The 57,100-nt window shown below is 64.5% G+C and carries 51 protein-coding genes and 1 tRNA gene (2 of these 52 only partly in view); 30 read left to right on the top strand and 22 right to left on the bottom strand.

Going from position 1 to position 57,100, the window contains the following annotated elements:
• Window positions 1-337: the 5' end (the start) of a TVP38/TMEM64 family protein gene (locus AWY79_RS10595; protein ID WP_066803425.1), read on the bottom strand. 365 nt of this gene lie to the left of the window's left edge; 337 of the gene's 702 nt are visible here — the first part of the coding sequence; the start codon lies at window positions 335-337; its stop codon lies off the left edge, out of view.
• A gap of 127 nt (window positions 338-464) precedes the next feature.
• On the opposite strand from AWY79_RS10595, the gene AWY79_RS10590 reads away from it, so the two are divergent.
• The gene (locus tag AWY79_RS10590; RefSeq protein ID WP_066803422.1) at window positions 465-2,135 is read left to right on the top strand and encodes a YcaO-like family protein; all 1,671 of its coding nucleotides are present in this window, start codon (window positions 465-467) and stop codon (window positions 2,133-2,135) included.
• On the opposite strand, the gene AWY79_RS10585 is transcribed toward AWY79_RS10590, so the two are convergent.
• Window positions 2,119-3,441, bottom strand: coding sequence for an APC family permease (locus AWY79_RS10585; protein WP_066803419.1), 1,323 nt, complete (start codon window positions 3,439-3,441; stop codon window positions 2,119-2,121). The genes AWY79_RS10590 and AWY79_RS10585 overlap by 17 nt on opposite strands.
• Window positions 3,442-3,784: 343 nt before the next feature.
• Here AWY79_RS10585 and AWY79_RS10580 point away from each other — a divergent pair.
• Window positions 3,785-3,871 (top strand) — tRNA-Leu (locus AWY79_RS10580).
• A 174-nt stretch (window positions 3,872-4,045) separates the two neighbouring features.
• On the opposite strand, the gene AWY79_RS18830 is transcribed toward AWY79_RS10580, so the two are convergent.
• A complete protein-coding gene (locus tag AWY79_RS18830) occupies window positions 4,046-4,342 on the bottom strand; it encodes a hypothetical protein (protein WP_133987212.1) in 297 nt (98 codons plus the stop codon).
• A 355-nt stretch (window positions 4,343-4,697) separates the two neighbouring features.
• Between AWY79_RS18830 and AWY79_RS10570 the strand changes: the two genes are divergently transcribed.
• The 9 genes from AWY79_RS10570 (at window position 4,698) to AWY79_RS10530 (ending at window position 14,254) form a co-directional block, all read left to right on the top strand.
• A complete protein-coding gene (locus tag AWY79_RS10570; protein WP_066803413.1) occupies window positions 4,698-6,299 on the top strand; it encodes an ABC transporter substrate-binding protein in 1,602 nt (533 codons plus the stop codon).
• Window positions 6,300-6,357: 58 nt separating this feature from the next.
• Entirely contained in the window at window positions 6,358-7,353 is a 996-nt protein-coding gene (locus AWY79_RS10565; RefSeq protein WP_066803410.1) for an ABC transporter permease, read from the top strand.
• Window positions 7,350-8,237, top strand: coding sequence for an ABC transporter permease (locus AWY79_RS10560; protein ID WP_233490900.1), 888 nt, complete (start codon window positions 7,350-7,352; stop codon window positions 8,235-8,237). The genes AWY79_RS10565 and AWY79_RS10560 overlap by 4 nt, the downstream gene beginning before the upstream one ends.
• A gap of 2 nt (window positions 8,238-8,239) precedes the next feature.
• Window positions 8,240-9,163, top strand: coding sequence for an ABC transporter ATP-binding protein (locus tag AWY79_RS10555; RefSeq protein ID WP_066803408.1), 924 nt, complete (start codon window positions 8,240-8,242; stop codon window positions 9,161-9,163).
• Window positions 9,156-9,797, top strand: coding sequence for an ABC transporter ATP-binding protein (locus AWY79_RS10550; RefSeq protein WP_066803406.1), 642 nt, complete (start codon window positions 9,156-9,158; stop codon window positions 9,795-9,797). The genes AWY79_RS10555 and AWY79_RS10550 overlap by 8 nt, the downstream gene beginning before the upstream one ends.
• A 350-nt stretch (window positions 9,798-10,147) precedes the next feature.
• On the top strand, window positions 10,148-11,164 hold the full coding sequence (locus tag AWY79_RS10545) for an amino acid ABC transporter substrate-binding protein (protein ID WP_066803403.1): 1,017 nt from the start codon (window positions 10,148-10,150) through the stop codon (window positions 11,162-11,164).
• 90 nt (window positions 11,165-11,254) lie between these two features.
• Window positions 11,255-12,406: an amino acid ABC transporter permease gene (locus AWY79_RS10540; protein ID WP_066807178.1), complete on the top strand. Its 1,152-nt coding sequence runs from the start codon at window positions 11,255-11,257 to the stop codon at window positions 12,404-12,406.
• Window positions 12,403-13,497, top strand: a complete 1,095-nt coding sequence (locus AWY79_RS10535; protein ID WP_066803401.1) for an amino acid ABC transporter permease — start codon at window positions 12,403-12,405, stop codon at window positions 13,495-13,497. The genes AWY79_RS10540 and AWY79_RS10535 overlap by 4 nt, the downstream gene beginning before the upstream one ends.
• Window positions 13,498-13,507: 10 nt before the next feature.
• Window positions 13,508-14,254, top strand: a complete 747-nt coding sequence (locus tag AWY79_RS10530; RefSeq protein WP_158509891.1) for an amino acid ABC transporter ATP-binding protein — start codon at window positions 13,508-13,510, stop codon at window positions 14,252-14,254.
• 121 nt (window positions 14,255-14,375) lie between these two features.
• Here the strand turns inward: AWY79_RS10530 and AWY79_RS10525 are convergent, their stop codons facing one another.
• Complete coding sequence (locus AWY79_RS10525) at window positions 14,376-15,437, bottom strand: TOBE domain-containing protein (protein WP_066803395.1); 1,062 nt, start codon at window positions 15,435-15,437, stop codon at window positions 14,376-14,378.
• Window positions 15,438-15,595: 158 nt separating this feature from the next.
• On the opposite strand from AWY79_RS10525, the gene modA reads away from it, so the two are divergent.
• The 5 genes from modA to AWY79_RS10500 all read left to right on the top strand — a co-directional run bounded on the left by modA (window position 15,596) and on the right by AWY79_RS10500 (window position 20,286).
• Entirely contained in the window at window positions 15,596-16,330 is a 735-nt protein-coding gene (gene modA, locus AWY79_RS10520) for a molybdate ABC transporter substrate-binding protein (protein WP_066803392.1), read from the top strand.
• A gap of 3 nt (window positions 16,331-16,333) precedes the next feature.
• Window positions 16,334-17,002: a molybdate ABC transporter permease subunit gene (locus AWY79_RS10515; RefSeq protein ID WP_066803389.1), complete on the top strand. Its 669-nt coding sequence runs from the start codon at window positions 16,334-16,336 to the stop codon at window positions 17,000-17,002.
• 8 nt (window positions 17,003-17,010) lie between these two features.
• Window positions 17,011-17,736, top strand: a complete 726-nt coding sequence (locus tag AWY79_RS10510; RefSeq protein WP_066803386.1) for a Rossmann-like domain-containing protein — start codon at window positions 17,011-17,013, stop codon at window positions 17,734-17,736.
• A 190-nt stretch (window positions 17,737-17,926) separates the two neighbouring features.
• A complete protein-coding gene (locus tag AWY79_RS10505) occupies window positions 17,927-19,717 on the top strand; it encodes an ABC transporter ATP-binding protein (protein ID WP_066803383.1) in 1,791 nt (596 codons plus the stop codon).
• Complete coding sequence (locus AWY79_RS10500) at window positions 19,714-20,286, top strand: DUF922 domain-containing protein (RefSeq protein WP_066803380.1); 573 nt, start codon at window positions 19,714-19,716, stop codon at window positions 20,284-20,286. Before AWY79_RS10505 ends, AWY79_RS10500 begins: the two co-directional genes overlap by 4 nt.
• A gap of 113 nt (window positions 20,287-20,399) precedes the next feature.
• Here AWY79_RS10500 and AWY79_RS10495 read toward each other — a convergent pair whose 3' ends face one another.
• The 9 genes from AWY79_RS10495 to AWY79_RS10455 form a co-directional block, all read right to left on the bottom strand.
• Window positions 20,400-20,885, bottom strand: coding sequence for a chemotaxis protein CheW (locus tag AWY79_RS10495; RefSeq protein WP_066803377.1), 486 nt, complete (start codon window positions 20,883-20,885; stop codon window positions 20,400-20,402).
• Between the two features lie 8 nt (window positions 20,886-20,893).
• A complete protein-coding gene (locus tag AWY79_RS10490; RefSeq protein WP_066803374.1) occupies window positions 20,894-22,555 on the bottom strand; it encodes a methyl-accepting chemotaxis protein in 1,662 nt (553 codons plus the stop codon).
• A 552-nt stretch (window positions 22,556-23,107) separates the two neighbouring features.
• Window positions 23,108-25,438, bottom strand: a complete 2,331-nt coding sequence (locus tag AWY79_RS10485) for an FAD-dependent oxidoreductase (RefSeq protein ID WP_066803371.1) — start codon at window positions 25,436-25,438, stop codon at window positions 23,108-23,110.
• A gap of 30 nt (window positions 25,439-25,468) precedes the next feature.
• On the bottom strand, window positions 25,469-27,103 hold the full coding sequence (locus AWY79_RS10480; protein WP_066803368.1) for a glutamate synthase-related protein: 1,635 nt from the start codon (window positions 27,101-27,103) through the stop codon (window positions 25,469-25,471).
• Window positions 27,067-28,203, bottom strand: a complete 1,137-nt coding sequence (locus AWY79_RS10475; RefSeq protein ID WP_066803365.1) for a class II glutamine amidotransferase domain-containing protein — start codon at window positions 28,201-28,203, stop codon at window positions 27,067-27,069. The genes AWY79_RS10480 and AWY79_RS10475 overlap by 37 nt, the downstream gene beginning before the upstream one ends.
• A 440-nt stretch (window positions 28,204-28,643) precedes the next feature.
• A complete protein-coding gene (locus AWY79_RS10470) occupies window positions 28,644-29,045 on the bottom strand; it encodes a type II toxin-antitoxin system HicB family antitoxin (protein WP_066803362.1) in 402 nt (133 codons plus the stop codon).
• A 35-nt stretch (window positions 29,046-29,080) separates the two neighbouring features.
• Window positions 29,081-30,301: a murein transglycosylase A gene (gene mltA, locus AWY79_RS10465; RefSeq protein WP_066803359.1), complete on the bottom strand. Its 1,221-nt coding sequence runs from the start codon at window positions 30,299-30,301 to the stop codon at window positions 29,081-29,083.
• Window positions 30,301-31,407 (bottom strand): AI-2E family transporter, encoded by a 1,107-nt coding sequence (locus AWY79_RS10460; protein ID WP_066803355.1) that lies wholly within the window; start codon window positions 31,405-31,407, stop codon window positions 30,301-30,303. Before AWY79_RS10460 ends, mltA begins: the two co-directional genes overlap by 1 nt.
• Window positions 31,408-31,448: 41 nt before the next feature.
• Window positions 31,449-33,014 (bottom strand): hybrid sensor histidine kinase/response regulator, encoded by a 1,566-nt coding sequence (locus tag AWY79_RS10455; protein ID WP_066803352.1) that lies wholly within the window; start codon window positions 33,012-33,014, stop codon window positions 31,449-31,451.
• Window positions 33,015-33,427: 413 nt separating this feature from the next.
• On the opposite strand from AWY79_RS10455, the gene AWY79_RS10450 reads away from it, so the two are divergent.
• The 5 genes from AWY79_RS10450 to AWY79_RS10430 all read left to right on the top strand — a co-directional run bounded on the left by AWY79_RS10450 (window position 33,428) and on the right by AWY79_RS10430 (window position 38,401).
• The gene (locus AWY79_RS10450) at window positions 33,428-34,291 is read left to right on the top strand and encodes a transporter substrate-binding domain-containing protein (RefSeq protein WP_066803349.1); all 864 of its coding nucleotides are present in this window, start codon (window positions 33,428-33,430) and stop codon (window positions 34,289-34,291) included.
• 75 nt (window positions 34,292-34,366) lie between these two features.
• On the top strand, window positions 34,367-35,377 hold the full coding sequence (locus tag AWY79_RS10445) for an amino acid ABC transporter permease (protein WP_066803346.1): 1,011 nt from the start codon (window positions 34,367-34,369) through the stop codon (window positions 35,375-35,377).
• Window positions 35,378-35,379: 2 nt separating this feature from the next.
• Entirely contained in the window at window positions 35,380-36,111 is a 732-nt protein-coding gene (locus AWY79_RS10440; RefSeq protein WP_066803344.1) for an amino acid ABC transporter ATP-binding protein, read from the top strand.
• Window positions 36,112-36,241: 130 nt separating this feature from the next.
• On the top strand, window positions 36,242-37,201 hold the full coding sequence (locus AWY79_RS10435) for a lysylphosphatidylglycerol synthase transmembrane domain-containing protein (protein ID WP_066803342.1): 960 nt from the start codon (window positions 36,242-36,244) through the stop codon (window positions 37,199-37,201).
• Between the two features lie 3 nt (window positions 37,202-37,204).
• Window positions 37,205-38,401: a TIGR04372 family glycosyltransferase gene (locus AWY79_RS10430; protein WP_066803339.1), complete on the top strand. Its 1,197-nt coding sequence runs from the start codon at window positions 37,205-37,207 to the stop codon at window positions 38,399-38,401.
• 7 nt (window positions 38,402-38,408) lie between these two features.
• Here the strand turns inward: AWY79_RS10430 and AWY79_RS10425 are convergent, their stop codons facing one another.
• From AWY79_RS10425 to AWY79_RS10390, 9 genes are all read right to left on the bottom strand, one after another.
• Window positions 38,409-39,179, bottom strand: a complete 771-nt coding sequence (locus AWY79_RS10425) for a class I SAM-dependent methyltransferase (RefSeq protein ID WP_066803336.1) — start codon at window positions 39,177-39,179, stop codon at window positions 38,409-38,411.
• A gap of 211 nt (window positions 39,180-39,390) precedes the next feature.
• Window positions 39,391-40,014, bottom strand: a complete 624-nt coding sequence (locus tag AWY79_RS19125) for a radical SAM/SPASM domain-containing protein (protein WP_199533814.1) — start codon at window positions 40,012-40,014, stop codon at window positions 39,391-39,393.
• Window positions 39,993-40,502, bottom strand: a complete 510-nt coding sequence (locus AWY79_RS19120) for a radical SAM protein (RefSeq protein WP_199533813.1) — start codon at window positions 40,500-40,502, stop codon at window positions 39,993-39,995. The genes AWY79_RS19125 and AWY79_RS19120 overlap by 22 nt, the downstream gene beginning before the upstream one ends.
• Window positions 40,503-40,519: 17 nt before the next feature.
• On the bottom strand, window positions 40,520-41,596 hold the full coding sequence (locus AWY79_RS10415; RefSeq protein ID WP_066803332.1) for an alpha-ketoacid dehydrogenase subunit beta: 1,077 nt from the start codon (window positions 41,594-41,596) through the stop codon (window positions 40,520-40,522).
• Window positions 41,597-42,583, bottom strand: coding sequence for a thiamine pyrophosphate-dependent dehydrogenase E1 component subunit alpha (locus AWY79_RS10410; RefSeq protein ID WP_066803328.1), 987 nt, complete (start codon window positions 42,581-42,583; stop codon window positions 41,597-41,599). It abuts the gene before it with no gap.
• Window positions 42,580-43,650, bottom strand: coding sequence for a radical SAM protein (locus AWY79_RS10405; protein WP_066803325.1), 1,071 nt, complete (start codon window positions 43,648-43,650; stop codon window positions 42,580-42,582). The genes AWY79_RS10410 and AWY79_RS10405 overlap by 4 nt, the downstream gene beginning before the upstream one ends.
• Complete coding sequence (locus AWY79_RS10400) at window positions 43,651-44,220, bottom strand: SIS domain-containing protein (protein WP_078063753.1); 570 nt, start codon at window positions 44,218-44,220, stop codon at window positions 43,651-43,653.
• A 2-nt stretch (window positions 44,221-44,222) separates the two neighbouring features.
• Window positions 44,223-45,185, bottom strand: coding sequence for a GSU2086 family protein (locus tag AWY79_RS10395; RefSeq protein WP_066803320.1), 963 nt, complete (start codon window positions 45,183-45,185; stop codon window positions 44,223-44,225).
• 1 nt (window position 45,186) lies between these two features.
• The gene (locus AWY79_RS10390) at window positions 45,187-46,713 is read right to left on the bottom strand and encodes a PfkB family carbohydrate kinase (protein WP_078063752.1); all 1,527 of its coding nucleotides are present in this window, start codon (window positions 46,711-46,713) and stop codon (window positions 45,187-45,189) included.
• Between the two features lie 405 nt (window positions 46,714-47,118).
• Between AWY79_RS10390 and AWY79_RS10385 the strand changes: the two genes are divergently transcribed.
• The 9 genes from AWY79_RS10385 to neuC form a co-directional block, all read left to right on the top strand.
• Window positions 47,119-48,192, top strand: a complete 1,074-nt coding sequence (locus tag AWY79_RS10385; protein ID WP_066803318.1) for an NAD-dependent epimerase/dehydratase family protein — start codon at window positions 47,119-47,121, stop codon at window positions 48,190-48,192.
• 3 nt (window positions 48,193-48,195) lie between these two features.
• On the top strand, window positions 48,196-49,641 hold the full coding sequence (locus tag AWY79_RS10380; RefSeq protein ID WP_078063751.1) for a glycosyltransferase: 1,446 nt from the start codon (window positions 48,196-48,198) through the stop codon (window positions 49,639-49,641).
• Window positions 49,642-49,696: 55 nt separating this feature from the next.
• Window positions 49,697-50,473 carry a class I SAM-dependent methyltransferase gene (locus AWY79_RS10375; RefSeq protein WP_066803307.1) on the top strand — a complete coding sequence of 259 codons (777 nt, stop codon included), beginning with the start codon at window positions 49,697-49,699 and terminating at the stop codon, window positions 50,471-50,473.
• 2 nt (window positions 50,474-50,475) lie between these two features.
• Window positions 50,476-51,960 (top strand): ArnT family glycosyltransferase, encoded by a 1,485-nt coding sequence (locus AWY79_RS10370; protein WP_066803304.1) that lies wholly within the window; start codon window positions 50,476-50,478, stop codon window positions 51,958-51,960.
• An 8-nt stretch (window positions 51,961-51,968) separates the two neighbouring features.
• Window positions 51,969-53,000 carry a glycosyltransferase family 9 protein gene (locus tag AWY79_RS10365; protein WP_066803301.1) on the top strand — a complete coding sequence of 344 codons (1,032 nt, stop codon included), beginning with the start codon at window positions 51,969-51,971 and terminating at the stop codon, window positions 52,998-53,000.
• A gap of 111 nt (window positions 53,001-53,111) precedes the next feature.
• A complete protein-coding gene (locus AWY79_RS10360) occupies window positions 53,112-54,122 on the top strand; it encodes an NAD-dependent 4,6-dehydratase LegB (protein ID WP_066803298.1) in 1,011 nt (336 codons plus the stop codon).
• A gap of 8 nt (window positions 54,123-54,130) precedes the next feature.
• The gene (locus AWY79_RS10355; protein ID WP_066803295.1) at window positions 54,131-55,249 is read left to right on the top strand and encodes a LegC family aminotransferase; all 1,119 of its coding nucleotides are present in this window, start codon (window positions 54,131-54,133) and stop codon (window positions 55,247-55,249) included.
• The gene (gene neuB / locus AWY79_RS10350) at window positions 55,246-56,268 is read left to right on the top strand and encodes an N-acetylneuraminate synthase (RefSeq protein ID WP_066803292.1); all 1,023 of its coding nucleotides are present in this window, start codon (window positions 55,246-55,248) and stop codon (window positions 56,266-56,268) included. The genes AWY79_RS10355 and neuB overlap by 4 nt, the downstream gene beginning before the upstream one ends.
• A protein-coding gene (gene neuC, locus AWY79_RS10345; protein WP_066803289.1) for a UDP-N-acetylglucosamine 2-epimerase crosses the window boundary here: on the top strand, window positions 56,265-57,100 show its 5' portion. Its footprint extends 355 nt past the window's final position; the window shows 836 of its 1,191 coding nt (coding positions 1-836); it begins with the start codon at window positions 56,265-56,267; its stop codon lies off the right edge, out of view. The genes neuB and neuC overlap by 4 nt, the downstream gene beginning before the upstream one ends.

Below are 57,100 nucleotides of genomic sequence, written 5' to 3'. Positions count from 1 at the left end.
CCCGCACGCCGTAGCGCGCCAGCAGGAACGCCCCCACCGCGCCGATGGTCATGCCCACGGACGCATAGGCCGTGCCCAGCTTCCAGCCGAAGAGCGCGCCCGCGGCCACCGTGAACAGCACCTGGGGCACGAGGAGCATGGTCAACAGCGCGTTCAGGCCGATGAACAGCAGCGGGGCCAGGCTGCCCTGGGCCGCCACAAAGGCGGACAGCCGGGACATGTACCGGTCGCCCCAATGCTCCAGGACCAGGGAGAGCAGGCCGAGCAGGCCGAAGGCCGCCCCGAACTTGAGCAGCATCGTCCAGGGAACGGCGTTCTTCCTTTGATCATCCTTCATGCGCACTCCCCTGTCCGCGAACCTTGTCTTCGGGCCTGTAATGCCATAGCGTGACGCCGGGTCCCGGTGCCCCCTATTCCGTACGGGGTATCGGACGAAAAATGAAGAGGGAAACCAAAGGACAACCATGCGCTACAAACTGCAGATGACCAATACGGACTTCGGCGTGGGCATGTTCGCCGCCCTGCCGGACGTGAACCTGAGCTTCAACGAGATGACCGCCCACCTCCGGGCACACCCCTTTGACGACTACATGCACGAGTTCGTGCTCCAGGGGTTCAAGGAGTTCCGCACCCGCAAGCTGGAAAAGCTCATCAAGGAAGTCATGAAGGACAAGGGCAAGTCCGACCCGGTCCTGACCGCCGTCATGTACGAGGCGTGCATCTGCCATCAGCGCCAGGCCCAGCTCCTGCCCCTGTTCGAGGGCATCGACCCCGAGGATTTCCTGGACTACACCCCGGCCATCCACATCCGCTCCCGCGCCCTCGCGGACCAGCCCCTGCACCGCAAGTGGACCGCCGTCTTCGGGCGCAACATTTTCACCCTGGCCCCGCTGCCGGCGCCGAAAGACGCGCCCGAGCCGCCCTTTGCGCCCGAGGAGCTTTCCGCGCCCGAACCGTTCACCGCCGCCGACGGGCTGGCCGCCCTCAAGGACCAGCTTCCGCCGCCCAAGCCGCGCGTCCCCCTGGCCGAGACCTCGGCCCGCGCCCTGGACGCCCTGGGCAAGGCCGACGCCTTCCTCGGCCCGGCCATGGAGCACAAGGCGTCCCTGTCGCCCGTGTCTCGACTGCGCAACTGGATGGTCAAGGTGCGCACGGTCAACGGCTCCCTGTCCAATTCCCTGGAGGGCATCCAGACCTGCTACGGACGCGGCCTGTCGCGAGAGCGCGCCGACGCCTCCTATTCCATGGAGATGGCCGAACGGTTCTCGTCCTATGCCAGCTTCGGACCCAAGGGCGTGCTCGGCTACGCCCGCGAATACCCGCTGATCTTCGCCGCCTACGACGAACTGGACCTGCCCGCGGTGAACCCCGCCGATATCCGGCTGGAAGTCCCCTACGCGGGCCAGAAGCTCCACTGGATCGAAGGCCACGGCCCGGACAATGAGCCGATCCTGGTGCCGGCCCAATTCATCTTCCTGTTCTGCAACCTGGACGAGCAGTCCCTGTTCAGCGCGCTGGGTTCCACCGGCCTGGCCTCGGGCAACACCCTGGCCGAAGCCAAGGTGGCCGCCCTGACCGAGGTCATCGAGCGCGACTCGGACGCGACCATGCTCCACCATCCCGACCGCTGCTTCAAGGTGGAGACCGACGACCCGGAGATCGGCAAGCTGCTGGAGAACTACCGCGAGGACGGCATCGACGTCTGGTTCATGGACATGACCACCGAGCTGGGCGTGCCGTGCTACAAGTCCGTTGTCCTGGGACATCACGGCGACGTGAACAAGGGCGGCGGCTGCTCGCTCTCCGGCCCCTCCGCGCTGGTCTCGGCCATGACCGAAACCGCCTATCCCTACCCCGGCCCCAAGAGCGGTCCGGCCCCCGAAGGGCTGGCCGTGCGCAGGCTGGAGGACCTGCCCGACTTCTCCACCGGCAGCGCCGAGGGCGACCTGATGGTCCTGGAGAAGACGCTCACGGCCAACGGATACCGCCCCGCCTACGTGGACCTGACCCGCAGGGACCTGAGCATCCCGGTGGTCCGGGCGGTCATTCCGGGGCTGGAGCTGATCTCCGACTTCGACCAGTATTCGCGCGTCAGCCCCAGGCTGTACCGCAACTATCTCAAATTGTTCGCCTAGTCTTGCAGTTGCGCAGGCTCTTGCGCGGCCCCTTGGTGCCGATGGTCCGGTAGAAGACCTCCAGCACGCCTGCCCCGCCGTACAGCGCGGCCAGGACCCAGGCGGACGAAGGATTGTCGCTCACGCTCTGCCAGACCATGGCCCCGAAGGCCGCCACGCAGGCCGCCACGCCCGCCAGGGATACGGCCCGGTCCAGCGCGGTGCTCCCCTTGTCCTTGACGTTGGCCGCGTTGACCACGGCGAACACGGACAGGAAGCCCGCGCTGCCCAGGGTGGAGATGGCCGTCAGGTCCGCCGCATTGGCCAGGATCAGGGCGAGGGCCGTGGTCACCAGCAGCCCTTCCAGGGGTTGGCCCCACATCTGCCGCTCCAGCTCGGCGGGCAGCTCCCCCTCCTTGGCGATGGTGTAGCAGAGCCTGGACGAGCCGTAGAGGGTGGCGTTGATGGCGCTGAAGGTGGAGAGCAGCGCGGCCACGGCGATGAGCGTGAATCCGGCCTGGCCCAGGAACGGCTTGGCGGCCTCGGCCAGGGCGTAGTCGCGGGCGTCGGCGATGGCGGTCAGCTCCAGGTTGCCGACCACGACCACGGCGATGGCCACGTACAGCAGGACCACGAATCCCACGGATATGAAAAAGGCGAGCGGCAGGTTGCGCGCCGGGTCGCGGATGTCGCCGCCGGTATTGGCGATCAGCTCGAACCCTTCGTAGGCCACGAAGATGATCATCCCGCCCGCCACCAGCGGAAGCAGCGGCACCCAGGTATCCGGGGCCAGCCGCGCAGGCTCGACGCCCTTCCAGCCCACCCCCAGAAAGAAGAGCAGAATGGCGATCTTGACCACCACCACGTAGGTCTCGGCCTTGCCCACCACCTTGGCGGACGCCATGTTCAGCACGGCGGGCAGGACGATGGCCAGGGTGATCAGGCCGTGGCGCACCAGCCAGCCGCCCTGGTCCGGGAAGAAGACCGCCCCGTAGGACCCGAAGGCGTGGGCGTAGAGCGAGAGCATGATCACGTAGGAGAACCAGAGCAGCACGTTGAGCGCGCCCACGTGCATGGACTTGCCGAAGACCCGGTCCAGGAAGACCACGGTGCCGCCCGGCCCGGCATAGCGCACCGAAAGCCGCGCGTAGGACGAGGCCGTAATCAACGCCACCAGCCCGGCAAAGGCGAACGCCAGGGGCGTGCCGCCCTTGGCCAGCTGCACGCTCAGCCCCAGCACCGCGAAGATGCCGCCGCCGACCATGCCGCCCACGCCGATGGCCACGGCGCCCCACAACCCCATTTTCCCATTGTCTTCCGCTGCCATGCTCCTCCCAAAGGAATCGGGGCCACCCCCGGCCCCCGTTGGACACCGGCCCATCGGCCGGATGCGCCGACGATACTCCAACCCCGCCCAACAATAAAGCGGCCCGCTCGCACGGCATTCCCAATCCAATCCCCCGCCACACACACCGGCCCCGCACCCAGGCCCCGTACCCAGGCCACACACGGCCCGGCGATTCGGCCAGGGATTCCGCGGTCCGGCCCCCAACCGCGCCGTCCCCGACCGCGCCGCCTTCCGACCGCGCCGCCGCCTGACCTCGCTTTCACCCAACCACCCAAAACCGTTGACTCCCCGCCGCTTTGCGCGATACTGAAACACACCCCAAGCCCGGGTGGTGGAATTGGTAGACACCAGGGACTTAAAATCCCTTGCTCTTCGGAGCGTGCGGGTTCAAATCCCGCCCCGGGTACCAGGAATGACGAGGCCTCCCAAGGGAGGCCTTTTTTCTTGGCGGCTTTATCCGCCGGGAAAAGGGGATTGCGGCAGGCGCCGGGCGCGGGGAATGACGGGGTCGGCTGACGGGGGTCTCGCTCAGGAGATAAGGCGGCGCGGGGGCATCGTGCCCTGCGCCGCCCGGGCTTCCGGTCTAGCCGTGGCTGTGGCCGTGGTCGTCGCCGCCGTCATGGGCATGGTCCGCATCATGGCTGTGGGAACCGTGCTCGTGCAGGTGTTCGCCGTCCGCGCCGTGTTCGTGGCCGTGGCTGTGGGAATGGCTGTGAACATGGGAATGTTCGTGCGAATGGGTGGTGCCGTCCTCGTGCGTGTGCTCGTGCACATGGGTGTGTTGGTGCTCATGCTCGTGGTCGTGCTTGGCCTTGTCCCCGTGGGCGTGCTGATGCGCGACCCGGTCCTTGCCGAGATTGCAACCGCAGTTCTTGCACATATGTGTTCTCCTGTGGGTTACCTGTGGCCTTCCCTCTGTCTGCAAACATAGCCCATCCCCTCTCCCAAGCAAACCCCGCAAGAATAATTATCCCGTATATGCGAAGGCATACGCCCTCGCCGCCCATGTCGCGCCGTTGGCACGATATGCCGGTTCGTTTGCGGCAACGGCCACCGTAACAAGGGTGATCACACCGGCTCTCCTCAAGAAAAGCCCGCATGTATCCGCCTCTGGAGACAGTACGAGATGCACAGTTTGATTAATTTAAACATCGTAGGCTATTGTTGACACGTTTTTTAAATTCATGTTATCCAGCGCGATCGTTTTTCAATCCAGTATTCAAAGTGAGGAGTACATGCACGCTTTCCGCAACTTCCGCGCAGGAAGATTCCTGCTCGCCGCGCTGGCGGGTCTGCTGGTCCTGGCGACCCTGGCCGCGACCCCGGCTCTGGCCAAGGACACGCTCACCCTGGCCATCAAGGGCGAACCCGACGACGGCTACGACCCGACCCTGGGCTGGGGCCGCTACGGCAACCCCCTGTTCCAGTCCACCTTGCTCAGGCGGGACGAGAACCTGAACATCGTCAATGAGCTGGCCACTGCCGCCGAGCTGTCCGCCGACGGCCTGACCTGGGATGTGACCATCCGCGAGGACGCGAAATTTTCCGACGGTTCCCAGCTGACCGCCGAAGACGTGGCCTATACCTTCAACACCGCCGCGGCATCGGGCGGCAAGGTCGACCTGATCAACATGGACAAGGCCGAGGCCATCTCCGGCAACGCCGTCCGCATCACCCTCAAGAAACGCGACACGACCTTCATCAACCGGCTCATCAGCCTGGGCATCGTGCCCAAGGCCCTGCACGGTCCCGGCTACGCCAGAAAGCCCGTTGGTTCCGGCCCCTACAGGATGGTGGAATGGCACGAAGGGCAGCAGATGATCGCCGAGATCAATCCGAACTATTTCGGCGACAAGCCGTACTTCAAGCGGCTGGTCTTCCTGTTCACCGACGAGGACACCTCCTTTGCCGCGGCCAAGGCGGGCCAGGTGGACGTCGTCGTTGTTCCGCAGGCCCTGGCCATGCAGACCGTGCCCGGCATGGTCATGCATTCGGTGCAGAGCGTGGACAACCGGGGCCTGCTGATGCCCTTCGTGCCGAACACCGGCCGGAAGACCGACAAGGGCGCGCCCATCGGCAACAACGTCACCTCGGACCTCGCCATCCGCAAGGCGATCAACGTGGCCATTGACCGGAAGGTACTGGTCCAGGGCGTGCTCGAAGGATTCGGCAGCCCGGCATACGGCCCGTGCGACGGCCTGCCCTGGGATAACCCCGAAAACAAATTCAAGGACGGCGACCCGGACGCGGCGCGCAAGCTCCTGGCCGACGCGGGCTGGAAGGACACCGACAACGACGGCATCGTCGAGAAGAACGGCGTCAAGGCCGAAATCACCGTCCTTTACCCCGCCGACCGGGCCATCCGCCAATACCTGGCCCTGGCCGTGGCCGACATGCTCAAGCCCGTGGGCATCCACGCCATCGTCGAGGGCAAGCGCGGCTGGGACGAGATCAAGCACCGCATGCACTCCGACGTGGTCGTCTTCGGCTGGGGCGCGCACGACCCCATCGAGGTCTACCAGCTCTATTCGAGCCACCACGCGGGCGACGGCTGGAACAACCCCGGCTACTACGCCAACGCCAAGGTCGACGAATACCTGGACGGCGCCGTCTCCGCCGACAGCTACGAAGCCTCCCTGGACCTCTGGAAGAAAGCCCAGTGGGACGGCAAGACCGGCTCCAACGCCCACGGCGATGCCCCCTGGGTGTGGATGGTCAACCTCGAGCACACCTATTTCATCAGCGAGCACCTCGACGTGGGCGTTTCGCAGGTGGAACCCCACGGTCACGGCTGGCCCATCACCGCCAACATCCAGAAGTGGACCTGGAAAGACTAACCCTTGCCTCCCGGCGGCGCGGCTACACCTCCTCGCGCCGCCGGGACCCGGATGTGACATGCACATAATCACCCCTTCCTTCTGCCTGGGAAAGCTCGGACGGCTGACGCTGATCCTGTCGCTGGTCTCGGTCCTGGCCTTCACCCTGGTCTCCCTGTCCCCGGTGGACCCCGTTTCCGCCTACATCGGCATCGATCGCATGCAGATCAGCATCGAGCAGGAACAGCGCATCATCGAGCGCTGGGGACTGGACCGGCCCGCGCCCGAACGGTTCTTCATCTGGGCGGGCAACGTGCTCCGGGGCGACCTGGGGCAATCCATGATCTTCAACGAACCGGTGACCACGGTCATCGGCAAGCGGTTCGTGACCTCCCTCTGGCTCATGGCCTCGGCCTGGCTGCTGTCCGGGGTGTTCGGCTTCGTCCTCGGCGTGGTGGCGGGCACCAACCGCAACTCCCTGGCCGATCGGGCCATCCGGCTCTACAGCTACACCCTCGCCTCGACCCCGTCCTTCTGGATGGGGCTGGTCCTGCTGGCCGTGTTTTCCGTGTCCCTGGGCTGGACGCCCATCTGCTGCGCCACCCCGCCGGGCATCTCCCCGGACGACGCCACCCTGTGGCAGCGGCTGCACCACCTGGTCCTGCCCGCCGCCACCCTGTCCGTCATCGGCGTGGCCCAGATCGCCCTGCACACCCGCGAAAAGACCATTGACGCCATGAACAGCGAATACGCCCTGTTCGCCCTGGCCCAGGGCGAGACACGGGCGGGCGTGGCCTGGCGGCATGCGGTGCGCAACGTGGCCCTGCCCGCGGTGACCCTCCAGTTCGCCTCCCTGGGCGAGCTCTTCGGCGGATCGGTCCTGGCCGAACAGGTCTTCTCCTATCCCGGGCTGGGACAGGCCACGGTGGAGGCGGGCATCCGGGGCGACGTCCCCCTGCTGCTCGGCATCACCCTGTTCAGCGCCGTGTTCGTCTTTTCCGGCAACCTCATCGCCGACATCCTGTACGGGGTGCTCGACCCGCGCATCCGCATCGGCGCGGAGGAGGCGAGATGACGACCCTCACCAAGGACACCCGCTCCCCGGCCGACCGGCTGTACTTCCTGGCCGCGCGGATGCGGCTCATGGACGGCCGAGGCCGCGCCGCCTGGGTCATCGGGCTCTGCCTGGCCTATTTCACCGTGCTGGTCGCCACCTCGCGGCTCATGGACGATGCCGGGCTGACCACGGATTTCCTGCACAAGAAGCTGCCGCCCTGCCTGGAATACCCCTTCGGCACGGACTGGCTGGGCCGCGACATGCTCGTGCGCACGGTCAAGGGGCTGACCCGCAGCCTCGGCATCGGGCTGCTGGCGGCCACGGTCAGCTCGGTGGTCTCCGTGGTGCTCGGCACCCTGTCCGCGACCATGGGCAGGCGGACCGACGCCGTGGTCACCACCCTCGTGGACCTGGTCATGGCCACCCCGCACCTGGTCCTGCTCATCCTGGTCTCGTTCGCCTGCGGCGGCGGGGCCACCGGGGTGATCATCGCCGTGGCCGTGTCCCACTGGACCCGGCTGGCGCGCATCATCCGGGCGGAAATCCTGCAACTCAAGCAGGCGGAGTTCGTCATGGTTTCGCGCCGTCTCGGCCGTTCGCCCTGGTGGATTGCGCGCAAGCACATGCTCCCGCACATCATCCCCCAGTTCACCATCGGCCTGATCCTGCTCTTTCCGCACGCCATCCTGCACGCGGCCGGGCTGACCTTCCTCGGCTTCGGGCTGTCGCCGCACAACCCGTCCATAGGCATCCTGCTGTCCGAGTCCATGCGCCACATCTCGACCGGCTACTGGTGGCTGGCCATTCTGCCCGGCCTGTCCCTGCTGGTCACGGTCAAGCTGTTCGACGTCCTGGGCAACAGCCTGCGCGTCATCACCGATCCCAAAACCAGCCAGGAGTAACCATGCTGTCCGTTCGCAACCTGTCCATCGAATTTTCCCGCTACGGCAAGGGATGGCAACGGAGGACCCTGCACCCGGTGCGGGACCTGTCGCTGACCATCGAATCGGGGGAGATTCTGGCCGTGGTCGGCTCCAGCGGCTCGGGCAAGAGCCTGCTGGCCCACGCCATCCTCGGCCTGCTGCCGGGCAATGCCCGCTCCAGCGGAGAAATCCTGTTCGACGGCGAGCCCGTGACCCAGCGCACCGTGGCCCGGTTGCGCGGCAAGCGGATCGCGCTCATCCCGCAATCCGTGGCCTACCTGAACCCGCTGTCCAGGGTGGGCAGCCAGGTATACCGGGCGTCGCGCCTGAGCGGCCAATGCTGCCGGGACGCGGCCAGACGCACCGACCACGCCTTCGACCGCTACCGGCTGGAGAGCAGGGTCAAATCCATGTACCCGTTCCAGGTGTCCGGGGGCATGGCCCGGCGCGTGCTCACGGCCACGGCCACGGCGGGCGACGCCGAGCTGCTCATCGCCGACGAGCCGACCACCGGGCTGGACCCGACCGTGGCCCGGCAGTCCCTGACCCACCTCCGGGAGCTGGCCGACGCGGGCAAGGGGATCATGCTCATCACCCACGACATCGACGCCGCCGTGACCATCGCGGACCGGGTGGCGGTCATCTATGCCGGAACAACGGTGGAGCTCACTCCGGCCCTGGCCTTCACGTCCGGAGGCGGGCTCCTCCACCCGTACACCCGCGCCCTGTGGAACGCCCTCCCGCAGCAGGATTTCCGCTATGTCGCCGGGAACCAGCCCATGGAGGACCGGATGGTCGGGGGGTGCATCTACGCCGACCGGTGCGCGGCCAGGACCGAGGAATGCGGCCTGCCGCAACCCCTGCGCCCGGTGGGGGCAAACCAGGTGAGGTGCTGCCATGCTTAAATGCGACAAGCTCTTTTTCCGCTATGAGACCACGGATTGGATCATCCGGGGGCTGGACTTCGACGTCCGCCCCGGCGAAGTGGTCGGGTTGCCCGGCCCCAGCGGACGCGGCAAGTCCACCCTGGCCAAGATCCTGGCCGGGCACCTGACGCCGCAGCAGGGAACCGTGACCTGCGACGGCGCGCCCCTGCCCAAGGACGCCTTCTGTCCGGTGCAGCTCATTTTCCAGCATCCGGAACTGACCATGAACCCGCGCTGGAAGCTCGGCGACAGTCTGAACGAAGGCTGGCGACCCGACCTCTGCACCCTGAAGGCGCTGAACGTCGAACCCGCCTGGCTGAACCGCTATCCCCACGAACTTTCGGGAGGCGAACTCCAGCGGTTGGCCCTGGCCCGGATCATGGCCCCGCAGACCCGCTACCTCATCGCCGACGAGATGACCGCCATGCTCGACCCCAACACCCAGGCCCTGGTCTGGGACGCGGTCCTCGGCTGGGCCGAGAAGCGGAACGTGGGCATCCTGGCCATCAGCCACGACCGTCACCTGCTCGACCGGGTGGCCCACCGCATCGACGAGACCTTCGCCCCGGCCGGTCTCCCGCCCAGGGAAGACCGCTGCATGGCCGCCGCATGACGGGTTGCCCGACGCCCTGAACCCGCAGGGATCGATGAACCGGACGCTCCCCCGACCACCCGGTGTCCCCAGGTCTCCCCCGTCCTGTCCGATCCCCTCGCAGGCCAGGCCGCGAACACGGTGGCCCCGGTCGGCTGAGCGGGCTTGCGTTCTTTGCGCAACACCCTGTCGAGATTAAGTAATCAGCCAGCGCAACGAGGACGCTTTCCGCGCGCCCCCCTCTCCCCTTCCCGGTCGATTAGTTCCCCCCTTTCATTGACAGTCAGCTCCATGTCTGTAACACAACTGTAACTCTACCGTAACATTATCTTGGCCGTGCAATAGCGGTCGCCCCATCAAGGAGAGAGAGGATGAAACTCATCGGAAAACTGTTTTTGGCTTTGGCCCTGACCGCCATGGTGGCCACCGGAGCCCTGGCCGGCACCCTGGAGAAAGTACAGAAGAGCGGCGAGCTCGTGCTGGGCGTCAGCGAAGGCGTGGCGGGCTTTTCCGCCCCTGATTCCAACGGCCGTTGGGCCGGTTTCGACGCGGACATGGGCCGCGCCGTGGCCGCCGCCGTGCTGAAGAACCCCGAGGCCGTCAAGTTCGTGCCGCTGGCTTCCAAGCAGAAGATCGTGGCCGTGTCCTCCGGCCAGGTGGACCTGTCCCGCGGCACCACCTGGACCATGAAGCGCGACTGCAAGCAGGGCGTGGATTTCACCGTGGTCCTGTTCTATGACGGCCAGGGTTTGATGGTGAAGAAGAGCCTCGGCGTGGACAAGGCCACCGACCTGAACGGCGCCTCCGTGGCCGTTGTCTCCGGCACCACCTCCGAGCTGAACGTGGCCGACTTCGCCCGGGCCAACAACATCAAGCTGGAGACCGTGGTCTTCGAGTCCAAGAAGGAGGCCTTCAACGCCTATGTCGCCGGTCGCGCCGACGCCTTCACCACCGACGTCAGCCAGCTGGCCTCCCTGCGCGCGGGCGCGGCCGACCCGGACGAGCACATCATCCTGCCCGAAGTCTTTTCCAAGGAGCCCCTGTCTCCCTTCGTCCGCCACGGCGACCAGCAGTGGAAGGACCTGGTGACCTGGATTCTCTTCGGCCTCATCGAAGCCGAGGAAAAGGGCATCACCCAGGCCAACGTCCTGGAAGTGAAGGCCAAGTCCACCGACCCGGTGGTCCAGCGCATGCTGGGCGCCTCCGGCGACGTCGGCTCCTTCCTCGGCCTGGACAACGACTGGCTGGTCCGCGCCATCCAGGCCGTGGGCAACTACGGCGAGATGTACGACCGCAACTTCGGCCCCAAGAGCGCGCTGAAGATCCCCAGGGGCCACAACAACCTGTGGACCAAGGGCGGCCTGATCTACGCCATGCCCATCCGCTAGGCAAAGCAGCTTCACAGCCCGAAACGCCGCACCGGCCGGAACTTCCGGCCGGTGCGGACCTTCGTTCACCTCCAAGCAAAGCCGATCGTCTTGAACACTTCCAAGCTGAAAGAACAGTTGCCCGCGCTGCTGACCCAGACCCTGGTGGTCGGGGCCATCCTCTACGTGGCCCTGCAACTCTTCCACAACACCCAGGCCAACCTGGAGGCGCGGAACATCGCGTCCGGCTTCCGGTTCCTGACCGTGGAGGGCGGGCTGCCCATCAACGACAGCCTCCTGCCCTATTCCCCCGCCGACACCTACGGACGGGCCTTTTTCATCGGCATCCTGAACACCCTGTTCGTGTCCGCGCTGTCCATCATGCTGGCCACCGTGCTCGGCGTGCTGGTGGGCGTGGCCCGCGTGTCGAGCAACTGGCTGGTGGCCAAGCTTGCCGCCGTGTACGTGGAGGTGCTCAGGAACATCCCCCTGCTGCTGACCCTGTTTTTCTGCTACTCCACCCTGCTGGCCTTCCTGCCCGCGCCGCGCCTGAGCGTGGTCCCCTTCGGCGACATCTTCATCAACAACCGGGGCGTGTTCGTCCCCCGCCCGCTCTTCCAGGACGGCTTCGGCTGGGTGCTCCTTACCCTGGGCGCCGCCCTCGCGGCCTCGGTGTTCCTGGTGCGCAAGTCCAAGCGGATGCGCGACGAGACCGGACGCGGCCTGCCTTCGGGGTGGATATCCCTGGGGCTGATCCTCGGGCTGCCCCTGGCCGCCTATTACATTCTCGGCCGCCCCCTCGAATTCGACGTGCCGGTGCTCAAGGGGTTCAACTTCAAGGGCGGCATGGTCCTGCGCCCGGAGTTCACGGCCCTGCTCATCGGCCTGGTCCTGTACACCGCCGCCTTCATCGGCGAGAACGTGCGAAGCGGCATCCAGTCCGTGGACAAGGGCCAGCTCGACGCGGCCAAGGCCCTGGGGCTTCGGCCCGGCCCGATCATGCGCAAGGTGATCCTGCCCCAGACCCTGCGCGTGTGCATCCCGGCCACCACCAACGACTACACCAGCCTGGTCAAGAACAGCTCGCTGGCCGTGGCCATCGGCTATCCCGACATGGTCTCCATCGGCGGGACCATCATCGGCCAGAACGACCAGGCCATCGAGGTCATCGGCATGTGGATGGCGGTCTACCTGACCATCAACCTGGTCGTGTCCCTGGTCATGAACTGGTTCAACGCAAAGGTGCAGCTGGTGGAACGATGAGCGAACAACTCAAGACCTTCGTCCCCTGCCCCTGCTGCCCGCCTCCGACGGCGGCCAAGGGCGTGATCCTCTGGTTGCGGACCAATCTCTTTTCCGGCTGGTTCAACTCCGCGCTCACGGTGCTGGCCCTGCTTCTGCTGGCCCGGGTCGTCCCGCCCCTGGTGAACTGGGCGCTGATCCACGCCGTGTGGTCCGGCGGCCCGGAGATGTGCACCAACTCCGGCGCGTGCTGGGCATTCATCGCGGACAAGGCGCGGGTCATGCTCATCGGCACCTATCCGCAGGACCTGGCCTGGCGGCCCCTGGCGGCGGCCATCCTGTTCGCGGGCGTGATCGCGGCCACGGTCAGCGGACGCTGCAAAAAGCGGTTCCTGGCCGGGGTCTGGCCGGTGGTGCTGGTGGCGATTCTGTGGCTGATCGGCGGCGGCCTCGGTTTGGCCGAGGTGGACCAGTCCATGTGGGGCGGGCTGATGCTCTCCCTGGGCCTGGCCGCCGTGGGCATCATCTTCTCGGTGCCCTTCGGCATCCTGCTCGCCCTCGGACGGCAGTCCAGGATGGTCGGCATCAGCTCCGTGTGCATCGGCTTCATCGAGCTGGTGCGCGGCGTGCCGCTGATCACCATCCTGTTCATGGCCTCGGTGATGATGCCCCTGTTCCTGCCCGTGAACCTCCAGATCAACAACCTGCTCAGGGTCCAGGTGGGCATCATCCTGTTCTCGTCCGCGTACATCGCCGAGGTGGTGCGCGGCGGGCTCCAGGCCGTGCCGAGCGGCCAGCTCGACGCGGCCAAGGCGCTGGGCCTGTCCAAGTGGATGATCACCCTGTTCGTGGTCCTGCCCCAGGCCCTGCGCTACGTGCTCCCGGCTTTGATCGGGCGGTGCATCGCCCTGTTCAAGGACACCTCCCTGGTGATCATCGTGGGGTTGCTCGACTTCCTCGGCATGGCCAAGGCCGCATCCCAGGACCAGCACTGGCTGGGCCACGACGTCGAGGGATACGTGTTCTGCGCCGTGGTCTACTGGTGCATCTGCTTCGGCATGAGCCGCTATGGCCGCAGCCTGGAAAAACGCGGCCCGCAAACCAACAGATAGAAGGCTTTCCATGACTTCCGACGAAATCATCATCGACGTGAAAGGGCTGAACAAGTGGTACGGCGACTTCCACGTCCTCAAGAATATCGACCTGGAGGTACGCAAGGGCGAACGCATCGTCATCTGCGGCCCGTCCGGGTCCGGCAAGTCCACGCTCATCCGCTGCATGAACCGCCTTGAGCGCCACCAGGAAGGGACCATCATCGTGGACGGCACCGAACTGACCGGCAACCTCAAGGGGCTGGAGAAGATCCGCCGCGAGGTGGGCATGGTCTTCCAGAACTTCAACCTGTTCCCGCACATGACCGTGCTGGAGAACCTGACCCTGGCCCCCATATGGGTGCGCAAGATGCCCCGGCGCGAGGCCGAGGCCACGGCCATGCACTTTCTGGAGCGGGTGCGCATCGCCGAACAGTCGGGCAAGTACCCCGGCCAGCTCTCGGGCGGCCAGCAGCAGCGCGTGGCCATCGCCCGCGCCCTGTGCATGAACCCGAACATCCTGCTCTTCGACGAGCCGACCTCGGCCCTGGACCCCGAAATGATCAAGGAGGTCCTCGACGTCATGGTCGCCCTGGCCGAGGAGAACATGACCATGGTCTGCGTGACCCACGAGATGGGCTTCGCCCGCACCGTGGCCGACCGGATCATCTTCATGGATTGCGGCGAGATCGTGGAGCAGAATTCCCCGGAGGAGTTCTTCTCCAACCCGCGCTTCGACCGCACCAAACAGTTCCTGAGCCAGATCCTGCAACACTGATCCGGCCACCCGAAATACATGCAAAAGCCCTTTTCCCGGTCCGGGGAAAGGGCTTTTTTTTCGGGCAATGCCGCGCCCGAGGACTTGGCGCCGACCGGCGGCTGCCGAGGGGGACGAAAGCTCAGAGCTGAACCGTGTTCAGGACCACGGACAACGCCTTGAACCAGAACTCCACCGGGTCGCCCGCCTTGAGGTCCAGGTCCTCGGCGCTCTGGGCCGAGATCAGGGCGCAGACGTCGGAACCGTCGGGAAGGCGTCCCAGGACCTCGGACAGGACCGGGGTGGACGTCACGCGCAGGGTTTCGGCCTCCAGCCGGTTGCGGGCGCTGCCCTCGAGATGCCCCTCCCGCCGCAGGACGTTGACCAGCGGGGCCTTGACCGTGGCGATGACCGGGCTGCCGACGACGATCTTGAGGTTGCGCAGGGAGTCCATGGTGATGACCGCGCTGATGCGAAGGCAGGAGCGGGTCTCCAGGACCACCTGGGCCATGACCTCGTCGGTCTGGACCTCCACCACGTGGCCCACGAAGGAGTTGCGCGCGGAGGTCCGCTTGCGCATGGCCTCGTGGGCGGTGCGCACGATGGACTGCACGTCGCCGGAGGAGAACTGCTGGAAGTTGGCGGTCAGGTCCAGGGAGGACTGGCCCAGAACCTCCTTGACGATGGTGATGGGTACCCCGCCCCTGAGCATCTCCACGGCCCGGGTGTTGCGCAGGGACTTGGGGCAGACCAGGTCCTTGGACAACCCGCACTCCTTGCCGCGCTCATAGCAGATGCGTCGAAAATAGCCGGGGTCCACGCGGAACAGCTCGCCGCGCAACCCGTACCCCATGGGGCTCTCCATGAACGCCGCCAGCTCGGCGAAGAAATCTTCGGGCAGCGGCACCTCCCGGGGACGCTCCTCGCGGCCCAGCCGCACGAACGGCCCTTCCGGGGCAAAGGCCGTGGCGTCGTCCAGGGCCAGAATCTCCCCCAGCCGCGCACCGGTATGCCGGACCATCAGGAACAGGAGCCAGAGCCGGGTCCGGGCGCGGACGCTGTCCATGCGCCGGGCGCCGTCCTTCCAGTTCCGGAAGGCGTCCTCCAGGGCCCGCGTCTGTTCCGGTTCGAGGTAGCTTACCTGATCGGATACGCTGAAGAATTCCCGGGGACACAACTTGCCTGACGGCTTCATATCTCTCATCGGCTGATCACCTGCGGACTATCACGAATTTAACCGTTCGCGTGACTGGGTTGCGACATAACAGCACAGAACATAGGGAATTAATCAACGGGACACAACCCGAACGAAACGGGCAAGAAACACCTTCCTATCCCCGGAGCACCTAAGGAGTATTTTCCATGCGCATGATCCGAATTTTCGCCCTTGTTTCCGCTCTGCTCTTCGCTCTTCCGGCCCAGGCCGGGGCCACGGACTCCGTGGTCCTGGCCGCAGGGGCGGGCTACAAGAAAATGGTCAACGCCCTGTACGAGACGTACCAGAAGAAGACCGGCGCGCAGATCGACCTCATATACGGCAACATGGGCAGGGTCACCACCCTGGCCAAGGAAAGCGGCAAGGTGGACATCGTCCTGGGCGACGCCCAGTTCCTGCTCAAGAAGGCAGCCCTGCCCGTGACCGTGAAGACCGAGCTCGGCCGCGGCCGCCTGGTCCTGGCCTTTGCCAAGGGGTCCAAATTCTCCAAGGTCGCGGACCTGGACAACCCCGAGGCCGGACGCATCGCCATGCCCGACACCAGCAAGGCGATTTACGGCCGCGCGGCGCGCCAGTTCCTCGAACAGACGGGCAGGCTCCCGGCCATCCAGTCCCGCCTGGTGGAGGTCGCCACCGTGCCCCAGGTCTTCTCCTACCTGGCCACGGGCGAGGTGGACATGGGCTTCCTGAACCTGACCCACGTCCTCAACGTGGCCGACAAGCTCGGCGGGTACGAGGTCCTGGACGACAAGGACTATGCGCCCATCAGCATCATCGCGGGCATCCTGACCACCAGCCCGAACAAGGCCGGGGCCGAAGCATTCCTCGCGTTCCTCAAGACGGACGAAGCCCAGGCCATCGTCAGGGCGAACGGCCTGTAGCATATGGACTTTCTGGGGATTCTGGCCCAGCCGACGACCCTCCATCCGATCCGGCTGACCCTCAAGGCGCTGGCCGTGTCCGGTGGGCTGCACTTGGTCCTGGGCGTGCTCATCGCCTACTACCTGACCTCGGGCCGGGGGCCGTTGCGTTCGGCGGTGGACTTCCTGGTGACCCTGCCGCTGGTTTTCCCGCCCATCGCCACCGGGTTCGTCCTGCTCATGCTGCTGGGGCGGACCGGCTGGCTCGGCCGGATAGCCCCGGTGGACATCATCTTCAACTTCCCCGGAGTGGTCATCGCCTCCTTCGTGTCCGGCCTGCCGCTGATGGTCAAGCCGGTGGAGGCCGCCCTCAAGGGGGACGTGAAAAAGCTGGCCGAGATATCCCAGGTGCTCGGCAAGACGGACTGGCAGACGTTCTGGCTGGTGCTGCTGCCCAATATCCGGCGCAACGTGCTCGCGGGCTGGTTTCTGGCCATCGGGCGGTCGCTGGGCGAGGTGGGCGTGACGCTCATGCTCGGCGGCAACATCATCGGCAAGACCAACACCCTTTCACTGGAAATATACAACGCGGTCTTCAGCGGCGAGTTCGACCGGGCCATGGTCCTGGCCGTGGTCATCGGCTGCTTCTCGCTGGCCGTTTTCGCGGCCCTGAAGAAACTGGCCGCAGTCTAGGAGCAGATATGAAACCCCTGTTGGAAACCCTGCACGCCAAAGCCATCGACCTCTGGACCAGGGAAGGCATTCTCAAGGAAGGCATCACCGTCACCGCCGCCCCGTTGAGCGTCAAGGAGGCCATAGGCGACCCCGAAGCCGACGACTTTCCCATCCAGAAGGGCAAGGAGAAGCTCGTGGAGGCGGTCTTCCGCGACGCGCGGGGCCAGGCCTTCACCGACCATTACGGCAACTTCTCCGGCACCCTGGACGAGGTGGCCGCCCTGCCCCTGACCACCAACCGCAACCGGTCGGTGTTCATCTCGACCCTCAACGCCGTGAGCCGCTCCCTGGGATTGTGCTCGAACACGGTCCACTGTCGCGACAAGGGCCCCGGCCTGTGTGCCAAGGAGGTCTACGAAACGATCGCGGCGCGCCACGGCAGGTGCAAGGTGACCATCATCGGGTTCCAGCCCGCCCTGGCCGAGGCCATGAACGCCAAGACCGACGTTCGCCTCGTGGACCTGGACCCGGACAACATCGGCCGGACCAAACGCGGGGTGCTGGTCGAGGGCGGGGAAGTCACCCGGGACGCCATGGACTGGGCGGACCTGCTGCTCGTCACCGGGACCACGCTCGGCAACAACTCCATCGATCAATTCCTCACCGGCAAACCCGTGCTCTTCTACGGCACGACCATTGCCGGGGCGGCCAGCCTCATGGGGCTGAACCGCTACTGTCCGCAGAGCAGCTAGGGGGTCTCCTCCATTACCCTCCCCCGCTGCCGGAAGGGGGCTCCCTATTGCCGCATGGGAGCCCCCTTCCAAGACCGCGGGACGCCAGATCCCCGGTCCGTCCGAACATTACCCTTTACTCCGTGGCCCTCAGGCCTTATTTGAGTGGGCATCAAGAACATCATCCCCGACACGGGGTTCAGGAGATCTTTTGGCCCGCCAACCCAGACTGCACCAGTTCAGCAACCGCTACCTGCTCAAACGCAGCATCGGTTATTTCAAACCCTACAAGATGCGGGTCGCCCTGGCCGCCCTGTCCATGCTGCTCCTCAGCCCCATCGGACCGGCCCTGGCCTGGATCGGCAAATACGTCACGGACGACGTCCTTATCGCCAAGGACATGGACATGCTCAAGCTGTGCATCTGGGGATTCATGGCCCTGTGGCTGCTCAGGGGGGTGCTCATGATCGGCCAGGTCTACACCATGAACGCCACCGGCGTCCTCGTCCTGCGCGACATCCGCAACGAGCTGTTCAGGAAGATCATCCGGCTCCCCATGCCCTACTTCGCCGAGAGCGAGATCGGCATGCTCATGAGCCGGATCACCGCGGACGTCACCGCCGTTCGCGTCTGCCTGCCCAGCGTGCTGATGTTCATCAGGCAGATCTTCACCCTGATAGCCCTTGTGGGCTCCGCCATCTACATCGACGCCTACCTGGCCTTCTGGGCGCTGGTGGTCATGCCCCTGGCCATCTATCCGTTCATCTATTTCGGAAAGAAAATCCGGAAATACGGCCGCAAGACCCAGGCCGAGCTGTCCGGCATCAACGTGGTTCTGGAAGAAAGCTTCTCCGGCATCAAGGTCATCAAGGCCTTTGCCAACGAAATCCGCGAAAATTTCAAGTTCAGCAAGGAAAACGACAGCCTGTCCCGAATCCTCATCCGCAAGCTGCTCTACAACGAAGGCTCATCCAGGGTCATGGACATCGTCGGAGCGAGCGCGGGCGCAGCTGTCATGTGGTTCGGCGGCATGCGCGTCGTCAGCGGCGAGATGACCCCGGGCGACCTGATCACCTTCTCCCTGCTGGTCGTCCAGATCTACGAGCCGATCAAGAAGCTCAACGCCTCCAACAACGAAATCCAGAGCGGCCTGGCCGGAGCGGAGCGCGTCTTCGACATCCTCGACGCCCCGACCATCGAGATCGAGGAGAGCGGCGACGTGGTGTTCGACGGGAAGCTGCGCAGCCTGGAGTTCAAGGACATCCACTTCACCTATCCCGGCTGCCCGGCACCGGCGGTGGACGGCGTGTCCCTGACCATCGAAGCAGGGCAGCGCGTGGCCGTGGTCGGCCCCAGCGGGTCCGGCAAGACCACCCTGGTCAACCTCATCCCCAGGTTTTACGAACCCCAGCAGGGGGCCGTGGAACTCAACGGCGTCCCCCTGAGCCGGTACACCCTGGACAGCCTGCGACTGCACCTTGGCCTGGTCTCCCAGGACACCTTCCTGTTCAACGTGTCCATCAGCGAAAACATCGCCTACGCCCAGGACGAATACGACATGGACGCGATCCGGGCCGCCGCCGAGGGGGCCTATGCCCACGAGTTCATCACCGCCATGACCGACGGCTACGACACCGTGGTCGGCGAAGGCGGGGTCAAGATTTCCGGCGGCCAGAAGCAGCGGCTGACCATCGCCCGCGCGATCATGAAGAACCCCTGCCTGCTCATCCTGGACGAGGCCACCAGCGCCCTGGACACCGAGTCGGAACGCGTGGTCCAGGCCGCGCTCGACAATCTCATGCAGGGCCGCACTTCCATCGTCATCGCCCATCGCCTCTCGACCATTCTCACTGCGGATGTTATAGTGGTCATGGAAAAGGGCAGGATCGTGGCCACGGGACGCCACGAGGAACTCCTGGAGACCTGCCCGCTGTACGACCGTCTGTACCAGATGCAATTCGAGGATCGCGGTGCGGACGAAACCTGTCCGTTGCCGTCATGACCAGAAAGCTGACCATCGCCCTCATCGCCCTGCTCCTCCTGACCGCGCCCGCCCTGGCGGACGTGGTGCGCACCGTGCACAGCGAGTACTACACCGTGCAGGGGACCAACAAGGCCGAGATTTACAACGACCTGCGCCACAACTCCCCGCTCAACAAGGGAGATGATACCTACCAGGCGCACACCCGGACCAGCATCCGCACCACCTACAAGATTCTGCAACGCGGCAACCAGTGCCAGATCAAGGACGTGGTCGTGCACCTGGACCTGACCTACCTGTATCCCAAGCTCCTGCACAGCGTGGACTACGAGACCCGCACCTGGTGGAAGGACTTCTACGGCCAGCTCGAAGAGCATGAGCTGATCCACGGCGAAATCTCCTCCAAGGCCGCCCACCGCCTGGACGACATCCTCGAAAACCTCGGCCCCGGGGACTGCGGCGGCTACAAGAACATCATCAAGGTCAAGATCAAGCAGGTCATGGACCGCATGAAGCAGGACCAGGCCGCCTACGACAAGCTCGTGGAGCACGGCCTCAAGCAGGACCGCAACATGGGCCGGTATCCCTAGGCCCGATGTCTCTCCACGGCAGGCGGGAGGGCATGCCCCCGCGCCGCCGAGACGAGTGGGAATCCCATACAAAAGGAGGGGCAAAAGCCCCTCCTCGCATTTGTAGCCCTTGGTCAGGCCGCCTTGGTTTCCGGCGCCTGCTTGAGCGGGACCTCCTCGTCCGCGAAAATGGAGTCCGCGTCCAGAAGGATGATGAACTGGTCACCCTGATAGCCCAGCCCCGCCATATAGCTTGCGTCGACGGAACTGCCGAGACGCGGCGGAGGCTCGATGGCCTCCTCGGACAGGTCGATCACCTCCCGGACGGAATCGACCACGATCCCGACGGTGAGGACGCCGCTCTCGAACAGCACATCCAGGATGATGATGCAGGTGTCCACGGTCCGACCGGCCTTGTCCATGCCGAGCTTGCTGCGCATGTCCACCACCGGGATGGCGTGGCCGCGAATGTTGATGACCCCCTTCATGTGGTCGGGAGTGAGCGGCAGCTTGGAGACGTCGGTGAGCTCCAGCACCTCCCGCACCTTGACTATATCAAGGGCGAACACCTCCCCATCCAGTCCGAAGGTCAGGTATTGCTTGACTGCTTGTTCAGACATGACGCTCCCTAGAACCGCTCGAATTCCGATTCCGAGTCATCGCTCATATTCAGATCAACGGACCGGGCCACGCTCTTGACGGGCTTCTGCAATCTCCCCTGAGCCAAGGCGGCGCGAGGCTTGGAGGCCACCTTCACGCGGGACGCGCCGGGCGCATTCCGGGTGTCGGCCAGCTTGAAGAACTCCATGGTCATTTGCATCTCCTGCGCCTGGGCGGAGAGCTCCTCGCTGGCCGAGGCCATCTCCTCCGAAGCGGAGGCGCTCTGCTGGATCACGGTGTCGAGCTGGACGATCGCGGCGCTAATCTGTTCGGCGCCGCTGTTCTGCTCGGCGCTGGCGGCGGCGATTTCCTGCACCAGTTCAGCCGTCTTTTCGATGTTGGGGACCAGCGAAGTGAGCAGCGCCCCCGCGTTTTCCGCGATCTGCACGCTCGTTGACGAGAGTTCGCTGATCTCGGACGCCGCGGTTCCGCTGCGTTCGGCCAACTTGCGCACTTCCGCGGCTACCACGGCGAAGCCCTTGCCGTGCTCGCCGGCGCGGGCCGCCTCAATGGCCGCGTTCAGCGCCAGCAGGTTCGTCTGACGCGCTATCTCCTCGATGATGGAGATCTTGTCGGCAATCTCCTTCATGGCGCCCACGGTCTGGGTAACGGCTTCCCCGCCCTGGCGCGCATCCTGGGCGCTCTGCCGGGCGATCTCCTCCGTCTTGTGGGCATTATCGGCGTTCTGCTCGATATTGCTGACCATTTCCTCCATGCTGGAGGACACTTCCTCGGCGGTCGCCGCCTGTTCCGTCGCACCCTGGCTCGTCTCCTCGGCGGCAGAGCTGATCTGCACGCTGCCTGCGGCCACGTTGTCGGCCGCCTGCAGGATGTTGCCGACGACTCCCTGCAGTTGTTCGACCATTTGCTGCATGGCCGCGAATACGCCCACGGATTTCTTTCCGGTGTTCAGATTCACCGTAAGGTCACCTCCGGCGATCCTCCCGGCAATGTCGGCCAGGCGAGCAGGCTCCTCACCGAGCTGGTTGAGAAGGCTCCGGACTATGAACAAGCTCAGGATGACGCTGATGACGACCACCGACAACAGGATGCAGATGACCCACAACTTCGCGCTCTCGTAATTGGCGTCTCCCATCGCGCTCTGTTCGTTCGCTCCCTCATTGTTCAGCTGGATGAGTTCACCGAGCGTGGCGCTGGCCTTGTCGAAGAGCTCCTGCCCTTCGCCGCGCAGGAGCGCCTTGGCCTCATCCGTCCTGTTGTTGCGGGACATATCAAGGAACTTTGCATGCAACGTCATGTAGCGCTTCCACATTTCCATGAACCGATCGAACATCGCTTGTTCCGTTTCGGAAGAGATGAGCGGCACGTACTTTTTTTCCGCCTCGGCAATGAGCGCCAACTGGGCATCCATATCCTGTTCAAACCGCTGCATGCTCTTTTCGGTCATTGACAAAGTGTGCTGCAACTCGGCGATGCGAAAATCGGATGTCGCCGTATTAATCTTGTTGATGTTAACGAGCGACGGTATCCAGTTGTCATTCATTATAGTCGAGTCGCTATTTATTGCAGACATACGCACCAGAGAAAAAACACCCAGCACTATAGACAGTATTATGGTGCAGGAAAATGCCGTTCCTAGCTTTACAGACACCCGCTCGAATAATTTCATGATCACTCTCCGTAATATGGTTAATATCAATCCAATTTCTATTAAATGTTAGCCCAACGACCACAATGCAAGAGTGAAATCCATTATATTCTCATAGCGTACACTCTGTTTCGACACTGATTATTACATATCTACCTTTGAATTATAGCGACCATCGACTACTCCAAAACTTACATAGAAAAATTCTATAGACAAAGTTTTCTTTTTGCGTATTTATAAATAGTGAATTCCTTTCGAAGTGAAATTTTCGACCTAAAACCTTTCAATACAGAATATTTTTATAATATTCGATTGCTGTTTTAGCGAAATGCCGAACTACGAATGGATCAACACAGACGTTGCAGCAGATGCTGGAGATTCCCCGGTGATTCGGGATCGATATCTCCTGGAATATTCCGGGCCGAAGGCGCCCGGCGACAAGCAAAGGAAAGGTGCGCACGCGCCTTGCATTGCCCAACTCGCCGCAGTCCTCCGACCGCAGGAAACGCAAAAAAAGGACCGCGAGGCAAGCCTCGCGGTCCATTTGTTTATTGGTGACTGCTCCGCCGGCGGTTATTCCATGGGGGCGGGGTTTTTCATGTCCCAGATGCCGCAGGGGCAGGAGTCGGCGCAGAAGCCGCAGGCGATGCACTTGTCCGGGTCGACCACGCGCTCGAAGCCGCCGTCGGGCAGCTCATTGCGCTTGATGGCGTTCTGCGGGCAGAGGGTATCGCAGATGTAACAGTCGCGGCAGGAGCCGCAGCTGGAACATTCCGCGCCGCACTGGTTCATGTCGCTGAATTCGATGACGCGCGGGTCGAAGTATTCGAGCGTCATGCGGGTATAGTCGATCATCTCGCGGGTGTCGCTTCGCGGGCGGCGGTTGTTGAAGATGTCGTCGATGACCTCCGCTGCGCGGCGTCCGTGGCCGATGGCGTGGGTCAGCAGGCCGGGCCGGACGGTGTCGCCGATGGCGAAGACCTTGGAATCCGTGGTTTGGTAGTCGTCATTGACGACCACGTGGCCCCGGTCCAGGGCGATGTTGTCGGGCAGGAAGTCCACGTCCGGCTGGTCGCCGATGGACATGATGACCGTGTCGGCCTCAAGCAGTTCGCCGGATTGCAGCAGAACGCCCTCGTCCGTGATTTCCTTGGTGAAGCAGGGCCACTTGAAGCGCGCGCCCACGGCCTCGGCTTCCTTGCGCTCCTTGCCGAAGGAGGCGGGTTCCTGGATGTCGATGAGGGTGATCTCCTCGGCCCCGACGCCGGCGGCCACGGTGGCCACGTCGCAGCCCACGTTGCCCGCGCCGATGATGACCAGCTTCTTGCCGATCTTGGCCGTTCCGGCCTTGGCATCCTTGAGGAAGGTCAGGGCCGGATAGATGCGCTCATGGCCCGGAACCGGGATGACGCGCGGTTTCTGCGCGCCCACGGCCAGGATCACGAAGTCGTATTCGTCGCGCAGGGCCTCGAACTCCTTGGCCTTGAGCTGCTGCTGCAGATGGACGTGGGGGATGACCTTGGCGGCGCGCTCGACTTCCTTTTCCACGACCTCCTTGGGTACGCGGCTGTAGGGGATGGCCGAGGTGATCTTGCCGCCCAGGGTCTTGGCCATGTCGTAGACAACGGCCTCGTGCCCCTTCATGCGGATCTGCCAGGCCACGGAGATGCCCGCCGGGCCGCCGCCGATGACGGCTACGCGCTTGCCCGACAGGGGCGGCAGCGCCGGAGCCTTGGACTTGTGTCCCTCGCGGCCGAGCTTGGTGATGTCCACGGCGGCCATGCCCTGCTGGGTGGTGCGGGTGCACCCCTGCATGCACAGGTTCGGGCAGAGATAGCCGCAGACCGTGGCCGGGAACGGGGTGTAGGCCAGGGCCAGATCAACGGCCTCGTCCACCAGCCCGTCTCGGACCAGCTGCCAGCGCTTCTGCACCGGCATGCCGGTGGGACAGCTGGATTGGCACGGGGCCATGTACTTGCGGTTTTCCCAGACAGGCACCTTGCGGCGCAGGTCGCCGTGCACGATGAGCGGGATGGGCGAGCGGTCGAGATCGGTCAAATCGCCGATGATGCCGCCCCGGCCCAGCTCCGCGTCCCAGACGTTGACCCGGAAGTCGTGCATGGCGCGGCGCACCTTGCCCTTCTTCTCGAACGGGGTCTTGGCCCGGATGAGCTGCCACTCCTCGCGGCGGGTGAGCCGCTTCAGGAGGCGCGAGCGTTTGATTTTCTTGAGGAACTGTTCGACGTTCTCGGTCAGCCAACCCCAGGATTCGTCGTCGATGGGCTCCATCATGGCGTCGGCCTGGGAGAAGCCGTCGATGGGGCCGCGCACGAAGATGCGGCCGCCGACCATGCCCACGCAGGGACGGTAGCCGAGGACGTTCTTGGGATTCTGGGCCTCCACGCCGCAGACCACGGCGGTGCCCCCGGCCATGAACTCGGCGAAGTAGTCGCCCACGGAACCGAGCACCCAGAGCTGGGGCGGGTCGAACCGGGGGTTGGTCTTGGTCATGGTCATGCCGCGCGAGCCGATGTTGCCCGCGATGAAGACCTTGCCCTGGGCCATGGCGTTGCACACGCCGTTGGCGGCGTTGCCCTGGACGATGATCTCCGCGCCCGCGTTGAGCCAGCCCACGTCGTCGGACGCGGGTCCGAGGACTTCGATGGTGGTCCCGGGGAACCCCTTGGAGCCGATGCGCTGGCCCGGGGAGCCGGTGATGGTCACGGAGATCGGCTCATCCTTGGAAATCCAGAGGCGGCCGCCGATGCCGTGCTGGCCCATGGCGTCGACCTCGAGCCTGCGCCCGCCCTGCCGGACGGCGCTTTGGATGCGCTCCTCCAGGATGCGGGACTCCACGCGGACACCGTTCTCGTGTCCGTCTATGCGCTGTATTTTCTTTGCCATTGTGTACTCCGATATGTCCTGAAGCTCTGATTAGATGACGTACTTGATGTCCAGCCGGTCCGCCGCGTCCTTGTCCGAGATGCCCAGCGCGTCGGACATGCCGACGGGCAGGGACGTGGACCGGCCGAGCGGTGCGAACACCTTGCGCAGTTCCGTGTCGAAGCTCAGGTAGAAGTCCACCACCCTCTCGGCGACCTTTTCGGGGTCGAGGCGGCGGTAGACCCTCGGGTCCTGGGAGGTGATGCCCTTGGGGCAGACGCCGATGTTGCAGACGTTGCAGCGGTCCTTTTCGGAGCCGAGACAGCCCGCGCCCGCCTGCATGACGTACTTGCCTATCTGGACCATGGATGCGCCGAGCATGATCAGCGCGCCCGCGTTGGCGGCCAGATTGCCGTGCTTGCCGATGCCGCCGCCAGCGATGAGCGGGATCTCGTTCTGGGCTCCGGCCACGCAGAGCGCCTTGTAGCAGTCGCGCAGGTTGGAGGCGATGGGATGGCCCATGTGGTTCATGGAAACGTTGTAGGCCGCGCCGGTGCCGCCGTCCTCGCCGTCGATGGCCAGGCCCGCCGCATAGGGGTTGCGGACCAGGTTGTTGAGCACGGCCAGGGAGGTGGAGGAGGCGGATATCTTCGGGTAGACCGGCACGCGGAAGCCCCAGGCCATGGACATGGACTGGATCATCTTGGCCACGGCCTCCTCGATGGAGTACTTGGTCTGATGGGTCGGCGGGCTGGGCAGGGACACGCCCTTGGGCACGCCGCGGATGGCGGCGATGAGCTTGTTCACCTTGTACCACATGAGCAGGCCGCCGTCGCCGGGCTTGGCGCCCTGGCCGTACTTGATCTCGATGGCGCAGGGGTCTTCCTTCATGTCCGGGATGGCGTGGATGATCTCATCCCAGCCGAAGTAGCCCGAGGCGATCTGGAGAATGACGTACTTGAGGAACCGGGAGCGCAGCAGGCGCGGCGGACAGCCGCCCTCGCCCGTGCACATGCGCACCGGCATGTTCAGCTCCTCGTTCAGGTAGGCCACGCCCATCTGGAGGCCTTCCCACATGTTCGGGGAGAGCGCGCCGAAGGACATGCCGCCGATGACCAGGGGATAGATTTCGCGGACCGGCGGTTTCCAGCCGTTGTCGCGGAAACACTGCAACTCGGCCTCGGGCGAGAGCACGCGGCCCAGCAGGGTGCGCATCTCGAACTCGTGGCGGCCCGCGTCAAGAGCGGGGTCGGTGAGCATGGAGATGCGGATGAACTTGAGCTGGTCCAGCAGGGATTCGGAATTGTTCCTCCGGCCGCCGCGCGTCCGGGGCTGCCCGCCCCGGTTGTTCTGGAACTGGAGCGTGGTGGAGTCGTACTGGCGGGTCGGTTCGATGGCGTTGTTCGGGCAGACCATGTTGCACATGGCGCAGCCGATGCAGGCGTAGGCCGGGTCGGTCCGCTGGCGGATGCCGTAGAAGGTGGAGAATTCCGTGGTCGGCTTGGCCGACAGCCCCATGGGCGGCTTCACGTCCCGCTTGCGGAACACGCCCAGCTCGATGGCGTTGACCGGGCAGACCGAGGTACACCGCCCGCACTTGGTGCAGGTGTTGATGTCCCACTTGATCTGCCAGGGCAGGTCCTTGCGGCTTAGTGTCGAAGGCGTAATGGGTCTTTCTGAGAGCATTGGAGAACCTCCCGGCAATCGGGTCCGACGATCGCCGTGTCGAGATGCATGGGTTGAAAATCCTTGGTCCTGTCGCGGTCGGGGATGGCGGCGTTGAGCCCGCAGATCTCGGAGGAGAATCCGTAGATGCCGAGCTCGGGGTTGCCGCCGACCACGCCGGGCCGGAGCTTCTTGCGATCCTGGGCCATGAACATGGAGCCGTCGGGCAGACAGCCGATGACGCAGTTGGGGCCGTCGATGATCAGCTTGCGGCAGGAGCGCTTGAGGCTGACCAGGAACTCGCGGTCCGGATGGTCGGCCATCTCCTCGTCGTTCATGGGGGTGATGACGTGCTTGTAGGAGCTGATGTCCAGGCCGAGCTTCCGGGTGGCAAAGTGGGCGATGTGGGTGAAGACCTCGGAATCGGACTGGTAGCCCTGGTACCCGGTGACCCCGCGCGACATGAGGTACTCGCGGATGGGCACGAAGGCGGTGTTCTCGCCGTTGGTCATGGTCGAGATGCCCTCGATGAAGAAGGGATGGCAGGCATAGAGGTTGATGGCGTAGTTGGTATTCTGCCGCCCCTGGGCCAGGATGTGGCGCGCGTAGAGCTCCTCGCGGTCGAGCTTGAGGTACTCGGCGATGGCCAGCGGGTCGCCCACTTCCTTTATCATGATGGTGTCGGGCCAGAAGGAGAAGACCATAATGTCCCCGCCCTCCTCGCCCATGGCGCGCAGGTTCAGGCGCGTCTGGACCAGGTTGCGGTCCGCCTGTTCCTTCGTCAGTCCCTTCCAGTCGTCAGGCACCTTGTAGGCGATGGAGGCGTAGGTGCCGCGCTTGGGGGTACCGACAGGCGGTTCGATGTCGGGCTTGAAGGTCACGGAGAATTTGGATTGGAATCCTTTCTTCGCCATATAGTCGAACACCTGCACCAACCCGTCCTCGGTAAAGATTCCGGAAAGGATGGGGTACTCCTTGAGCTCCTCCCACGGTCCGCCCAGACCGGAAAGGAACAGTCCCACGCCGGAGCCGTCGTGGCCCTCCTTCATGACGTTGAGGGCGTCGATGGCTCGCATGGGCGACACGGGGTCACGGCTTGTGAGCGCGAATAAACGGCACATGGTCTCGATTCACTCCACGGTTAAAGGTCCGTTGCGGCCCCGCCCGCAGGCGGCGACCATATCCGTGGCGACCGGGCTGGCCGGGCCGCCGGGATGGAAAAGTCTCCGCTGGTCGGCAGGGGCAAAAAAGCCTGCGGACCGATCTTCGGATCGATCGCCGCAGGCTGTTCGGCTCAGACTTTTCACATTTATGCAACTTACAATGAGCTGGTCATCGTCACATTGTATAAGGAATACATACGAATCGCGTAACCGGAACGTAAAACAAAACCGGGGAACCTGCAACCCCAACAGATTAATAACTTTTGACAATTATGTAAATCACAACTTTCAGGCAACCGACAAGGCCTCCTAATAGTCAAAAATGACAGGAGAATTTAATTCTCACCCCAAAGTGAATATGTGTGAAAAGGGGCTACGAAATGGTGGAATCGGGAGGCCTAATCGGCAAAAACATCTGTTTTAATCGCCAATCTCGCCGCAGCGGCCAAAAAATCGGCCGGTGAAACCCCATACTCGCGGCAATACTTCTCGATTCGGGCCAGAAGATGAACGTGCATGACCATTTCGAACTCCTCGAAATCACTTCCGTCCCCTTCAACCGAGATATTGATGCCCTTTTTCCCCTTGTTTTCGGGTTGGGCGAGCAAATCCTTCTTGTTTGTCGGGGTGGGCAGGAGTTGACCCGCCTCAATCAGCTCTTCGGCGAACATGGCCAGGGCTTCGTGGGCATTGTCCACGGCCTCGTCCAGGTCCTCGCCAAAGGTCGTGCAGTCCGGAAAATCCGGGAAAGTCACGGAGAAACCACGTCTGTCCTCTTCAAACAGCGCCACGTATTGCATCGGAAACCTCCTTTTCGGGGTTCGATATTGCTTTATTATTCCAAATTGTTCGGCAGGGAATCCAGGACCCGCCTGGAGATCGGCATATAGACCTCGGCGCGCTCCTGGAGATGGCCCGCCAGGGTCTCGGCCTCCACGCCCGTGCCGCAGAACAGGTCCACGCGCGTGTCCTGGATCGCCCCGCCCGTGTCCTGGGCCAGGACCAGGGAGAAGAACGGCTTGGACTCCCCTTCGGCATAGTCCATGAGCGCCGTCTTGAGCGCCACGACGCTCCCCAGGGGGATCATGCGCCGGTCCACGGCCACGCTGACGCGCGGGGTCAGGATGGAGCCGATGGACCCGAACGGCCCCTCGTCCGAGAGCCGGAAAAAGACATAGCTGGGGTTGGCGAACAGGATATCCCGGGCCACGTCCGGGTTCTCGTCCAGGAAGGAGCGGATGCGCTGCATGGACATCTCCTCCTTGGGCACGAACCCCTTCTCGATCAGCACGCGGCCGATGGAGACGTATTGCAGCCCGTTCTTGCCGTCGTAGAGGATGTGCTTGTAGCTGCCGTCGGGCAGGTCCAGCCGGCCCGAGCCCTGGACCTGGAGAAAGAACACGTCCACCGGGTCGGCGGCCCAGGCTATCTCGCTGCCCTGCCCGTCCAGCGCGCCGGCGCCGTCGATGGCCGCGCGGTCGTGGTACGGCTCGATCCCGTCGCCGTCCACCCGGTAGACCAGCTTCTGCCCGGCCCAGCGAGGATGGAAGCGGCCCAGGTCGATGACCTTGAGGTCGTCGGGAACGCCGTAGAGCGGATACTTGTGGGTCTCGTCCGGGGTCAGCGAGGCGGCCAGCCACGGCTCGTAGTACCCGGTCAGCAGGGTCCCCGGCTCCAGCTTGAACCACTGGAACCGCTCGGCCAGCAGTTCCGGGTCGCCGTCCAGTTCGTCCAGGGTGGCGAGCAGTTCGGAGACCGAGGCCTCGAGCTGGCTCCAGGTCAGGAGCAGCCCCGGCTGCCTGACGCAGACCGCGTCGCCCGGCCGGGTGCGGATGTAGCGCAGGTTTTGCTCGATGCCGGGCCGCAGGTCCGACCAGGAGCAGAGCCCCTGCGACCCGGGCGACAACAGGGCCGCCAGATCCTCGGCGTCGTCCCGGTCCACGGGCACATAGGTTGGCTCCTCGGGCACGGGTAGGGGGCGCGGGGTCTCCGGGCCGCAACCCGCACCGAGCAGCAGGAGGGCCAGGCACAAAAAGGCGATCGTTCGCTGCATCATCAGCACGCCTCTTCGTGGTCGTCCAGATCCTCGGCGTATTCATCCAGGTAGATCTGGAGCATGACCATCACGAAGCTGAGAATGAGCGGGCCATAAAAGATGCCGAGCATGCCGAAGGAGTAGATGCCGCCGAGGATGGCGATGAAGATGTAGAAGGTCGAGACCCGCGCGGCCTCGCGCATGAAGATGGGTCGCAGGATGGTGTCGATGCCGACCACGAAGATACCGCACCACAGCGCCAGGAACAGGGCCATCTTCCACTCGCCGGAGAGGAACAGGTAGCCCACGGCAGGGGCCCAGACCAGACCGGTGCCGAGCACCGGAATGAGCGAGGAAAGGGCCATCATGCCGCCCCAGAAAAAGGCCGGGATGCCGGCTATGGCCAGCCCTATGCCGCCCGCGAACCCCTGGAGCACGGCCACCAGCAGGCAGCCCATGAGCACGCCGCGCGCCACCCGCTTGAGGCTGTCGATGATGTAGTCCTCCTGCTTGGGACGCAGGGGCGAGAGATGCTTGATGTAGGCCACCATCTTGGTCCCGTCGCGCAGGAAGTAGAACAGGATGAAGACCATAAGCAGGAAGTGCAGGATCATCTTGGCCCCGTTGCGGGCCAGCTGGGTGCCGAAGGAGAGCATGGACTGCGCGAACTCGCGGGAATACTGGAGCACGCTGGCCTGGAGCTGCACCTCGTCGAGGCGCAGGAACGGCAGTTGCTCGTGGAGCACGGACAGATAGTGATCCAGGGCCTCCATGCTCACGAACGGCTTGTACGCCCCCTGGGCGATCCAGGCGTTCAGGGAGACCAGGGAGTCCACGCCCTGGCTGATCAGAGCCATGAACAGGAAGGTCATGGGCAGGAGCAGCGCGAAGACGATGATTCCCACGGTCATGGCCGAGGCCACGGCCCGTCGCCCCCCGACGAGTTTCAACGCCCAGTTGAAGACCGGCGTGAAGAGCACGGCCAGGACGGTGGAGAAGATCATGGTGTGCATGAACGGCTCCACCAGGGCAAATCCCAGATAGAGCGAGAACAGCAGCAGGATGATCAAAAAGACCTTGTAGATGCCGCCGTTGAGCATCGGGGTCGGTTGTTTCATGTCGCTCATTTGCAGTCGGTCTCCGTGGAAGGCCTTGGCAATCGTTGAACTTATGCCTTCTCCAGAGTTGATTGTATGATTGCGGCCACGGTGTCAATGTCAACCGGCTTGGAAACGTAATCGTCCATCCCCGCGTGGATGCACCGCTGCTCGTCGCCCCACATGGCCCGCGCGGTCAGCGCCACGACCGGCACCTTGGGATCGAGACAGCCGGTCTCCGGCCTGCGGATCAGCCGGGTGGCCTCCAGCCCGTTCATGCGCGGCATCTCCACGTCCATGAGCACCAGGTCGAACCGCTGTTCCTTGAGGGTTTCCACGGCCTGTTCACCGTCTTCGACCAGAACCGTCTTGCAGCCCATCTTTTCGAGCAGCCGCACCAGGTAGCGCTGGTTGACCAGGTCGTCCTCGGCCACCAGGACAGAAATTCCCTTCAGCGGCGAATCCTCGCCCAGGACCAGGGTCGAGGGCGACTTCTGCTCGTACCGGCTGTATTCCAGGGGAACGATGACCGAGAAGGTGCTGCCCTGCCCCTCGATGCTGGAACAGCGCACCGAGCCTTCCAGGAAGGCCACGATGCGGCTGACGATGGCCAGTCCCAGCCCCAGCCCGCCGGTGGTGTGGCACAAATGGTCCTCGGCCTGCTTGAAGCTCTCGAAGATCTCGTGGAGCTTGTCCTTGGGAATGCCGATGCCCGTGTCCTGCACCAGCATCTGCACCGCCAGCCCCTCCTCGGGGCCGATGCGCACTTCACCGCTGGTTGCGGGCGAGACGTCCACCAGAATCTGCCCGGTGACGGTGTACTTCACGGCGTTGCTCAGCAGGTTGCCGAGCACCTGGCGCAGCTTGGCCGAATCCCCGCGCAGCCAGCCGGGAATGGCCGGGTCCAGGGTGTACTTGAGGGTCACGCCCTTTGCCTTGGCCGCCCGCTGGTGCTGGGACAGAACCCCTGAGATCATGTCCTCCAGGCGGAAATCGATGGTCCGCAGCCGAAGCTGGCTGGTCTCCAGCCGGGAGTAGTCGATGATCTGGTTGAGCACCGACAGCAGGGCCATGGAGGATTCCTTGATCAGTTGGACGCTCTCCCGGTACGGGTCCTCCAGGTCGGACATGAGCAGCAGCTCGGTCATGCCGAGCACGCCGTTCATGGGGGTGCGCAGTTCGTGGCTCACCGTGGCCAGAAACGAGGTCTTGGCCCGGTTGGCCGCCTCGGCCGCGCGGGTCGCCTTGCGCAGCTCCCGCTCCATCTGGTGCCGGTAGAGCCCCACCTCGATGGCCGACCGCAGCTCGTTGTTGTCCACAGGCTTGACCAGGTAGCCGAACGGACCGGAAATCTTGGCCCAGTGCAGGGTCTCGTCGTCCACGGCCACGGTCAGAAAGATGATCGGGATGTCGAACCGGCGGCGGATCTCGCTGGCCGCCTCCAGGCCGTCCATCTCCCCTTCCAGGTGCACGTCCATGAGCACCACGTCGGGCTGCAGCCTGTCCGCAAGCTCGATTGCCTCTTCCCCGGTCGAGGTCTGGGCCATGATGCCGTATCCGGCCCGCTTGAGGGCCGCCTTTATGTCCAACTGCGCCAGGGGGTCGTCTTCGACGAGCAATATGTTCTCGGTCGGCATCGTTCTTCTCCGCAGCGGGGGGTGTCCCGCCGATTTTTCTTGAAACCTTACCAGGATGTGCGCGCGATAAAAATGATAATATTTTTTTCCCGCGGGTTTGGCCGGAAATCTTTCGGCCAAAGCCGAATTCTCCACTGCGTCAATGGAAATTTACCGCTCAAAAGCCGACTAAAATTCGGCATTCCAAAGAAAGCCGCGCAAAACGTTCACCCTCAACCGGAAAATCGGCAACCGGGGACAAATGAGAACTCCCTTGAAATTTCTAGGCATTGGGGATAAGGAAGACTGTCGCTCTGTGAACAAAATCGTTCAATCCGGGCGACTGATACAATGAACCCTAAGCCCTGGGGCCGTTTACCCGGACGGGACCAGGACAGCGGATACCAACCAACCTAGTTTCACTGGAGGAAAGGATGAAACGGATTATTGCCCTCGTTGCTGCTCTTAGCACCCTGATTTTTCTTTTTGCCTGCAGCCAGCAGCCCGCGCAGCAGGCTGAGGCTCCCAAGCAGGACGTGAACGTCCGCCTGGAACTGCAGAAGGCTTCCACCCTGGAAAAGATCGTCCAGCGCGGCACCCTGCGCGTGGGTCTCGAAGCCGGCTACATGCCCTTCGAGATGACCGACAAGAAAGGCACCGTCGTCGGCTTCGACGTGGACATGGTCACAGAGATGGCCAAGGCCATGGGCGTGAAGCTCGAAATCGTCAACACCGCCTGGGACGGCATCATCCCCGGCCTGCTCTCCGACAAGTATGACCTCATCGCCTCCGGCATGACCATCAACCAGGAGCGCAACCTGAAGGTCAACTTCGCCAACCCGTACATCGTCGTCGGCCAGACCGCCCTGATCGCCGCCCAGTCCGCGGACAAGATCCAGACCTGGAAGGACCTGAACAACGAGGGCGTGGTCATCACCTCCAAGCTCGGCACCACCGGCGAGCAGGCTGCCAAGCGCCTCTTCCCCAAGGCCACCTACAAGTCCTTCGAGATGGAAGACCAGGCCATGCTGGAAACCCTGAACGGCAAGGCCGACGCCACCGTCTACGACCTGCCCATGACCTCCATCTTCTTCGCCCAGCGCGGCAAGGAAGCCGGCATGAAGTTCCTGAACGAGCCCTTCACCTACGAGCCCCTGGGCTGGGCCATCAACAAGGGTGATCCGGACTTCCTGAACTGGCTGAACAACTTCATCGTTCAGATCCGCAATGACGGCCGTTACGAGCGTATCTACAACAAGTGGTTCGGCTCCAACGACTGGTACGCCGACATCCAGTAGGCACAGATCGATCATCCGGGGGTCGCGTAAAGCGGCCCCCGGTTTTTTTCGCGCACCAATCCCATCGAGTAAGCAATGACTGATACGAAGAAGGTCGTCCCCCGAAAAGGGGTCGACAAGAATACCATATGGAAGGCCGTGTACGCGGTGTCGCTCATCGCCGTCTGCTTCGGCTTCTACTGGGCCACGACCCAGACCAATTACATCTGGCGATGGAACCGGATTCCCCAATATTTCTACTACGTCGACACCGTCAAGGTGACCGCCCAGATCGAAGGCGAAGTCGCCTCTATCTCCCACAAGGGCGGCGAATCCGTGGTCATCGTCGAAGGCGGCGGCACCTCGGAGTTCTACACCGTCCCCGGATCGAACATCCTGGTCGACAAGGGCGACACCCTGTACATGGGCGACACCATCGGGACGTACCAGGAAGGGAAAATGGGCATGCTCATGCATGGCCTGCTGATCACCGTCGAGGTCAGTTTCGTTTCCATCATCCTCGGCATCCTGCTCGGCCTGTTCACCGGCCTGGCCCGCGTTTCGCAGAACCCATTCCTGAAATGGTCCGCCATCACCTACATCGAACTGATCCGGGGCACCCCGCTGCTGGTCCAGATCATCATGTGGTACTTCGTGCTCGGCACCATCATCAACAATCTCCTGGCGCTGTCCGGGCTGCCGCAGGTTCCCTCGCTGTGGTTCGGCGTCGCGTCCCTGGCCATCTTCGCCGGGGCCTATGTGGCCGAGATCGTCCGAGCGGGCATCCAGTCCATCCACAGGGGCCAGATGGAAGCCGCCCGGTCCCTGGGCATGACCAAGTCCAAGGCCATGGTCAAGATCATCCTGCCCCAGGCGTTCAAGCGCATCCTGCCCCCGCTGGCGGGCCAGTTCATCAGCCTGATCAAGGACTCCTCGCTGCTCGGCGTCATCGCCATCCCCGAACTGACCAAGGCCACGCGCGAGGCGGTGACCACCAGCCTGATGCCCTACGAACTGTGGTTCGTCTGCGCCCTGATGTACCTGGTCATCACCTTCACGCTGTCCATGTTCGTCCAATACCTTGAAAAGCGGACTGCGGAGGCCTAGCCATGATCGACGTACAACACATCTACAAGACCTTCTTCGTCCCCCACGAGGTGCAGGCCCTGCACGACGTCTCCTACCACGTCAATCCCGGCGAGGTGGTCGTGGTCATCGGCCCGTCCGGGTCCGGCAAGTCCACCTTCCTGCGCTGCCTGAACCGGCTGGAGAAGGCCGACTCGGGCCACATCATGATCGACGGCGTGGACGTCCTGAACCCCAAGACCAACATCAACAAGGTGCGCATGGAGGTGGGCATGGTCTTCCAGTCCTTCAACCTCTTCCCGCACCTGACCGTGCTGGAAAACGTCACCGTGGGCCAGACCTCGGTGCGCAAGCGGGGCAGGAAGGAATCGGCGGAAACGGCCATGACCCTGCTCAACAAGGTCGGCATCCACGCCAAGGCCGACAACTACCCCGGCCAGCTGTCCGGCGGCCAGCAGCAGCGCGTGGCCATCGCCCGCGCCCTGGCCATGAACCCCAAGGTCATGCTCTTCGACGAGCCGACCTCGGCGCTCGACCCCGAAATGGTCGGCGAGGTCCTGGACGTCATGAAGACCCTGGCCCGCGAAGGCATGACCATGGTCGTGGTCACCCACGAGATGGGCTTTGCCCGCGAAGTGGCCGACCAGGTGGTCTTCATGGACGAGGGCAAGATCGTCGAAGTAGGCACCCCTGAACACTTCTTCACCAACCCCCAGAACGACCGGACCAAGCTCTTCCTGAGCCAGATCCTCTAGATGGATCATCCCTGATCACACGGGGGTTGCGGCGGCCGTCGCAACCCCCTTTTTCGTGCTCCGGCCATTTGCCAAATACCGCTGAAAAGCATAGGTATATGCCTGCATCCGGAACGCCGGAACCCATGCCATGAAAACGCGAATCCTGTTCATCCTGCTGCAACTGGCCGTGCTGGCCGCCTGCCTGTTCTACCTCTTCACGGATGTGGACTGGCCTTCGTTGGCCGAGACGTTTTCGCACTACTCCCCGCTCAAGGCGCTGGCGGTCCTGGCCACCACCCTGCCCATCTACGTGCTCATGGGGCTGCGGTTGAGCCAGTTGTCCGAAGGGCGCATCACCACCGCGCTGGGCATGCTCGGCACCCTGCTGGCCGTGGCCGTCAACAACGTCCTGCCCGCCAAGCTGGGCGAGTTCGCCAAGGCGGTCTACTTCAAGCGCAAGTCGGTGCTGGGATTCTCCCAATCCATGGGCATCATCTTTCTGGAGCGGTTCCTGGACGTGAACATCCTGGCCCTGACCGGGCTGGTCGCGGCGGTGGTCTTCGGCCTGGGACTCTACGGCCTGCCCCTGACCCTGGCCGTGCTCCTGTGCTGGGCGGTGCTCATCCTCATGGCCCGGCGCATCCCGCCCCAGGGACTGGAGCCGGCCCGAATCCCCAGCGAGCGGCTGCGCCGTTCGGTCCGCCAGGGCACGGCCGCCATCCGCCAGGCCATGCAGGGACGGACCATGCTCAGGCCGCTCGGATCCACGGTGCTCCTGTGGTTCTGCAACTTCGCCTATCTGGGGCTGATCCCCATCTGGCTGATGGGCATGGACCTGACCCCGGCGCAGGTGCTGGGAATCTACGGCGCGGTCTATCTCGGGCTGACCATTCCCGGCCTGCCTGGCGGCATCGGCATGACCGAAGGGGCCATGGTGGCCATCCTGGCCTACAGCGGCATGGCCAAGACCGACGCCCTGGCCATCGCCCTGACGGTCCGCGCCTACAACTTCATCCCCCCCACGCTGATGGGATTGCTTGTCTTCGCAACATCAGGCATGAAGGCGAGCACCCTGACACACGCAAACGAAGAAACACAGGATTCATAAGCGATGACGAAACAGCCGCACTATCGAATCAAGCTCAAATGGTTCCGAGTCATAACCTGGCCCCTGTACCTGCCGTTCGCCCTGCTGGCCGCCCTGTTCAACCTCGTTTCCCCGATCCCGTTCAAAATCTACACCTTGCGCGTGGACCGCATAGGTCACTTCGGCGCCAACACCGAACTCTTCTGCAGCCTCATTGATATGGACAGGCTTCCCAGGGAATTCCGAGTCTATGTCCACCGCGATATCCCCTGCAACCCGGCCCTGCTCGACATGTGGAAGCGGGTCCTGCCCATCCACCAGATTTTTCTGCCCCTGTTCGACGTCTGTCACAAACTCGGCGGCCTGGGCGTGATCTCCCGCCAGGAAGAACGGATGGGGACCTTTGACTTCGAGAACTTCATGGAGAAGACCGAACAACACATCAACTTCACCCCGGCCGAGGAGGCTGAGGCCAAACGGCAGGCGGAACAGCTCGGCATGGCCCCGGATCGTCCCTTCGTCCCGGTCCTCGGCCGCGACTACAAGTACCTCCTGGAACACAATCCCCATGAGGACAACACCCACTACGAGTTCCGCAACACCGACATCGACACCTACATCCCCGCCTTCAAGCACATGGCCGAACGGTTCACGGTGGTCCGGGCGGGCTCGACGGCCGAAAAAAAGGTCGCCTGGAGCGACCCGAATTTCATTGATTACCCTTTCTCCGGCAAGACGACACCGCTGATGGACATCTACCTGGCCGGACGCTGCCATTTCTACATCACCTGCGCCACCGGCCCGGATACGGTGGCTGCGCAGTGCTTCCGCCGCCCCACCCTGTGGGTGAACATGATCCCCCCGACGATGATCACCACTTGGGGAAGCCGCAACCTGACCATCCTCAAGCACTACTGGTCCACCCGCGAAGAGCGGTTCCTGACGCTCTCCGAGGTCCTGGATACGCCTGCGCTGGGCATGTACAATTACAAGGACATCGTGGAGGCGGGCGTTCAGGTGCTGGACAACAGCCCGGAGGAAATCCTGGCCGCGGTGCGGGAGATGGAGCAGCGGCTGGACGGAACCTGGCGTTCGACCCCGGAGGACGAGGCGCTGCAGGAGCGGTTCTGGGAAAAATACCGCCGGCGATACCCGGAACGGGTGTACGTGGCCCGGGTCGGCACGCAGTTCCTGCGCGACGCCCCGCACTGGCTGGATTGATCCCCGGCTACCGACCGAAGACCGCGACCACCTCGTTGGTCGGCACTTCCACGAACTTCGGCAGGGAATGGCTCACCCGCGCCTTGTACGCGTCCGGCATGGTCCGCAGCAGGATGGACAGATACACGTCCGCGTCCTGCTCCATGAAGTAGTCCTCCACGCAGACCAACTCCAGGCCCGAAGCCCGGGCCAGCTCCCCGAAGGAAGCGCGGCTGAAATAGAGGGTGTGCTCCGGCGGCTTGTACTGAAAGGGAATCCGCATCTCGGTGCAGACGGTCGTGCAGACGATGCGTCCGTTTTCGGCCAGCATTCCCCGCAACTCCCGCAGGGTGGTTACGGGGTCCACCAGATGCTCCAGCACGCCCCACAGGCAGATCAGATCCCAGCCCCCCCGCTCCGCGTCCTCGAGCGAAACCAGCAGATCGTCCCCGTCCGGGAACACGTACCGGTCGAACCCGTAACTCCGGCCCAGGCCCCGCTCCCGGCAGGCGGCGACGAACTGGTTGCCGCCGCAGCCGAAATCCAGGATGCGGCTCTGCGGGCCGACGTATCCCTTGTCCAGCAGACCGTCCAGATTGCGTTCGGCATTGCGCCGCGTGACCTCGGTTCGCGCCCGGAAATCGGCGTAGTCGCCGTAAAACGCGGCCAACTGAGCCTGCGTGGGCATAGGGTCGGCGTATTCCAGGCCACACCCCGTGCACTTCGAGATATTGTAGGAATTGACGACCTTCAGGGAAAAGGCCTGACGGCCGCAGAGGATGCAATGGCGTTCGTTCATGACCGGTTCTCCGTTTGCGGCCCGGCGGCCTTGGACAGGTCGAGTCTTACGCGGCGGACGTCCATGCCCATGGACCACGGGACACCGCCGCTCGGCCGCAGGAGGTTCCGGACCGGCGCCGCACCCGTCCGGGGCAGGCCGCCGTGCAGCCTGCGCCCAGCGCTCACGCGGTCGCCCCTTCCCGTTTCCCCGGCTCCGCGCCCAAGGAAGCCTAGATGAAACTGAGGTGCATGGGCGGTTCCCCGGCGGGGTCCGTCAGCTCGTTGCCCAGCTCCTTGATGCCGTAAAGGTATTCGTTGACCTTGTGCTGCAGGCAAAGCGAGCCGCACATGGTCTTGGCGTCAAACTTCTCCGAACTGATGAGGTCCATGACCTCCCAATACCGGTCGGACTGCCACAGCTCCTTGAACGGAGTCTCGGCGATGTTCCCGATGTGGTACTTCTTGTACTTGGAATTGAAGAGCATGCCGCAGGGCGCGACCAGGCCGGAGCCCGAAAACTGGATGATGAACGGCGGGCCGTAGCAGCGGCTGTAGTTGCGCGTGCCGCCGGACAGGATCTTGGACCACTTGGCGCGGACCATGTAAGTGTCCGTGCTCAGGGCCTCGGCCTGCCTGAGCAGGTCGGTCAGTTCCTCGTACTTGTCGTACTGCACGCCCAGAGAGTGGTCCTCGTCGTCCGAGCAGTGCTTGATGACCAGGTAATCCACGCCCAGCTCGCGGCCCAGCTCGCTCAAGGGCATGATCTGGTCCTTGAACTCCGGCATGAGGACCATCTGGGTGCCGATGGTCACGTCGAAGCCGTGCTCCTTCTTCAGGGCAACGGCCTTGCGCATGGTCTCGCAGACCTTGTGGAAGCACTTCTCGGCGCAGCCGTGAATCTCGGCATACCGCTTCGCCTCCCTGCGGAGATATTGAAGCGCAGGTAGGTCAGGCGGGGCAGGATGTCGATGAGCCGTTCGTCCTGAAGCAGGTAGCCGTTGGTGCCCAGGGCCATGCTCAACCCGTTCTCGTGGCCGTGGATGATGGCGTCGTAGAGGTGCGGGCTGCAGGTGGACTCGCCGTCGCTGACGAAGCTCACGCCCTTGACGCCGATCTCGGCGCAATCGTCGAGGAAGCGGAAGATGACGTCGCGTGTCATGTGCTGCTCGTCATTGGCCTGCAACTGGCCGTAGCAGTAGACGCAACGGTAGCCGCACTTCCGGGTCAGGGCGCAGTCGATGGTAATGGGGGCGATGCGCTCGCCGCGCTGCCACGCTTCCACGCGCTCTTTGTACCAGGCCAGCTTGTGGCCATCCAGGACGATTCGATCGTTTTCGCTCATTGTTCCTTCCTGGGATGCTATGAAATCACGGCCCTGACGGCCGCTGCAATGTCTTCTGCGCCGGGGTAGTACGCCTCCTCCAGCACCGGGCTGCACGGGGTGGGCAGGTCCGGGGCGCGACCGGGAGTGAGGGGGCGGGGTCGGGTGGGCAGGTCCGGGAAGGAGACCCGCCGGACCGGCGCCTTGAGCATGGCCGGGTTCTCCTCGGCCAAACGGCAGACGACCTCGCCCGCGAACCCGCCGGTGCGGCAGGAAACGTCGCACAACACCAACCGGCCGGTCTTGCCCACCGACGCGGAGATGGTCTCCATGTCCAGGGGCGCGATGGTCCTGGGGTCCACGACCTCGGCCTCGACGCCCTCGGCCGCCAGGGTGTCGGCGGCCTGCATGGCAAAGGGCAGCATATGCGAAACCGCAACGATGGTCACGTCCGAACCGGGGCGGCGGACCACCGCCTGCCCCAGCGGCACGGCGTAGGGCTCCTCCGGCACCGGGCCGATTGAGCCATAGAGCCAGCGATGCTCGAAGATGAGCACCGGATTGGGGTCCTGCATGGCGGACAGGAACAGTCCCTTGGCGTCGTATGGAGTGGCCGGGAGCGCGATCTTGAGCCCCGGCGTGGACAGAAACATGTTGTGAGTGCCCTGGGAGTGCTGGGCCGCCGACCCCCATCCCCGGCCTATGATGGACCGGACCACCAGGGGAATGGAGACGCGCCCGCCGGACATATAGTGCCACTTGGCCGCGTGGTTGGTGAGCTGATCCATGCTCATGGGCAGAAAGTCCGCCCGCATGTGCACGAGCACCGGCTTCATGCCCGCGGCGGCGGCAGCCGTGACCACGCCGGTCAGGCCGTTCTCCGCGATGGGCATGTCCATGACCCGCTCGCCGAAACGGTCCTTCAACCCCTTGGTGGACCCGAAGACCCCGCCCACGTCGTCGATGCCCTCGCCGATGAGGAAGACCTCGGGGTCGCCCTCCATGGCCTGCCGCTGGGCTTCGTTCAGGGCCTCCACATAGGAGATGCAGCGGAGCCCGTCCTTTTCGAAACGCAGGGAATCATCCTTGCTGATGCATACGGCTGTCCAGGGCATCTAGCACCCCCCCTTTGCGAACAACAGGCCGCGCATCTGCTCCACGGACGGGAACGGGGCGTTCCGGGCCGCTTCCATGGCCGCGTCCAGCATGGCGTCCGTGTCGGCGACCAGTTTCTCGTATCCCACGTTCTCGCCGCGCTCTTCGAGCAGGCGGCGGTACGACTCGACCGGGCAGCGCCGCTTCCAGCGCTCAAGCTCCTCGCGGTCGCGGGCGCCGGTCTCCCAGTCTTCGCCAGGACCGACGTGGCCCTTCCAGCGGTAGGTCTTGGCCTCGATGAAGGCCGGGCCACCCCCGGAGCGCACGTGTTCCACGGCTTCGGCCGCGGCCCGGTAGACCGCTTCCACGTCGTTGCCGTCCACCCGGAAGGTCCGTATGCCGTACCCTTCGGCTCGGTCGGCCACGTCCGGATTCGGCTGGCGCGCGGCCAGCGGGGAGACGGTGGCGTAGCCGTTGTTCTCGCAGACGAAGAGCACGGGGAGCTGCCGCAGGGCGGCGAAATTCAGGCTCTCGTGGAAGGTTCCCTCCTCACTCGCGCCGTCACCGAAGAACACGGCGGAGATGCGGCCGTCGCGGCGCAGCCTGGAGGCCAGGGCCGTACCCACGCCGTGGGGGATGCCCCCGCCCACGATGGCCGAGGTGCCGAGGATGCCGAGCTCGGGGAAGGCCGGGTGCATGGAGCCGCCCATCCCCTTGCAGCAACCCGTCTCCCGGCCGTAGAACTCGGCCAGCAGGGTCGTGGGGTCGGCGCCCTTGGCCAGGCAGTGCGCGTGGCTGCGGTGGGTGGTGAACAGGTAGTCCTCGGGCCGGAGGTGGATGCAGACGCCCGCGGCGATGGCCTCCTGGCCGATGTAGAGATGGACCGGGGTCTTCATGTCCTGTCGGCCGTAGACCTCGATGATCTTTTCCTCGAAACGGCGCAACAGGACCATGGACTCCAGCAGGGATCGGCCGGGGACGGGCGCGTTCTCGTTGGTCTTGCTCATATGAAATTCACGTGCGCCGGAGGGTTGGCGAGATTCCACAGGTACCTGTTGATCTCGTCCATCCGGCAGTTGATGCGGCAGCTCGAAGGATCGAAGGACTCGTTGAACCAGGCCATGGCCTCTGCCCGCTTTTCCCCTTCCCAGATCTCCTTGAAGGTCTGCTCGTGGATGTTGCCGTAGTTGAACCGGTCGTCGCCCAGGAACATGGAGCAGCCCCAGATGTTGCCGCCCGCGTCCATGTAGGACCAGAAGGGCAGCCCGAGGCACCGCTCGTAGGGGCGGTCCTTTTCCTGCCATTTCTTGATGGTGTTGAGCCGCAGAATGGGCTGGAAGGTCTCGGTGCGTACGGCGTCGAGTTCCTCGGCCAGTCCGTCCACGTTGGTGTACTCCACGTCCTTGTACTCGTCGGTGTTGGACTTCGGATGCTGGGAGTACGGCTTGACCACCAGGTAGTCCAGGCCGATATCGCGGGCGGTTTCGGCCAGATGCACGACCTCGACGCGCGTCTCCGGCAGAAGCAGAATCTGCATGCCCAGGGCGCAGTCGTAGCCGTGCCGGGACCGGATGTCCACAGCGGCCTCCAGGTTCTTCAGGACCTGCCCGAAGTGGGCCGCCTTGGTGCGGTGGATGCGGGAATAGCTCTCCGGGGTGCCCGCGTTGCAGCTGACCTTGATCCAGGAGGTCACGTCCAGGATGCGCTCGCTGATCTCCGGCTTCATCAAGGTGGCGTTGGTGGTGAAGGCCTGGTCGATGCCGACGCGCTTGCCGTGCCGGGTGATCTCGACCATATCCTTATGCAGAAACGGCTCGCCCTCTCCCGCGTACATGACGCTCTTGAGGCCCAACCCGGCCATCTCGGTCATGCGTTCCTTGAGCACGGCGGTGTCCAGGAACCGCTTCTGATACTCCATGAAGTCCAGGGCGCAGAAGGTGCAGCGGTGGTTGCAGGAGCCGGACGGACTGATCTCCATGTAGACGGGGTAGATGTTCTCCCCCTTCTTCCAGTCAGCCACCCGGTCGGGATGGTAGTGCAGCTTGTGGCTGTCGATGGCATATTTGTCGGACATCTAGGCGCCCCTTTGGGTGAACAGATCGATGAGATGGTGCAGCACGGCCCCATGGCCGCTTTCGGCCATGCCGTAACTGTCGGCAGGCAAGTAGAAATTCAGGTCGCCCAGGGCGCGCATCCGGTTGTCCTGGGACATGGCCGTGATGGTCACGGATCGCCCGCCGAGTTCACGGGCCCGGGCCACGGCGGCCACCACGTTGGGCGAGTTGCCTGAGCTGCTGATGGCGATGAGCACCTCGCCCGGGACCATGCGCTGGCCCAGGGGGTAGGCGAAGGTCTGCTCGTAGCCGAAGTCGTTACCCGTCGCGGTGATCAGCGAGCAGTCGGTGAATACCTCGGTGGGGACGTCGGCGTTTTTGGCCAGGTCAGTGGAGAAATGGCTGGCCATGGATGCGCTGGCCCCGTTGCCCACGAAATAGACGCGCCGCCGCTCGCCTCGGCATTCCTCGATCCACTCCCGGAAGAGGGCGAACCCCGCGTCCGCATCGAGGAGCGTCCCGGCGCCGTCGGTAACGGCAAGCTGCTCAAGCACCTTGGACAGCACCTGCACGGAAGAATACCAGTTCATGGTCAACTCGGCTGGGTTTCGGTTACGGAGGTCCAGAGCTGAGGGACGGTCTCAGCGTGGGATGCCCGTACATAGAAGCTTTCACCACCATCGTCAACCGTGCGCACCAGCATGGTTTTCCAGGGACGGAAGTAGTAGTCCGGGCTGCCCTTGGGGGCCTCTTCGGAGACGTTCTCGGGCAGTTCGCGCAGGTCGCAGACCAGGGAGGTGAAGCGCTTTATCTCCCTCCCCTCCTGGGCGGCCACGTTGCGGACCATGGCCAGGGCCTTGAGATAGACCTCCGGGGCCATGATGGCGGAGCCGAAATTCATGACCACCCCGCCTTCGATGTTCTCCAGCACCGAGGTGTAGTAGAGGAAATCGGTGTAGGACGCCTGGCCCCAGGCCCCGCCGTCGCAATTGGGGTGCTCGTGCACGATGTCCGAGCCGATGCCCACGTGAACCGTGAACGGAATTCCCAGCCGGTGGGCCGCGGCGAACAGGCTCGTCTCCTTGTGCGGGAAATAGCCCTCGTGGATGGCCTTGCCTATGGCCTCGCCCGCGCCCAGGCCCTCCCTGGCCGCGTGGTTGACGATATCGTTGAGCCGCCCGGTCTCCTGCCACAGGCCGAACTGTCCGTCGCGGATGTAGCGGGCCACGGACTCCGTGGTCTGGCCGATGAGGGCGAACTCGAAGTCGTGGATGGCGCAGGCCCCGTTGCCCGCCAGGCAGGAGATGTAGCCGCGCTCCATGAGGTCGATGATGAACCGCTGCACCCCGGACCGGACGACGTGTGCGCCCATCATCAGGATGACCGAGGCCCCTCGCTCCCTGGCCGCGCGGATGCGCTCCGCCACCGCCTCGAGCCTGGGCTGGTCCACCGCCACCGGGGCCAGTTCCCGCATGACGCCGAGGTTCAGATCGTGCTGCCGCCCGGCAAGCGGCAGGACCTTGAGACGGGATCTGTCGAATTTGCGTATCGCCATATTACTTGAGGAGGGAGGTTACGTATTTCATGATCGCCTGCCGGGTCACGGACTTCTGGTTGCCCACGATGCCCACGGCGATGGCCCCGGCCACGTTGCCCAGGAAGGCCACGATCTCCGGGGAGACGTCCTTGAGGCTGGCGACCAGGGAGGCCACCGAGAAAAAGGCGTCGCCCGAGCCGATCTTGTCCACCACCTTGCTGGCGAAGGCGGGTACCAGCACGCCCACGCCGTTATCGGCCAGGACGTAGGACCCCTTCTTGCCGCGCGTGACCGCAACCATGGACGCCCCCAGCCGCTGCCGCACGTCGTCGGTCAGCGGGATGACGCCGGTGACCTTGTCGCGGGCGTCCAGGCGGAGCTCAGGCTCGGCCAGGCTGATGAAGTCGCAGCGCCCGTAGGCGGAGATGGTGTGGAACCCTCGGTTGCCCGCGTTGGCCTGGGTGTTCACGGCCAGGAACCGGGACTGGGACAGGGTCTCGCGCGTCTCCGGGCTGATGGCCCCGTGGCCGAAGTCGGCGGCCACCACCACGTCGGCCCCTCCGGCCGTCCCGCGGAACCGGTCGCGCAGCTCCGCATCCCGCTCCGGATCCAGGCCGGTATCGTCCATGTGGTAGATCTCGAAAAGCTTCACCATGGTGTAGCCTTCGATGTAACGCCGCTTGCGCAGGGTGGGCGCATTCTTCTGGTAGGCGAAGTGCGGGACCACGTTGGGGTTCAACCGCTCGCGGACGAACTCCTCCTGGGTGTCCGCCTCGCCGAGCACGGTGAACATGTCCACCCGCTCCACCAGGTTGGAAAGATGGTTGGCGATGGCCAGCACGCCGCCCGCGAACAGGTCGCCGCCGGTGTGGCTGAAGGCCATGACCGGTTCCTTGGAGGAGGCCCCTAGGGGCGAGCAGTACTGGTAGTCGTCCAGGATGGTGTCGCCGATGACCGCGACCTTGAGCGAGGCCAGCCGGTCCACGACCTTCTCCACGTCGGCGATGGAGTACCGGGAGCGGAACATGTCCAGGTACTCCTGCACGTCGTCCGAAAACGAGGACATGAACCGGTTGATCAGATTGGTGGAGCTGAAGACGATTTCCTGGGTCAGCCGAAGCTCTGCCCCGATCTCCTCGCAGACGTCCGCCTCCAGGCGCAGCTTGCCCGTGGGATCGGCGTCGATGGACTTGAAGTCCGAGCCCTTGACGTAGATGTCGGGCCTGAGCCTGCGCAGCAGCTCCTCGGCCGTGGGCCACTCGTTGATGGCCACCAGGTCGACCGCGTCCTGCGAAGCCACGCCCTCGGCGCGGAGCTGCTCTCCGAAGGCCGGCCGGTTCGGACCCTTGTCCACGAAGCGGTCCGGGGACACGGTCACGACGAGCACGTCGCCCCATTCGGAAGCCTGGCGGAAATAGCGTATATGGCCGATGTGCAGCAGGTCGAAGACGCCGTGGCAGTGCACGACCTTCTTCCCCGCCTTCTTCAGGTCGGCGACGATTTCGACAAGTTCATCTATGGATTTGATTTTGGTATCGATAGGCATGGGAAACAACTATATCCTAGTGAAAATCCCGTCAACCAGGAGCGGGAAAAAGAGCCTGCCTCCGTGCGCGAAACGGGTCCGTTTTCGGCCATGCCCCGTCCCGACGCGGCCAAACAGCCCGCGCGGCGGGCCGACGAGCCGTCCCCGCCCATTTTTTCCCTTGACCAAACCGTTGAATATGAGTGAATTAACTTGCTTGCATCATTTACGGCTATTTTCTTGAAATTTCTTTTGGTTACAACTGGTTAACACATAAGGTCAACGCCCGCCCAATCTCGACCGGGGATGCGCACCATCCCCCGCACGATCGCTCCCCGCCGCCGGGCACCGTCCCGCAAGCGGCGTCCTTCCTTCGGCCGGGACAACGGCTTCGCGGCGCGACAGACCTTCGAGGAGTAACGACACATGGCTGTAGTCATCGTAACCGGTTCTTGCGGCCTCATCGGCGCGGAGACGGTCCGCTTCTATATTTCCAAGGGATTCGACGTGGTCGGCGTGGACAACAACATGCGCTCCTACTTCTTCGGCGAGGAGGCGTCCACCCACTGGTCCCAGCTCAAGCTGGAAAGCGACTTCGCCAACTACACCCACGCCTCCATCGACATCCGTGACGAGAAAGCCGTGGACGAACTGTTCGCCAAGTACTCCACGGACATCAGCGCCGTGATCCACACCGCGGCCCAACCGTCCCACGACTGGGCGGCCCGCGAGCCGATCACCGACTTCTCCGTGAACGCGGGCGGCACCCTTGTGCTGCTGGAAGCCACCCGCAAGCACTGCCCCGAGGCGGCCTTCCTGTTCACCTCCACCAACAAGGTCTACGGCGACACCCCGAACTTCCTGCCGCTCGTCGAGCAGGAGACCCGCTGGGAGCTGGACCCGGCCCATCCGTTCGCCGAGCACGGCATCGACGAGACCATGAGCATCGACCGCTGCACCCACTCCCTGTTCGGCGTGTCCAAGGCCGCGGCCGACCTGCTGGTCCAGGAGTACGGGCGCTACTTCAACATGAACACCGGCGTGTTCCGCGGCGGCTGCCTGACCGGCGGCGGCCACTCCGGCACCGAGCTGCACGGCTTCCTGTCCTACCTGGCGCGGTGCTGCATGACCGGCCGCCACTATTCCATCTTCGGCTACAAGGGCAAGCAGGTCCGCGACAACATCCACTCCTCGGACCTGGTCAACATGCTCTGGCACTTCCACCAGGCCCCGCGCCCCGGCGAGGTCTACAACGTGGGCGGCAGCCGCCACTCCAACTGCTCCATGCTGGAAGCCATCCACATGTGCGAGGAGTACACCGGCAAGAAGATGGACTACACCTACAAGGAAGACAACCGCATCGGCGACCACATCTGGTACATCAGCGACGTCCGCAAGTTCCAGAGCCACTACCCCGATTGGAAGTACACCTACGACATCAAGGCGATCATCCAGGAAGTCATCGAGGGATGGCGCGCCCGGGACGTCAAACAAGGATAGCCCATGTCCACCATTTTCGACCTGTACCAGCGGTGCAGGAAAGACCACACCCAGGAATACGTCGAACTCTACGACGCCCGAGCCGACGAACGCATCAGCGACCTGACCGGCGCCAAGGGATACTTCTACGACAAGGTCCGCGAAATGGTCCGCTTCTACGTGGAGCCGGGCAAGCGCGTGCTGGCGGTCAACGCCGACGCGGGCCAGTACCTGGCCTGGACCGAGCCGTCCCGAGGCGTGGGCATCGAGACCGCGCCCGGCCTGGTCGAAGTGGCCCGCAAGGCCCACCCGGAGTTCGAATTCCACGTCTGCGCCCCGGAGGACTTCGAGGCCGGGGAGGAGTTCGACTACATCCTGATCCTGGACGCGGTGAACAACATGTTCGACGTCCAGACCGCCCTGGAGAAACTCCAGCCCGCCTGCCACGAAGAGACCCGGCTGATCATCACCTGGTACAACTTCCTCTGGAAGCCGCTGCTCAAGTTCGCGGAGAAGCGCGGCCTGAAGCGCCCGTCCACCCCGCAGAACTGGCTGTCCAAGGCGCACATCGAGCAGCTCGTCACCCTGGCCGGGTTCGAGCCCACGGCCCACACCCGCAAGATCCTCATGCCCTACCGGATTCCGGTCCTGTCCGAGCTGATCAACAACTTCGTGGGCGGACTGCCGATCATCAACCATTTCTGCCTGATGAACATCATGGTCGCGCGGCCCGTGCAGGCCCCGGACCGGGGGAAGTTCGGCGTGTCCGTGATCGTGCCGTGCAAGGACGAGGCGGACAACATCGAGGCCGCTGTGCTGCGCACCCCGCAGATGGGCAGCCACACCGAGCTGATCTTCTGCGACGACAAGTCCACGGACGGCACCCCGGACGTGGTCCGGCGGATGCAGCAGGAACACCCGGACAAGGACATCAAGCTGGTCAACGGCCCCGGCATCTGCAAGGCCGAGAACGTCTGGACCGGATTCAACGCCGCCACCCAGGACATCGTCATGATCCTGGACGGCGACCTGACCGTGCCGCCCGAGGATTTGCCCAAGTTCTACGAGGCCCTGGCCTCGGGCACGGGCGAGTTCATCAACGGGACCCGCTCGGTCTACCCCATGCGCGACGACGCCATGCGGCTGGCCAACATCTTCGGCAACAAGGCGTTCAGCATGCTCTTCTCCTACATCCTCAGCCAGTCGATCACCGACACCCTGTGCGGCACCAAGGTGCTCTGGCGCAAGGACTGGCTGCGGCTGAAGAACCTGCTCGGCAGCTGGGGCATCAACGACCGCTGGGGCGACTACGAGCTGATCTTCGGCGCGGCCCGCCTGGGCCTGAAGCACCAGGACCTGCCCGTGCGCTACATGGAGCGGGTCCACGGCGAGACCAAGATGACCGGACGTCTGAAGAACGCCATGATCATGCTGCGCATGTGCATCGCGGCCTACAGGAAATTCAAGTAGGGTGCGGATAACGGGCCGGAACGCAACCGGCCCCCTCAACGGTGGAGCAAGCGAAATGGCTGAAAGCAGGAAACAACCGTCCTCGCCGGAGTTCGACGAACGCAAGCGGGACGAGATCGCCCTGGGCGAGAAGATCGCCGCGGGCGAAAGCGAGGCCATCTGGGGCTGGGGCACGCCCGCGGGCAAGCTTCGGGCCGAGCGCCGCGCCCGGCTCATCGCCGAGGGCGGCGGCCTGGCCCCGGGCATGCGCGTGCTGGAGATCGGCTGCGGCACCGGCAACTTCACCGAGAAGTTCGCGGCCCACGGCGCGGAGATCCTGGCCTGCGACCTCTCCCCCCACCTGCTGGAAAAGGCGGGCAGGCGCGACTACGGGACCTGTCCGGTCTCCTTCATCTGCTCCCCCTTCGAGGAGTGCGGCACCGAGGGCGGTTTCGACGCGGTCATCGGCTCGTCCATCCTCCACCACCTGGACATGGACCAGGCCCTGCCCAAGATCCGCGACCTGCTCAAGCCGGGCGGCAGAATCGCCTTTGCCGAGCCGAACATGCTCAATCCGCAGATCTTCATCGAGCGCCACTTCCGCCAATTCTTCTCCCACATCTCCGAGAACGAGACCGCCTTCGTGGCCTCGAAGCTCAGGCGGACCCTGGAGGAGGCGGGCTTCTCGAACGTGCGCATCACGCCGTTCGACTGGCTGCACCCGTCCACCCCGGAGCCGCTCATCCCGCTGGTCTCCGGCATAGGCCGTCTCCTTGAGGCCACCCCCGGCCTGCGGGAGTTCTCCGGCTCGCTGATCATCGTGGCCGAGCGCGGCACGGGGGCCGGGAGCTGACCATGGGCCGACTGATGAACTGGGTGGAGGACAACCGCACCCTGGTGCTGTTGCTGATCTTTCTCTTCAGCGTGGCCGTGCGCGTGGCCACCCTGGAATACCTCGACCTGGGCGGCGACAACGCCGAGCGCTGGATGCAGGCCCACCGCGTGGCCCAAGGGCTCGGCGTCACCCACTGGTACAACCACTCCATGCGCTGGGTCATCGTCCTGCCCCTGGCCGGGCTGATCAAACTCTTCGGACCGCACCCGGCCCTGTCGCCCGTGCTGCCCATCCTGTTCGCGTCCATCGGCGCGGTCTTCCTGTACCTCATCGGCGAGAAGCTCCAGGACGCCCGCCTCGGCCTGTCCACCGCCCTGCTGACCGTCCTGCTCCCGCTCATGGCCCGCTCCGGCAGCCAGCTTTGGCCCGGCATCTTCGAGATGGCCTACCTGGCGATCATGGTCTACCTGATCCTCTGCTGGATCGATTCGCGGCACACCGGGCTCCTGGTCCTGGCGGGCGTGGCCTTTTTCTGCGGCTGGGGGGCGCGCGTGACCATGGTCTACACCTGGCCCGGCGCGGCGCTGCTCATCTGGCTGCCCACCCGCGATTTCCGCGCGGTGGTCGTCTACACCGCCGTGGCCTCCGGGCTGTGCTTCGCGGAGTGGGGCTGGTTCTGGTGGGATTCGGGCAACCCGCTCGGCAGGCTCGGCCTGCTCTTCGCCACCTCCTACGGCCGACAGGACAACCTGTTCATCCCGCTCAAGGACTACCTGCTCCAATTCACGGACCTGCTCAAGCTCAAGGGCCTCGTGCCCATAGCGGTCCTGACCTTGGGCGCGGCCGGGCTGGCCTTCCGGGAGAAGGACCGACGCTGGTGGGGCATCAGCATCCTGTACCTCTCGGTCACCTTCCTGATGCTCTACATGGTCACCCACCTGTTCCCCATCAAGCTCGCCCTGCCCTTCGGCTCGCGAAAGTGGCCCATCTTCGCGCCCTACGGCATCCTGCTGCTCATGTACTACCTGCTCAAGCTCTGGGACAGCCGCCCGCGCCTGGGCTTCGCCCTGATCACCGTGCTGTTCGCCGCCTTCTCGGTCTTCACCCTGATCCGCATCCCGTCCACCAACACCCTGGTCCAGATGAGCCGGGACTACGCCCTGCTCCGGCCCGCCCTGGACGCCGACCGTCCCGTGCGCATGGTCTACCAGCCGTGGGAGCCGAATTTCATCGAGAAGGAGATCATCTCCGCCTTCACCGGCAAGCAGAAGCGACGCAACCGGTCCGACCGGGAAATCCTCCTCGACATGGACCGCAACCAGCAGCGCATCGCCTCCCTGTTCCTGGACGACGTGACGCAGTTCCATGCCTACTCGCACCGGCCCGCAGTGCGCATGGAGCGCTACGTCTACATCATCCCCTCCGCCGACGGGTCCATCGAGAACCCGGCCGTGGACAGCGTGTTCGGCATCCGGACCCACGCTGCGTTCCCGGCCAAGGATTGAGCCGCCCCATGAAGGACATCTCCAACCTGCACCCGAAACGCATCCTGGTCTGCCAACTGAGGCAGATCGGCGACGTGCTGCTGGCCACACCGTCCATCCAGCTGCTCAAGGAACGGTTCCCCGACGCCGAAATCCACCTCCTGACCGAAAAGAAATGCGTCCCGGTGCTGGAGAACAATCCGCACCTTGCCCACGTCTGGGCCATCGACAAACAGCGGCTCAAAAACCCGTTCACCGCTTTCCGCTGGTATCGAAAGGTGGGCAAAAGCGGATACGACCTGATCGTGGACTTTCAACGGCTGCCCCGCTGCCGGTACGTGATCATGTTCTCCGATGCGCCGGTCAAGCTGACCCAGAACACATCCTGGTACAACCGGTTGTTCTACACCCACTTCAGCGACGTCATCTACGGCTACTCGGCCATGCTCAAGGCGTCCATCCTGCGGCCGCTCGGAATCCAATGGAACGGCGAACTGCCCAAGCTCTACCTGAGCGAGGCCGAAAGGGAGTGGGCGGAGGGATTCCTCCAAGCGGAGGAGCTGACCGAGAACCGGTTCGTGACCATCGACCCGTCCCACAGGCGGATCACCCGCAAGTGGCCGGAGCGCCACTTCGCCGGGCTGATCAGGCTGCTGCGCGAAAAGCACCCGGACCTGAAGTTCTTCATCCTCTACGGGCCCGGAGAAAAGGACGTCGCCGACAAGGTCGCCGAACTGGCGGGCGAAGGGGCCGTGGTCTCCGAGACCATGCTCACCCTGCGCCAGATGGCCGCGGTCCAGGCGCGCGCCGCCCTGCACGTGGGCAACTGCTCCGCGCCCAGACATTTCGCCGTGGCCGTGGACACCCCGTCCCTGGCCATCCACGGGGCCACGGGTTTCGGCTGGTGCCCCAAGACCGAACGCCACTCCAGCGTGGACAAGGGGCTGCCCTGCCGCTCCTGCAACCAAAACTCCTGCCCCACCCTGGAGTGTCTGGAGACCTTCGAACCGCAGGAATGCCTGGACGAGGCCCTGCGGTTGCTCGCCTTCAAGCACGCCTAGGCAGGACGGCGCGCCGGTCCGCACCGGGTCGCCTTGCCATCCCCCCTCACAGGATATATATACCGACAGATCATCATTTGCCATTTACCCGGCCAACATAGCTGGAGCTTTATGAATCTCGACAACAAAAAGATACTGGTCACCGGCTCGGACGGCTTCATCGGGTCCCATCTGGTGGAATACCTGGTCAGGCAGGGCTACAAGGTCCGCGCCTTCGTGCTCTACAACTCCTTCAACTCCTGGGGCTGGCTCGACGAATCGCCCAGGGAGATCAGGGACAACCTGGAAATTTTCGCCGGCGACGTGCGCGACCCGAACGGCGTGCGCACCGCCATGCAGGGGTGCGACGTGGTCCTGCACCTGGCCGCGCTCATCGCTATCCCCTATTCCTACCACTCCCCGGACACCTACGTGGACACCAACGTCAAGGGTACCCTGAACGTGGTCCAGGCGGCCCGCGACCTGGGGGTCGAGCGGTGCGTGGTGACCTCCACCAGCGAGGTCTACGGCACGGCACGGTTCGTGCCCATCACCGAGGACCACCCGCTCCAGGGCCAGTCCCCGTACTCGGCCACCAAGATCGGCGCGGACCAGATCGCCATGAGCTTTTACAACGCCTTCGAGACCCCGGTCTCCATCATCCGCCCGTTCAACACCTACGGCCCGCGCCAGTCCGCCCGCGCGGTCATCCCCACGGTCATCACCCAGATCGCCGGGGGTGCAAGGCAGATCAAGCTCGGCGCGCTCTCCCCCACCCGCGACTTCAACTACGTCTCGGACACCGTGCGCGGCTTTGAGGCCGTGGCCGCGTCCGACGCCTGCGTGGGCGAGGTGGTCAACGTGGGCAGCGGGTTCGAGGTCTCCATCGGCGACACGGCCCGGGCCATCGCCGAGGTCATGGGCGCGGACATCGAGATCGTCTGCGAGCACGAGCGCATCCGCCCGGCCAAGAGCGAGGTGGAACGGCTGTTCGCGGGCAACGAGAAGGCCAAACGGCTGACCGGCTGGGAGCCGGAGTTCGGCGGCCTGGACGGGTTCAAGCGCGGCCTGAAGCTGACCGCCGAGTGGTTCGCCGACGCCGACAACCTCCGCCGCTACAAGGCGGACATCTACAACATCTAGGGGCGACCGTGGAATCCGTCATCCGCTTCATACGCGAGCTCTATGGAGAGCCCGAATCGTTCATTCCCCTGCACGCCCCGGTCTTCACCGGGCGCGAAAAGGAATACCTGGCCGACTGCATCGACTCCACTTTCGTGTCCAGCGTGGGTGAATACGTCACCCGGTTCGAGGACATGACCAGGGAGTTCACCGGCGCGGCCCGGGCCGTGGCCGTGGTCAACGGCACCTGCGGCCTGACCGCCGCCCTCAAGCTCGTGGGCGTGAACCAGGGCGACCTGGTGCTGACCCAGGGGCTGACCTTCGTGGCCACGGCCAACGCGGTCACCGCCGCGGGCGCGGTCCCGGTCTTCCTCGATTCGGACAGCGACACCCTGGGCATGAGCCCGGACGCCCTGCGCGCCTGGCTGGAGCGCCACGGCAACGGCTCGCGCCGCATCGCGGCCTGCGTGCCGGTCCACATCCTGGGCCACGCCTGCCGCATCCGCGAAATCTGCGAAATCTGCGAGGAGTACTCCATCCCGGTGGTCGAGGACGCCGCCGAGGGGCTGGGGTCCTCCCTGGACGGGCGGCATCTCGGCACCTTCGGCAAGCTCGGTGTGCTCAGCTACAACGGCAACAAGACCATCACCACCGGCGGGGGCGGCATGATCCTGGCCCGCGACGAGGAGCTGGGCGGGCTGGCCAAACACATGACCGCCACGGCCAAGGTCCCCCACCGCTGGGAGTTCCGCCACGACGCGGCGGCCTGGAACTACCGCATGCCCAACCTGAACGCCGCCCTCGGCTGCGCGCAGATGGAAAAGCTGGACGAGATCCTGGCCGACAAGCGCGCCGTGGCCGCCGCCTACCGCGACTTCTTCGCGGGCCGCGACGACATGGCCTACGTGGACGCGCCCGAGGGATGCCTGTCCAACTACTGGCTGAACACCGTGCTCTTCAAGGACAAAGAGGCGCGCGAAGAATTCCTGAAGCTGTCCAACGACCAGGGGGTCATGACCCGGCCCCTGTGGACGCTCATGGCCGAGCTGCCCATGTACGCCTGCCACGAGAACGACGGCCTGGCCAATGCGCGCAGGCTGGCGGACCGGGCCGTGAACCTGCCCAGCGGGCCGAGGATCAAGGCATGACCCGCGAACGGTCCCCCATCTTCATCATCGCCGAGGCGGGCGTGAACCACAACGGCGACATGGAACTGGCCCGCAAGCTCATCGACCTGGCCGCCGAGGCCGGGGCCGACGCGGTCAAGTTCCAGACCTTCCGGGCCGGGGAGGTCGTCACCGAAAAGGCCGAGAAGGCCGCCTACCAGAAGGCGACCAGCGGCGGCGGGGAATCCCAGTACGCCATGCTCAAGCGGCTGGAGTTGGACGTGGCCGCCCACGAGATGCTCATGACCCATTGCCGCGAGCGGAACATCCGGTTCCTGTCCACCCCCTTCGACGCGCAGAGCCTGGACATGCTCATGGACATGGGGCTGCCCCTGGTCAAGGTCCCGTCCGGCGAGATCACCAACCTCCCCTACCTGCGCAAGGTCGCGGCCAAGGGCAGGCCGGTGATCCTGTCCACGGGCATGACCACCCTCGACGAGGTGCGCGACGCCGTGGCCGCCCTCACCGGCGCGGGGCTGGCCGCGGGGGACGTCACCCTGCTGCACTGCAACACCCAGTACCCGACCCCGATCGGCGACGCCAACCTGCGGGCCATGGAAACCCTGGCACGGGAGTTCCCGGACTGCGCCGTGGGCTATTCCGACCACACGCCGGGGATCACCTGCCCGGTGGCGGCGGCGGCCATGGGCGCAACGGTGATCGAGAAGCATTTCACCCTGGACAAGACCATGGAAGGCCCGGACCACGCCGCCTCACTCGATCCCGTCGAGCTGACCGCCATGGTCGCGGGAGTGCGCGAGGTGGAACTCGCCCTGGGCGACGGAGTGAAGCGGCCGAGCGCGAGCGAACGCGAGAACATCGCCGTGGCCCGCCGGTTCCTGGTGGCCGTCACGCCCATCAAGGCGGGCGAACCGTTCACCGAGACCAACGTCACGGCACGGCGCACCGGTTGCGGCGGCGTCTCGCCCATGCGCTGGGACGAGGTCATGGGCACGCCCGCGCGTAAGGATTTCGACGCCGGGGAGGCCATCGAACTGTGAGAATCTGCGTCTTCACCGGCACCAGGGCCGAATACGGCCTGCTCACCCCGCTGCTGAAGCGGCTCCACGCCGACCCCGAAGTCGAGCTCTCCCTGCTCGTGTCCGGGAGCCATCTCTCCGAGCGCCACGGCAGCACCGTGGACGCCATCCGGGCGGACGGCTTCCCCGTCGGCGCGGAGGTCCCCCTGCCCCTTGAGGACGATTCCCGGCTGGGCGTGACCTTGGCCATGGGCGAGGCGGTAAGCGGTTTGGGCCGGGCGCTGGACGTCCTCCGGCCAGACCTGCTGGTCCTGCTCGGCGACCGCTGGGAGTGCCTGGCCTGCGCCACGGCGGCCACCCTGCTGCACCTGCCCGTGGTCCATCTCTACGGCGGCGAGACCACCGAGGGGGCCGTGGACGAGCAGTTCCGCCACGCCATCACCAAGATGGCCCGGCTGCACTTCACCTCCTGCGACACATACCGCCGCCGGGTGATCCAGATGGGCGAGGACCCGGACACGGTCTTCGACGTGGGCGCGCTGGGCGTGGAGAACATCCGCACCGTGCCGCTCATGGACCGCGCCGCGCTGGAGGCGGACCTGGGCTTCGCCATGGGCGACCGCTGCCTGCTGGTCACCTACCATCCCGTGACCCTGGCCGGGGACGACCTCGGCCAGATGGAGCGCTTTTTCGAGGGGCTGGAGACCGCGCTGGCCGAGGACCAGACCCTGACCGCCGTCCTCACCGGGGCCAACGCCGATCCCGGCGGGTCCGCCATCGACGCCCGCGCGGCCCGGCTGCACGACACTTTTCCCGAGCGGACCCTGGTCACGCCCTCCCTGGGGCTGGTCCG

The organism is Pseudodesulfovibrio indicus (assembly GCF_001563225.1).
In the GTDB taxonomy this organism is placed as follows: domain Bacteria; phylum Desulfobacterota; class Desulfovibrionia; order Desulfovibrionales; family Desulfovibrionaceae; genus Pseudodesulfovibrio; species Pseudodesulfovibrio indicus.
The sequence above is the reverse complement of the archived record's forward strand: the minus strand, read 5'-3'. Positions and strand labels throughout refer to the sequence as shown.

Bases quoted from the DNA above. Each gene is read 5' to 3' on its own strand.
- AWY79_RS10395 (WP_066803320.1), bottom strand. From the start codon at position 45,185: ATGGCGATACGCAAATTCGACAGATCCCGTCTCAAGGTCCTGCCGCTT.
- AWY79_RS10390 (WP_078063752.1), bottom strand. From the start codon at position 46,713: ATGCCTATCGATACCAAAATCAAATCCATAGATGAACTTGTCGAAATC.
- AWY79_RS10460 (WP_066803355.1), bottom strand. From the start codon at position 31,407: ATGAGCGACATGAAACAACCGACCCCGATGCTCAACGGCGGCATCTAC.
- AWY79_RS10525 (WP_066803395.1), bottom strand. From the start codon at position 15,437: ATGAGAGATATGAAGCCGTCAGGCAAGTTGTGTCCCCGGGAATTCTTC.
- AWY79_RS10365 (WP_066803301.1), top strand. From the start codon at position 51,969: ATGAAGGACATCTCCAACCTGCACCCGAAACGCATCCTGGTCTGCCAA.
- AWY79_RS10570 (WP_066803413.1), top strand. From the start codon at position 4,698: ATGCACGCTTTCCGCAACTTCCGCGCAGGAAGATTCCTGCTCGCCGCG.
- AWY79_RS10445 (WP_066803346.1), top strand. From the start codon at position 34,367: ATGACTGATACGAAGAAGGTCGTCCCCCGAAAAGGGGTCGACAAGAAT.
- AWY79_RS10530 (WP_158509891.1), top strand. From the start codon at position 13,508: ATGACTTCCGACGAAATCATCATCGACGTGAAAGGGCTGAACAAGTGG.
- AWY79_RS10560 (WP_233490900.1), top strand. From the start codon at position 7,350: ATGACGACCCTCACCAAGGACACCCGCTCCCCGGCCGACCGGCTGTAC.
- AWY79_RS10475 (WP_066803365.1), bottom strand. From the start codon at position 28,203: ATGTGCCGTTTATTCGCGCTCACAAGCCGTGACCCCGTGTCGCCCATG.
- AWY79_RS10405 (WP_066803325.1), bottom strand. From the start codon at position 43,650: ATGTCCGACAAATATGCCATCGACAGCCACAAGCTGCACTACCATCCC.
- modA (WP_066803392.1), top strand. From the start codon at position 15,596: ATGCGCATGATCCGAATTTTCGCCCTTGTTTCCGCTCTGCTCTTCGCT.
- AWY79_RS10430 (WP_066803339.1), top strand. From the start codon at position 37,205: ATGACGAAACAGCCGCACTATCGAATCAAGCTCAAATGGTTCCGAGTC.
- AWY79_RS10485 (WP_066803371.1), bottom strand. From the start codon at position 25,438: ATGGCAAAGAAAATACAGCGCATAGACGGACACGAGAACGGTGTCCGC.
- AWY79_RS10590 (WP_066803422.1), top strand. From the start codon at position 465: ATGCGCTACAAACTGCAGATGACCAATACGGACTTCGGCGTGGGCATG.
- AWY79_RS10490 (WP_066803374.1), bottom strand. From the start codon at position 22,555: ATGAAATTATTCGAGCGGGTGTCTGTAAAGCTAGGAACGGCATTTTCC.
- AWY79_RS10510 (WP_066803386.1), top strand. From the start codon at position 17,011: ATGAAACCCCTGTTGGAAACCCTGCACGCCAAAGCCATCGACCTCTGG.
- AWY79_RS10535 (WP_066803401.1), top strand. From the start codon at position 12,403: ATGAGCGAACAACTCAAGACCTTCGTCCCCTGCCCCTGCTGCCCGCCT.
- AWY79_RS10370 (WP_066803304.1), top strand. From the start codon at position 50,476: ATGGGCCGACTGATGAACTGGGTGGAGGACAACCGCACCCTGGTGCTG.
- AWY79_RS19120 (WP_199533813.1), bottom strand. From the start codon at position 40,502: ATGAGCGAAAACGATCGAATCGTCCTGGATGGCCACAAGCTGGCCTGG.
- mltA (WP_066803359.1), bottom strand. From the start codon at position 30,301: ATGATGCAGCGAACGATCGCCTTTTTGTGCCTGGCCCTCCTGCTGCTC.
- AWY79_RS10495 (WP_066803377.1), bottom strand. From the start codon at position 20,885: ATGTCTGAACAAGCAGTCAAGCAATACCTGACCTTCGGACTGGATGGG.
- AWY79_RS10565 (WP_066803410.1), top strand. From the start codon at position 6,358: ATGCACATAATCACCCCTTCCTTCTGCCTGGGAAAGCTCGGACGGCTG.
- AWY79_RS10440 (WP_066803344.1), top strand. From the start codon at position 35,380: ATGATCGACGTACAACACATCTACAAGACCTTCTTCGTCCCCCACGAG.
- AWY79_RS10480 (WP_066803368.1), bottom strand. From the start codon at position 27,103: ATGCTCTCAGAAAGACCCATTACGCCTTCGACACTAAGCCGCAAGGAC.
- AWY79_RS10380 (WP_078063751.1), top strand. From the start codon at position 48,196: ATGTCCACCATTTTCGACCTGTACCAGCGGTGCAGGAAAGACCACACC.
- AWY79_RS10555 (WP_066803408.1), top strand. From the start codon at position 8,240: ATGCTGTCCGTTCGCAACCTGTCCATCGAATTTTCCCGCTACGGCAAG.
- AWY79_RS10435 (WP_066803342.1), top strand. From the start codon at position 36,242: ATGAAAACGCGAATCCTGTTCATCCTGCTGCAACTGGCCGTGCTGGCC.
- AWY79_RS10385 (WP_066803318.1), top strand. From the start codon at position 47,119: ATGGCTGTAGTCATCGTAACCGGTTCTTGCGGCCTCATCGGCGCGGAG.
- AWY79_RS10410 (WP_066803328.1), bottom strand. From the start codon at position 42,583: ATGAGCAAGACCAACGAGAACGCGCCCGTCCCCGGCCGATCCCTGCTG.
- AWY79_RS10470 (WP_066803362.1), bottom strand. From the start codon at position 29,045: ATGCAATACGTGGCGCTGTTTGAAGAGGACAGACGTGGTTTCTCCGTG.
- AWY79_RS10415 (WP_066803332.1), bottom strand. From the start codon at position 41,596: ATGCCCTGGACAGCCGTATGCATCAGCAAGGATGATTCCCTGCGTTTC.
- AWY79_RS10425 (WP_066803336.1), bottom strand. From the start codon at position 39,179: ATGAACGAACGCCATTGCATCCTCTGCGGCCGTCAGGCCTTTTCCCTG.
- AWY79_RS10455 (WP_066803352.1), bottom strand. From the start codon at position 33,014: ATGCCGACCGAGAACATATTGCTCGTCGAAGACGACCCCCTGGCGCAG.
- AWY79_RS10450 (WP_066803349.1), top strand. From the start codon at position 33,428: ATGAAACGGATTATTGCCCTCGTTGCTGCTCTTAGCACCCTGATTTTT.
- AWY79_RS10400 (WP_078063753.1), bottom strand. From the start codon at position 44,220: ATGAACTGGTATTCTTCCGTGCAGGTGCTGTCCAAGGTGCTTGAGCAG.
- AWY79_RS18830 (WP_133987212.1), bottom strand. From the start codon at position 4,342: ATGTGCAAGAACTGCGGTTGCAATCTCGGCAAGGACCGGGTCGCGCAT.
- AWY79_RS10360 (WP_066803298.1), top strand. From the start codon at position 53,112: ATGAATCTCGACAACAAAAAGATACTGGTCACCGGCTCGGACGGCTTC.
- AWY79_RS10375 (WP_066803307.1), top strand. From the start codon at position 49,697: ATGGCTGAAAGCAGGAAACAACCGTCCTCGCCGGAGTTCGACGAACGC.
- AWY79_RS10500 (WP_066803380.1), top strand. From the start codon at position 19,714: ATGACCAGAAAGCTGACCATCGCCCTCATCGCCCTGCTCCTCCTGACC.
- AWY79_RS19125 (WP_199533814.1), bottom strand. From the start codon at position 40,014: ATGCGCAAGGCCGTTGCCCTGAAGAAGGAGCACGGCTTCGACGTGACC.
- AWY79_RS10545 (WP_066803403.1), top strand. From the start codon at position 10,148: ATGAAACTCATCGGAAAACTGTTTTTGGCTTTGGCCCTGACCGCCATG.
- AWY79_RS10515 (WP_066803389.1), top strand. From the start codon at position 16,334: ATGGACTTTCTGGGGATTCTGGCCCAGCCGACGACCCTCCATCCGATC.
- AWY79_RS10550 (WP_066803406.1), top strand. From the start codon at position 9,156: ATGCTTAAATGCGACAAGCTCTTTTTCCGCTATGAGACCACGGATTGG.
- neuB (WP_066803292.1), top strand. From the start codon at position 55,246: ATGACCCGCGAACGGTCCCCCATCTTCATCATCGCCGAGGCGGGCGTG.
- AWY79_RS10585 (WP_066803419.1), bottom strand. From the start codon at position 3,441: ATGGCAGCGGAAGACAATGGGAAAATGGGGTTGTGGGGCGCCGTGGCC.